Origin of the sequence: Devosia sp., from assembly GCF_039927955.1 — a bacterium.
Classification (GTDB): Bacteria; Pseudomonadota; Alphaproteobacteria; order Rhizobiales; family Devosiaceae; genus Devosia.
This window is the reverse complement of sequence record NZ_JBDSUA010000044.1, coordinates 1-53,973: the sequence shown is the minus strand read 5'-3', so window position 1 is coordinate 53,973 and position 53,973 is coordinate 1. Positions and strand designations below refer to the sequence as shown.

Annotated in this window: 51 protein-coding genes and 2 pseudogenes; 23 read left to right on the top strand and 30 right to left on the bottom strand. The window is 59.7% G+C overall.

The genetic code is table 11. The features are described from left to right. The first annotated feature begins 437 nt into the window (after nucleotides 1–437). The 3 genes and pseudogenes from ABIT12_RS12065 (at nucleotide 438) to ABIT12_RS12055 (ending at nucleotide 4,494) form a co-directional block, all read left to right on the top strand. Nucleotides 438–2,096, top strand: a complete 1,659-nt coding sequence (locus tag ABIT12_RS12065) for a DUF882 domain-containing protein (protein ID WP_348063352.1) — start codon at nucleotides 438–440, stop codon at nucleotides 2,094–2,096. A gap of 166 nt (nucleotides 2,097–2,262) precedes the next feature. Continuing rightward, nucleotides 2,263–4,193, top strand: a pseudogene (gene dxs, locus ABIT12_RS12060) (1-deoxy-D-xylulose-5-phosphate synthase). A gap of 73 nt (nucleotides 4,194–4,266) precedes the next feature. Then, on the top strand, nucleotides 4,267–4,494 hold the full coding sequence (locus ABIT12_RS12055) for a flagellar basal body rod C-terminal domain-containing protein (protein WP_348044691.1): 228 nt from the start codon (nucleotides 4,267–4,269) through the stop codon (nucleotides 4,492–4,494). Here the strand turns inward: ABIT12_RS12055 and ABIT12_RS12050 are convergent. Both ABIT12_RS12050 and ABIT12_RS12045 read right to left on the bottom strand, forming a co-directional pair. Next, nucleotides 4,491–5,564 (bottom strand): histidine kinase dimerization/phosphoacceptor domain -containing protein, encoded by a 1,074-nt coding sequence (locus ABIT12_RS12050; protein ID WP_348044689.1) that lies wholly within the window; start codon nucleotides 5,562–5,564, stop codon nucleotides 4,491–4,493. The two genes, ABIT12_RS12055 and ABIT12_RS12050, sit on opposite strands and share 4 nt — an antisense overlap. Before the next feature lie 120 nt (nucleotides 5,565–5,684). Then, on the bottom strand, nucleotides 5,685–6,641 hold the full coding sequence (locus tag ABIT12_RS12045; protein ID WP_348063350.1) for a helix-turn-helix domain-containing protein: 957 nt from the start codon (nucleotides 6,639–6,641) through the stop codon (nucleotides 5,685–5,687). Between the two features lie 118 nt (nucleotides 6,642–6,759). Here ABIT12_RS12045 and ABIT12_RS12040 point away from each other — a divergent pair, with 118 nt between their 5' ends. Continuing rightward, nucleotides 6,760–7,404 (top strand): cysteine hydrolase family protein, encoded by a 645-nt coding sequence (locus ABIT12_RS12040; protein WP_348044685.1) that lies wholly within the window; start codon nucleotides 6,760–6,762, stop codon nucleotides 7,402–7,404. Between the two features lie 38 nt (nucleotides 7,405–7,442). On the opposite strand, the gene ABIT12_RS12035 is transcribed toward ABIT12_RS12040, so the two are convergent. After that, on the bottom strand, nucleotides 7,443–7,706 hold the full coding sequence (locus ABIT12_RS12035; RefSeq protein WP_348044683.1) for a DUF2312 domain-containing protein: 264 nt from the start codon (nucleotides 7,704–7,706) through the stop codon (nucleotides 7,443–7,445). Nucleotides 7,707–7,875: 169 nt separating this feature from the next. Between ABIT12_RS12035 and ABIT12_RS12030 the strand changes: the two genes are divergently transcribed. Next, the gene (locus tag ABIT12_RS12030) at nucleotides 7,876–8,493 is read left to right on the top strand and encodes a DUF1036 domain-containing protein (protein WP_348044681.1); all 618 of its coding nucleotides are present in this window, start codon (nucleotides 7,876–7,878) and stop codon (nucleotides 8,491–8,493) included. Then, nucleotides 8,490–9,926, top strand: coding sequence for a pyruvate kinase (pyk, locus tag ABIT12_RS12025; RefSeq protein WP_348044679.1), 1,437 nt, complete (start codon nucleotides 8,490–8,492; stop codon nucleotides 9,924–9,926). Before ABIT12_RS12030 ends, pyk begins: the two co-directional genes overlap by 4 nt. 85 nt (nucleotides 9,927–10,011) lie before the next feature. Here pyk and ABIT12_RS12020 read toward each other — a convergent pair whose 3' ends face one another. From ABIT12_RS12020 to ykgO, 3 genes are all read right to left on the bottom strand, one after another. Then, nucleotides 10,012–10,422 (bottom strand): hypothetical protein, encoded by a 411-nt coding sequence (locus ABIT12_RS12020; protein WP_348044677.1) that lies wholly within the window; start codon nucleotides 10,420–10,422, stop codon nucleotides 10,012–10,014. A gap of 136 nt (nucleotides 10,423–10,558) precedes the next feature. Continuing rightward, nucleotides 10,559–10,990, bottom strand: a complete 432-nt coding sequence (locus ABIT12_RS12015) for a hypothetical protein (RefSeq protein WP_348044675.1) — start codon at nucleotides 10,988–10,990, stop codon at nucleotides 10,559–10,561. 102 nt (nucleotides 10,991–11,092) lie between these two features. Beyond that, complete coding sequence (gene ykgO, locus ABIT12_RS12010) at nucleotides 11,093–11,218, bottom strand: type B 50S ribosomal protein L36 (RefSeq protein WP_046139985.1); 126 nt, start codon at nucleotides 11,216–11,218, stop codon at nucleotides 11,093–11,095. Nucleotides 11,219–11,412: 194 nt separating this feature from the next. On the opposite strand from ykgO, the gene ABIT12_RS12005 reads away from it, so the two are divergent. Continuing rightward, nucleotides 11,413–11,973, top strand: a complete 561-nt coding sequence (locus ABIT12_RS12005) for a response regulator (protein ID WP_348044672.1) — start codon at nucleotides 11,413–11,415, stop codon at nucleotides 11,971–11,973. Nucleotides 11,974–11,975: 2 nt separating this feature from the next. On the opposite strand, the gene ABIT12_RS12000 is transcribed toward ABIT12_RS12005, so the two are convergent. The 11 genes from ABIT12_RS12000 to ABIT12_RS11950 all read right to left on the bottom strand — a co-directional run bounded on the left by ABIT12_RS12000 (nucleotide 11,976) and on the right by ABIT12_RS11950 (nucleotide 24,429). Beyond that, nucleotides 11,976–12,986 (bottom strand): dipeptide ABC transporter ATP-binding protein, encoded by a 1,011-nt coding sequence (locus ABIT12_RS12000; RefSeq protein ID WP_348044670.1) that lies wholly within the window; start codon nucleotides 12,984–12,986, stop codon nucleotides 11,976–11,978. Continuing rightward, the gene (locus ABIT12_RS11995; protein WP_348044668.1) at nucleotides 12,983–13,966 is read right to left on the bottom strand and encodes an ABC transporter ATP-binding protein; all 984 of its coding nucleotides are present in this window, start codon (nucleotides 13,964–13,966) and stop codon (nucleotides 12,983–12,985) included. The genes ABIT12_RS12000 and ABIT12_RS11995 overlap by 4 nt, the downstream gene beginning before the upstream one ends. After that, nucleotides 13,966–14,892, bottom strand: coding sequence for an ABC transporter permease subunit (locus tag ABIT12_RS11990; protein ID WP_348044666.1), 927 nt, complete (start codon nucleotides 14,890–14,892; stop codon nucleotides 13,966–13,968). Before ABIT12_RS11990 ends, ABIT12_RS11995 begins: the two co-directional genes overlap by 1 nt. A 3-nt stretch (nucleotides 14,893–14,895) precedes the next feature. Then, nucleotides 14,896–15,819 (bottom strand): oligopeptide ABC transporter permease OppB, encoded by a 924-nt coding sequence (gene oppB / locus ABIT12_RS11985; protein ID WP_348044664.1) that lies wholly within the window; start codon nucleotides 15,817–15,819, stop codon nucleotides 14,896–14,898. Nucleotides 15,820–15,917: 98 nt separating this feature from the next. Next, complete coding sequence (locus ABIT12_RS11980; RefSeq protein ID WP_348044662.1) at nucleotides 15,918–17,543, bottom strand: peptide ABC transporter substrate-binding protein; 1,626 nt, start codon at nucleotides 17,541–17,543, stop codon at nucleotides 15,918–15,920. 183 nt (nucleotides 17,544–17,726) lie between these two features. Beyond that, complete coding sequence (locus ABIT12_RS11975) at nucleotides 17,727–18,005, bottom strand: type II toxin-antitoxin system RelE/ParE family toxin (protein WP_348044660.1); 279 nt, start codon at nucleotides 18,003–18,005, stop codon at nucleotides 17,727–17,729. Then, the gene (locus tag ABIT12_RS11970) at nucleotides 18,005–18,196 is read right to left on the bottom strand and encodes an antitoxin (protein ID WP_348044658.1); all 192 of its coding nucleotides are present in this window, start codon (nucleotides 18,194–18,196) and stop codon (nucleotides 18,005–18,007) included. The genes ABIT12_RS11975 and ABIT12_RS11970 overlap by 1 nt, the downstream gene beginning before the upstream one ends. Before the next feature lie 52 nt (nucleotides 18,197–18,248). Beyond that, nucleotides 18,249–18,413, bottom strand: coding sequence for a hypothetical protein (locus ABIT12_RS11965; RefSeq protein ID WP_348044656.1), 165 nt, complete (start codon nucleotides 18,411–18,413; stop codon nucleotides 18,249–18,251). A 3-nt stretch (nucleotides 18,414–18,416) separates the two neighbouring features. Further along, complete coding sequence (locus ABIT12_RS11960; protein WP_348044654.1) at nucleotides 18,417–19,697, bottom strand: acetyl-CoA C-acetyltransferase; 1,281 nt, start codon at nucleotides 19,695–19,697, stop codon at nucleotides 18,417–18,419. A gap of 150 nt (nucleotides 19,698–19,847) precedes the next feature. Beyond that, entirely contained in the window at nucleotides 19,848–21,809 is a 1,962-nt protein-coding gene (locus ABIT12_RS11955; RefSeq protein WP_348044652.1) for a 3-hydroxyacyl-CoA dehydrogenase NAD-binding domain-containing protein, read from the bottom strand. 151 nt (nucleotides 21,810–21,960) lie between these two features. Beyond that, nucleotides 21,961–24,429: an acyl-CoA dehydrogenase gene (locus tag ABIT12_RS11950; protein ID WP_348044650.1), complete on the bottom strand. Its 2,469-nt coding sequence runs from the start codon at nucleotides 24,427–24,429 to the stop codon at nucleotides 21,961–21,963. 342 nt (nucleotides 24,430–24,771) lie between these two features. On the opposite strand from ABIT12_RS11950, the gene ABIT12_RS11945 reads away from it, so the two are divergent. Both ABIT12_RS11945 and ABIT12_RS11940 read left to right on the top strand, forming a co-directional pair. Next, complete coding sequence (locus ABIT12_RS11945) at nucleotides 24,772–26,487, top strand: long-chain fatty acid--CoA ligase (RefSeq protein ID WP_348044648.1); 1,716 nt, start codon at nucleotides 24,772–24,774, stop codon at nucleotides 26,485–26,487. Continuing rightward, nucleotides 26,484–26,861 carry a MerR family DNA-binding protein gene (locus ABIT12_RS11940; RefSeq protein WP_348044646.1) on the top strand — a complete coding sequence of 126 codons (378 nt, stop codon included), beginning with the start codon at nucleotides 26,484–26,486 and terminating at the stop codon, nucleotides 26,859–26,861. Before ABIT12_RS11945 ends, ABIT12_RS11940 begins: the two co-directional genes overlap by 4 nt. Before the next feature lie 269 nt (nucleotides 26,862–27,130). Here ABIT12_RS11940 and ABIT12_RS11935 read toward each other — a convergent pair whose 3' ends face one another. The 3 genes from ABIT12_RS11935 to ABIT12_RS11925 all read right to left on the bottom strand — a co-directional run bounded on the left by ABIT12_RS11935 (nucleotide 27,131) and on the right by ABIT12_RS11925 (nucleotide 30,140). Continuing rightward, complete coding sequence (locus ABIT12_RS11935; protein WP_348044644.1) at nucleotides 27,131–27,430, bottom strand: UvrB/UvrC motif-containing protein; 300 nt, start codon at nucleotides 27,428–27,430, stop codon at nucleotides 27,131–27,133. Nucleotides 27,431–27,564: 134 nt separating this feature from the next. Then, nucleotides 27,565–29,142, bottom strand: a complete 1,578-nt coding sequence (locus tag ABIT12_RS11930; RefSeq protein WP_348044642.1) for a cisplatin damage response ATP-dependent DNA ligase — start codon at nucleotides 29,140–29,142, stop codon at nucleotides 27,565–27,567. Nucleotides 29,143–29,210: 68 nt separating this feature from the next. Continuing rightward, the gene (locus ABIT12_RS11925; protein ID WP_348044640.1) at nucleotides 29,211–30,140 is read right to left on the bottom strand and encodes a ligase-associated DNA damage response exonuclease; all 930 of its coding nucleotides are present in this window, start codon (nucleotides 30,138–30,140) and stop codon (nucleotides 29,211–29,213) included. Between the two features lie 417 nt (nucleotides 30,141–30,557). On the opposite strand from ABIT12_RS11925, the gene ABIT12_RS11920 reads away from it, so the two are divergent. Together ABIT12_RS11920 and ABIT12_RS11915 are read left to right on the top strand one after the other, a co-directional pair. Then, nucleotides 30,558–32,267 carry a DUF6538 domain-containing protein gene (locus ABIT12_RS11920; RefSeq protein ID WP_348044638.1) on the top strand — a complete coding sequence of 570 codons (1,710 nt, stop codon included), beginning with the start codon at nucleotides 30,558–30,560 and terminating at the stop codon, nucleotides 32,265–32,267. 501 nt (nucleotides 32,268–32,768) lie between these two features. Next, nucleotides 32,769–33,053, top strand: a complete 285-nt coding sequence (locus ABIT12_RS11915; RefSeq protein WP_348044636.1) for a hypothetical protein — start codon at nucleotides 32,769–32,771, stop codon at nucleotides 33,051–33,053. A gap of 205 nt (nucleotides 33,054–33,258) precedes the next feature. Here ABIT12_RS11915 and ABIT12_RS11910 read toward each other — a convergent pair whose 3' ends face one another. After that, on the bottom strand, nucleotides 33,259–34,143 hold the full coding sequence (locus tag ABIT12_RS11910) for a diacylglycerol kinase family protein (RefSeq protein ID WP_348044634.1): 885 nt from the start codon (nucleotides 34,141–34,143) through the stop codon (nucleotides 33,259–33,261). A gap of 282 nt (nucleotides 34,144–34,425) precedes the next feature. Between ABIT12_RS11910 and ABIT12_RS11905 the strand changes: the two genes are divergently transcribed. The 6 genes from ABIT12_RS11905 to ABIT12_RS11880 are packed head-to-tail and all read left to right on the top strand — an operon-like array spanning nucleotide 34,426 to nucleotide 41,111. Beyond that, entirely contained in the window at nucleotides 34,426–35,010 is a 585-nt protein-coding gene (locus tag ABIT12_RS11905) for a hypothetical protein (protein WP_348044632.1), read from the top strand. Continuing rightward, a complete protein-coding gene (locus tag ABIT12_RS11900; protein WP_348063348.1) occupies nucleotides 35,007–35,678 on the top strand; it encodes an ABC transporter ATP-binding protein in 672 nt (223 codons plus the stop codon). Before ABIT12_RS11905 ends, ABIT12_RS11900 begins: the two co-directional genes overlap by 4 nt. Beyond that, entirely contained in the window at nucleotides 35,668–36,342 is a 675-nt protein-coding gene (locus ABIT12_RS11895; protein ID WP_348044628.1) for an ATP-binding cassette domain-containing protein, read from the top strand. The genes ABIT12_RS11900 and ABIT12_RS11895 overlap by 11 nt, the downstream gene beginning before the upstream one ends. Continuing rightward, complete coding sequence (locus tag ABIT12_RS11890) at nucleotides 36,339–38,987, top strand: FtsX-like permease family protein (protein ID WP_348044626.1); 2,649 nt, start codon at nucleotides 36,339–36,341, stop codon at nucleotides 38,985–38,987. The genes ABIT12_RS11895 and ABIT12_RS11890 overlap by 4 nt, the downstream gene beginning before the upstream one ends. A 46-nt stretch (nucleotides 38,988–39,033) precedes the next feature. Next, nucleotides 39,034–39,705, top strand: a complete 672-nt coding sequence (locus ABIT12_RS11885) for a response regulator (RefSeq protein ID WP_348044624.1) — start codon at nucleotides 39,034–39,036, stop codon at nucleotides 39,703–39,705. Between the two features lie 23 nt (nucleotides 39,706–39,728). Then, entirely contained in the window at nucleotides 39,729–41,111 is a 1,383-nt protein-coding gene (locus ABIT12_RS11880) for a sensor histidine kinase N-terminal domain-containing protein (RefSeq protein ID WP_348044622.1), read from the top strand. Here the strand turns inward: ABIT12_RS11880 and ABIT12_RS11875 are convergent. The 3 genes from ABIT12_RS11875 to ABIT12_RS11865 all read right to left on the bottom strand — a co-directional run bounded on the left by ABIT12_RS11875 (nucleotide 41,108) and on the right by ABIT12_RS11865 (nucleotide 43,899). Then, on the bottom strand, nucleotides 41,108–41,992 hold the full coding sequence (locus tag ABIT12_RS11875; protein ID WP_348044620.1) for an ABC transporter permease: 885 nt from the start codon (nucleotides 41,990–41,992) through the stop codon (nucleotides 41,108–41,110). The two genes, ABIT12_RS11880 and ABIT12_RS11875, sit on opposite strands and share 4 nt — an antisense overlap. A 19-nt stretch (nucleotides 41,993–42,011) precedes the next feature. Further along, a complete protein-coding gene (locus tag ABIT12_RS11870; RefSeq protein ID WP_348044618.1) occupies nucleotides 42,012–42,827 on the bottom strand; it encodes an ABC transporter ATP-binding protein in 816 nt (271 codons plus the stop codon). A 67-nt stretch (nucleotides 42,828–42,894) separates the two neighbouring features. Next, nucleotides 42,895–43,899 (bottom strand): ABC transporter substrate-binding protein, encoded by a 1,005-nt coding sequence (locus tag ABIT12_RS11865; RefSeq protein WP_348044616.1) that lies wholly within the window; start codon nucleotides 43,897–43,899, stop codon nucleotides 42,895–42,897. Between the two features lie 339 nt (nucleotides 43,900–44,238). Between ABIT12_RS11865 and ABIT12_RS11860 the strand changes: the two genes are divergently transcribed. The 5 genes from ABIT12_RS11860 to ABIT12_RS11840 are packed head-to-tail and all read left to right on the top strand — an operon-like array spanning nucleotide 44,239 to nucleotide 47,919. Continuing rightward, complete coding sequence (locus ABIT12_RS11860) at nucleotides 44,239–44,916, top strand: winged helix-turn-helix domain-containing protein (protein WP_348044614.1); 678 nt, start codon at nucleotides 44,239–44,241, stop codon at nucleotides 44,914–44,916. After that, a complete protein-coding gene (locus tag ABIT12_RS11855; RefSeq protein WP_348044612.1) occupies nucleotides 44,903–46,276 on the top strand; it encodes an ATP-binding protein in 1,374 nt (457 codons plus the stop codon). Before ABIT12_RS11860 ends, ABIT12_RS11855 begins: the two co-directional genes overlap by 14 nt. Beyond that, nucleotides 46,276–46,968 carry a phosphatase PAP2 family protein gene (locus tag ABIT12_RS11850; RefSeq protein ID WP_348044610.1) on the top strand — a complete coding sequence of 231 codons (693 nt, stop codon included), beginning with the start codon at nucleotides 46,276–46,278 and terminating at the stop codon, nucleotides 46,966–46,968. Before ABIT12_RS11855 ends, ABIT12_RS11850 begins: the two co-directional genes overlap by 1 nt. Next, a complete protein-coding gene (locus ABIT12_RS11845) occupies nucleotides 46,961–47,716 on the top strand; it encodes a COG4280 domain-containing protein (protein WP_348044608.1) in 756 nt (251 codons plus the stop codon). The genes ABIT12_RS11850 and ABIT12_RS11845 overlap by 8 nt, the downstream gene beginning before the upstream one ends. Continuing rightward, nucleotides 47,713–47,919: a hypothetical protein gene (locus tag ABIT12_RS11840; protein ID WP_348044606.1), complete on the top strand. Its 207-nt coding sequence runs from the start codon at nucleotides 47,713–47,715 to the stop codon at nucleotides 47,917–47,919. Before ABIT12_RS11845 ends, ABIT12_RS11840 begins: the two co-directional genes overlap by 4 nt. Here the strand turns inward: ABIT12_RS11840 and ABIT12_RS11835 are convergent. Genes ABIT12_RS11835 through ABIT12_RS11820 form a run of 4 tightly spaced genes read right to left on the bottom strand, consistent with a single transcriptional unit; the run spans nucleotide 47,916 to nucleotide 50,920 of the window. Beyond that, the gene (locus ABIT12_RS11835; RefSeq protein WP_348044604.1) at nucleotides 47,916–48,140 is read right to left on the bottom strand and encodes a hypothetical protein; all 225 of its coding nucleotides are present in this window, start codon (nucleotides 48,138–48,140) and stop codon (nucleotides 47,916–47,918) included. The two genes, ABIT12_RS11840 and ABIT12_RS11835, sit on opposite strands and share 4 nt — an antisense overlap. After that, nucleotides 48,137–48,934, bottom strand: a complete 798-nt coding sequence (locus ABIT12_RS11830; protein WP_348044602.1) for a hypothetical protein — start codon at nucleotides 48,932–48,934, stop codon at nucleotides 48,137–48,139. Before ABIT12_RS11830 ends, ABIT12_RS11835 begins: the two co-directional genes overlap by 4 nt. Beyond that, on the bottom strand, nucleotides 48,927–50,258 hold the full coding sequence (locus ABIT12_RS11825; protein WP_348044600.1) for an ATP-binding protein: 1,332 nt from the start codon (nucleotides 50,256–50,258) through the stop codon (nucleotides 48,927–48,929). The genes ABIT12_RS11830 and ABIT12_RS11825 overlap by 8 nt, the downstream gene beginning before the upstream one ends. Beyond that, nucleotides 50,255–50,920, bottom strand: a complete 666-nt coding sequence (locus ABIT12_RS11820; protein ID WP_348044695.1) for a response regulator transcription factor — start codon at nucleotides 50,918–50,920, stop codon at nucleotides 50,255–50,257. The genes ABIT12_RS11825 and ABIT12_RS11820 overlap by 4 nt, the downstream gene beginning before the upstream one ends. Nucleotides 50,921–51,437: 517 nt before the next feature. Between ABIT12_RS11820 and ABIT12_RS11815 the strand changes: the two genes are divergently transcribed. Next, nucleotides 51,438–52,970, top strand: coding sequence for an alkaline phosphatase family protein (locus ABIT12_RS11815; RefSeq protein WP_348044598.1), 1,533 nt, complete (start codon nucleotides 51,438–51,440; stop codon nucleotides 52,968–52,970). A 77-nt stretch (nucleotides 52,971–53,047) separates the two neighbouring features. Here ABIT12_RS11815 and ABIT12_RS11810 read toward each other — a convergent pair whose 3' ends face one another. Both ABIT12_RS11810 and ABIT12_RS11805 read right to left on the bottom strand, forming a co-directional pair. Further along, nucleotides 53,048–53,719: a response regulator gene (locus ABIT12_RS11810; RefSeq protein WP_348044596.1), complete on the bottom strand. Its 672-nt coding sequence runs from the start codon at nucleotides 53,717–53,719 to the stop codon at nucleotides 53,048–53,050. Between the two features lie 39 nt (nucleotides 53,720–53,758). After that, nucleotides 53,759–53,973, bottom strand: a pseudogene (locus tag ABIT12_RS11805) (hypothetical protein); the annotation flags it as partial.

Sequence of the window (53,973 nt, the reverse complement as noted above, 5' to 3'; positions counted from 1 at the left end):
CATCACCCCACCGGAACGCGGTCATGACGAGTGAAGGAGTGGGGATGACAGTCGGGGGGATGGGGTCGCTCATCTCAGGCGGTCCATTCGGAAGCTCAACGCTGGGGAAGACAGCTGGCTCACTCCGAACCCGTACAAAGTCCCGGCGCGATGGCGAGACTTGAGCTTCATCTCTACACTTACTACCCCCGAGGTTCCGGTCTCGCCATCGCCGTTCGATCGAACCCGCCGGCCATCGCCGCGCGGCGCGTCTTAACGTCTGCTTTACATTTTCGCCTTGGTTCAGCCGATTTTTGCCCGTAAAACCTTCCTGAGGCTTCAACAGTGGCCTGTACACCAAGCGTTAGCGTTAATAGCTTCTAATCGAAATTGCGCTAACGTCTTCCAGTAATGAGTTGGTAGTTCGGGCAGTGTTGACTGTGGTGGGGAAATCTCTTTTGAAGCGGCACCGTATCGCGCGGCTTGTGTTTGCCGCCCTTATGAGTTTTGCGACGCTGCTGGGCCAGACCGTGGTGCCAGCCAGCGCAGCCAGCGAACGCGCGCTTTATCTCTACTACACCCACACTGGCGAAACCGCGCGCATCGTGTTCAAGCGCAATGGCCAGTTTGTCAAATCCGGCCTCGACCAGCTCAATTATTTCCTGCGCGATTGGCGCCGCAACGAGCCCACCAAGATGGACCCGCCGCTGTTCGATCTTATCTGGCAGGTCTACAACGCCGTGGGCGCCACCCAGCCGATCAACATCGTTTCGGCCTATCGCTCGCCCACCACCAATGAAATGCTCCGGTCTCGCCCGGGCTCCGGTGTTGCTGAAAATTCCCAGCATACCAAGGGCCACGCGATGGACTTTTTCATCCCCGGCATCTCGCTGACCAAGCTGCGCGCCACCGCGATGCGCTTTCAGGTCGGTGGCGTCGGCTTTTATCCAACCTCGGGCAGCCCCTTCGTACATCTCGACACCGGCAATGTCCGTGCCTGGCCGCGCATGACCCGCGCCCAGTTGGCCGCCGTATTCCCCGATGGCAAGACCCTGCATCTACCAGCCGATGGCAAACCGCTATCCGAGTCCGGGCGCAGCTACGCCATGGCGCAATGGCAGCAGTGCCACACCGTGCCCTGTGGCAATGGCGCCGGCGGCAGCACCATGGTTGCCAGCGCCGATGACGGCGCCCCCACCAAGACCCTTTCCGACATGTTGTTTGGCGGCGACGCCAAGGGCAAGTCAGCGCCCGCCACCATCCAGGTCGCCTCGATCCCGCAACCGGCCTTGCCACACGAAGCGCCGACCCCAATGGCCCGCCCTGCAGCCTTGGGCGGCATCGCCCAAGTCGCTGCAGCACCGCAGCCAGACGTCATGCCATTCTCCCGCGTCGGCAGCACGCCGCTCGAAGACGGCGCCGTCGCCGATGCCCGGATTGCTCCGGTTCCGGCGATGAAATCCCAGGCGCTGCTGGTGGCTACTGCCGCCTCGCTGCCTGCTGGGCAAGGTAACGAAACCGCTTTGACCGCGCTCGCCGCCCTGGGCGCACCGCTCCCCGCCGCCCGCACCCTGATGACCAATCAGCCCGCCGATATGGTCACCGCCTATGCCCCTGCCCCCGCCGAACCCGGCGCGCAAAAGGCGCTCGAACTGATTATCCAGCGCAATACGACGGCTGCATTGCCGCCCCTGCCCAGTGAAAAACCCCAGCCGCGCGCCCTGGTTGGCGCCAGTGGCCTGCGCACCGCCTCGCTCGGCGGCAAGAATGAACTCGCTCCGCTGGTTGGCCTGTTTGACATGACCTGGGGCGCCGTGGCCGAACATGGCACCAGTGCGCCGGTCGCCCTGGCGCTGGCCGAACGCCCCAGCGTCACCGATATGCGCCATGTCGATCTGGTCGCGCCCGATCTGGAACACGTCGCTGAAGTCTTCCTCACCCCGGTGGCGATGACCTCGGACCACTTTGCGGTGATCTTTGATCACGACGAAGCCGATTTCAGCCCGGCAACCGAACTGGGCGACTATGTCACCGTCATGGGCATCGGCGACGTCCCTCCCGATTTCAGCAGCGAGCGGTTCATCGTCAGCAAGCCGCTGGCCGTGGCGTTCCGTTAGGCCACTTCCGCGCCCCACTTTGCCCCATCGCGGCCATCACGATTGCAAAGCTATGGCGCTGCCACTATTGCTTGAATGCAGCGCCGCGCCATAATTGCGCCTGATGCTGCTTCTTAATTTGCCGGCCAGCGCATGCTGAGGCGCTGTGTCGTAAAGGACCGCACGATTGGGCGATAAGCCGCACACCCCCCTGCTCGACACGCTCAACGCGCCCGCCGATCTGCGCGCCCTGCCGCGCGAGCAACTGCGCCAGGTCGCCGACGAACTGCGCGCCGAAATGGTCGACGCCGTCTCGGTCACCGGCGGCCATCTCGGCGCCGTCCTGGGCGTGGTCGAACTCACCGTGGCGCTGCATGCCGTGTTCGATACCCCGCACGACCGGATCATCTGGGATGTCGGCCATCAGGCCTACCCGCACAAAATTCTCACCGGTCGCCGCGATCGCATCCGCACCCTGCGCCAGAAGGATGGTCTTTCCGGCTTCACCCGCCGCGCCGAAAGCCAATACGACCCGTTCGGCGCTGGCCACTCCTCCACTTCGATTTCGGCTGGCCTGGGCATGGCCGTTGCCTCCGAACTCGAAGGCATCAAGCGCAACGTCGTCGCCGTCATTGGCGATGGCGCCATGTCGGCCGGCATGGCCTATGAGGCCATGAACAATGCCGGCGCCATGGATGCGCGCCTGATCGTCGTGCTCAACGACAATGACATGTCGATCGCCCCGCCCACCGGCGCCCTGCGCACTTATCTTGCCCGCCTGGTCTCCGGCCCGGTCTATCGCGGCACCCGCGAAGCCGCCAAAACCGTGGTCAGCAAACTGCCCAGGATGCTGTACGAGCCCGCCCGCAAAACCGAGGAATTCGCCCGCTCGTTTTTCACCGGCGGCACGCTGTTTGAGGAGCTGGGCTTTTACTATGTCGGCCCGCTTGACGGCCACGATCTCGATGGCCTGCTGTCGGTGCTCGACAATGTCCGCGACATGCCCACCGGCCCGATCCTGGTTCACGTCGTCACCAAAAGGGCAAGGGCTATGGCCCCGCCGAAGACGCTGCCGACAAATATCACGGCGTCTCCAAGTTCAACGTCATCACCGGTGCGCAGGCCAAGGCGCCCTCCAATGCCCCGTCCTACACCAATGTCTTCGCCGAAAGCCTGATCCAGGAAGCCACCGACGATAGCCGGGTCGTCGCCATCACCGCCGCCATGCCCACCGGCACCGGGCTGGATAAATTCGCCGAAGTCTTCCCCACCCGCATTTTCGATGTCGGCATCGCCGAACAGCACGCCGTCACCTTCGCCGCCGGCATGGCCACCGAAGGCATGAAGCCATTCGTCGCCATCTATTCCACCTTCCTGCAGCGTGCCTACGACCAGGTCATCCACGACGTGGCGATCCAGCACCTGCCGGTGCGCTTCGCCATCGATCGCGCCGGCTATGTCGGCGCCGATGGCCCCACCCATGCCGGCAATTATGACGCCGCCTATCTCGGTGCCATCCCCGGCATCGTCCAGATGGCCGCCGCCGACGAAGCCGAATTGCGCCATATGGTGGCCACCGCCACCGCCTACGAAAACGGCCCCATCGCCTTCCGCTATCCGCGTGGCGACGGCACCGGCGTCGAACTGCCGGTACGCGGCATTGCCTTGCCCATTGGCAAGGGCCGCATCGTCCGCCAGGGCTCGACCATCGCCATCCTCAGCTACGGCACCCGCCTCGGCGAAGCGATCGCCGCCGCCGAAAAGTTGGCTGCCCTTGGCCTCAATCCGACCGTAGCGGATGCGCGCTTTCTTAAGCCGCTCGACGAGGCGCTGCTCGTCAAGCTGGCGAGTACGCACGATGTGCTATTGACAGTCGAGGAGGGTTCGATTGGCGGCTTTGGCAGCCACGTCGCCACTTGGCTTGCCCGAAGCGGCCTACTCGATGGCAAGCTGCGCTTTCTCCCGTTGATGATCCCGGATCGTTTTGTCGAGCATGCCAGCCAAGCCGATATGTATGCCGATGCTGGGCTCGACCGCGCGGGCATCGTCAATTCGGCACTCTTGGCACTGGGCTATGACGAAGCCTCGATAATCGCCGCGCTCGCCAAAGCGCAATAAACCGTTAAATTGCGTCGCCTTATAAACCAATCACCAACGTATCCTCGCTACACTGCGCTCGCGAGGTAAAGCCATGAGTATGTCGGTTATTTCGAGTGCCAATTACGGGATGCGTGCCGCCACGTCGCGCCTGGAGTCCAGCGCTTCCAAAATCGCGCGGATCGGCGACGGTTCGGGCGATGTCGATGTCGCCGGCGAAATGATCAACGTCCTGCAGGCCAAGTTCGAATTTGAAGCCAATGCCAAGATGGCCAGGGCCGGCGGCGACATGCTGAAATCCGCCATCGATATCCTGGCCTAGCTCGCCAGCGGCAGCCGCGATATGAACGTGGCATGGGTGATTGTCACGGCCATCCCCTTGTCTGAACTCACCGTCGATACCTGCGCGTCGAGTTGAGAAACCAGCGCGCCGATGATTGCGGTGCCCAGTCGCGCACCCTTCCTGCCAACCGGTTCCGCCGCTTTGCCGCTGCCATTGTCAGCTACCACCAGCTTCCAATCAGTGCCGTTGATTTCATAACTCACCTTGATCTGGCAATCGGTGCGGCCGGCGACAAAGGCGTATTTGATGGCATTGATCAAAAGTTCGGTGACAATCAGCCCGACACTGACAGCGTCGGCCGAGACGATCATGCCGACATCAGCTTCCACGGTGACACTGATCGGCTGGCTCTCGCCAACCATTGAACCGACCAGGCTCTCGCACAGCTTGGTGAGATAGGACCGCACTTCGATCTGGTCGATGCCCTCCGAGGCATGCAGATGCTGTTGTACCGCGGCCACCGACATCACCCGTTGATGCGCATCGCGCAGTTGCAGCTTGGCCTCTTCGGAAGTGACCGCACGAGCCTTCAGCAGCAGGATGCTGGCAATGATCTGCAGGCTGTTGGCAACCCTGTGCTGCATCTCCTGCAACAATACCTGCTTTTGATGCAGCAGTTCGTCGGTACGCTTTTGCAGCTGCTCTTTGTCCCGCTCGATGATGCGCGTTGCCGTCACATCGCGGAACGCCAGCAGAATATTGGCGCTGGAGCTGTCATCGTACAAAACCTTGCGGGCATTGAGCAGCATGGTGCGCAGGCCGACATTGGGGAAGTCATGCTCCACCTCGAAATCATCCATCGAGGTCTTCTCTGGAATGATGGTTTCAAGCAGCAGCCGTAGCGCCGGAATATCCCACTGGCCATCACCCAGCGCGTAGAGCAGCTGACCCTGCGTCTGCTCCATATTCACCTTGAAGGTGGAGTAAAACGACCGGCTGGCGGCCAGCACCCGTAACTTGCCATCGAGCACCAGAAATGGTTCGGGAATGGTATTGACAATAGCCTGCGCCAGAGTTTGCGCATTGGCCAGATTTTCGACGAGGTTCATGGCTGAAAAGCCGATCCGATCCGGGCGCGACATGACGCAGCAAGCGTGAGCGGACGACCCGTCTCCAGCGTAACCTGTTTCGTGCTCTATGTCGCGCGGGCATCGGTGCGCGCATTTAGCTTAGGCCAGGGCAAACTCCTGCCTGTACCGCGCCGGCGTCGTCCCCAGCCGTGATGCAAAGTGCTGTCTCAATGAGGCAGCCGTGGCAAAGCCTGCCTGCTGGGCCACGTCCTCGATCGACTGTCCGGTCGTTTCCAGCAACCGCCGCGCCAGCAGCAGCCGCTCTTCCAGCAGCCATTGCGCAAAGGTCACGCCAGTCGAGGCCTGGAAATGCCGGGTAAAGGTACGCCGGCTCATATGCGCCAGCGCGGCAGCGCCATCGATATCGTGCGGACCGGCAACATTGTGCCGAATGGTCTCGATCACCAGAGCTAGGCGACTATCGCCATCGCGGCCAGCAATCGGCCGCTCGATGAATTGGGCCTGCCCACCCTGCCGGTGCGGCGCCACCACCAGATGCCGCGCCAACCGCGCCGCGCTTTCGGCCCCGTAGAGGCGCCGCACCACATGCAGCAGGCAATCCAGCCCCGCAGCAACCCCCGCCGAGGTCAGTATCTGGCCCTCATCGACATACAAAACATCCGGCCGCACCTCGATCGCCGGATAGCGCTGACGCAACAGCTCGGCGGCAGTCCAATGCGTCGTTGCCGCCCGCCCGTCGAGCAATCCGGCCTCCGCCAATACGAAACTCCCCAGGCACAGCCCGACAATCATCGCGCCTCGCCCCGCCGCCACGCGCAGCGCCTCCAGCACCGGCCCAGCCGGCCGTTCGGCCGAATTGCGCCAGCTCGGCACCACCACGATGTCGGCATCGTCCAGCGCCTCAAGCCTGTGTTCGACCACGATCGTCAGACCGGTCTTGAGCAGCAGCCCACCCTGCTGCTCGGCACAGACACAAAAATCAAACAGCGGCAGCCCCAGCGACCGCCGATCCTCGCCAAACACCGCGCTGGGTATCGACAGGTGCAGCGGGCTGATCCCCGCAAAGACGACAACGGCAATTTTGGGCGAAAGCATCATGGTCCCCGACTTCCCCAGATTGGCCCATATCTATCGTTTATTGTCAATTGGGTCACTGTTGGCACGGCGGGACTGGTGCTAAATTCGGACCATCGCTTCACCAAGGAGAACCCGGATGACCACCACCCAGCCTCGCCGCGCCCTGATCGTCGTCGATGTGCAAAACGATTATGACGCCGGTGGCAATCTGCCGATCGAATTTCCGCCCTTTGGCCAGAGCGTCCAGCGCGTCGCCGACGCCATGGATGCTGCAACCGCCAATGGCGTGGCCGTTGTCGTTATCAAGATGATACAGTCGGCAACTGCCAGGGTATTCGCCGAAGGCTCCCATGGGGCCGCTCTGCACCCGGAAATCGCCCGCCGGGCGCGCGACCACTACATTGAAAAGACCATGCCCAGCGCCTTTACCGGCACCGATCTCGAACTCTGGCTGCGCAGCCACCAGATCGATACGGTCACCGTTTGTGGCTACATGACCCACAATTGCAATCTGTCGACGGTGATCCACGCCGCCCATATGGGCTTCAAGGTCGAATATCTTGGCGATGCCAGCGGCTCGCTGCCCTATGCCAACGCCGCCGGCAGCGTCACCGCCGAGGAAATCCATCGAGTGATGACCGTGGTTATCCACTCCCGCTTCGCTGCGGTGCTCGACACCGCCGAGTGGGCAACGCATCTGGCCAAGGGCACGTCGGCCCTGCGTGGCGATATCTACGACTCCAACCAGGCTGCCCGCGGTCGGCGCGTTGCCGCCGAATAGGGAGTTTTGCCCCGCCCGCTGGGGCGGGGCACTATCAATCAGTCGTCGTTGGCAACGCCCGCGACCATGCCGAGTGCCGACAGGTATAGTTCCAGAATGGCTTCGTGCTCTTGGCGCTCGCTGGCATCCTGCTTGCGGATCCGCACGATCTCCCGGATCACCTTGGTGTCGAAGCCATTGCCCTTGGCTTCGGCATAGATTTCCTTGATGTCGGCAGCGATCGCGGCCTTTTCCTCTTCCATGCGCTCGATGCGTTCGATGAACGCGCGCAACTGGTCCTGGGCTACACTCTCTTCGGCCATAATCTGTCCTCTTCGTTTGGACCATGGTTCAACATCAGCCGGGCGCGGGGTTCAAGCGCTTTATGCCCCAATCCACACCCCCGTCCGGTGCATGCCCGCAATTCGGCCAAATCCGCGTTTAGCGGTTGACACCACGCCGCCCCATGGGCTCAAACCAAGGTCTGTTTTCATGTTTTCCGGCACGCCATTGCACCTGATCCGTCTCGGTCTGAGCCTTGTCGGCGCGCTGTTTTCCAGCATGCTGTTTTTTGCAGTTCCTGCTCACGCCGATCTGCGCGTCTGTAATGAAACGCGCAACATGGTCTCGGTGGCGCTCGGTTATCGCGCCGAACGGGGCTGGCAGTCCGAAGGATGGTGGCAGGCCCCGCCCGGTGATTGCCGGGTGCTGTTCCAGGGAAGTCTGGCCGATCGATCCTATTATTATATCTATGCCGTCGATGACATTGGCGGTGGCGAATGGGACGGATCGGTGTTCATGTGCACCCGCGATGAAACCTTCACAATATTCGGGGTTGAGGATTGCCTCGCGCGGGGCTATGAGCGCACCGGGTTCTTTGAAATCGATACACAAAAGCGCACCGACTGGACCTTGCAGCTAACCGACAACGGCGGAGACCCCAGCGTTGTCAGCCCCGCTGAAGACGTAAACATGGAAGACCCGCGCATGCTGGTCGATCCAAACGATGTTCCGGGCGGCGCACCGCCACCGCCCCCTCCGGCCGGAGCGCCGAATACCACACCGCCGCCTGCCGCCCCTCAAGCTAGCGAAAGCACGGACACACAATGAGACGCATGAGACGCGTAAAGATCCTCGCCACACTCGGGCCTGCCAGCGGCGATGAGAAGATGATCGAGGAACTCGCCCGTGCTGGCGCGGACGTGTTCCGTATCAATATGAGCCATGCCAGCCACGAGTTGCTGCACAAGACCGTCGCCATCATTCGTGGCGTCGAAAAGAAGCTCAATCATCCCTTGGGTATTCTGGTGGATCTGCAAGGCCCCAAGCTGCGTGTCTGGAAATTTGCCGAAGGCGCCGTCCAGCTGGTTGCCGGGCAGAAGTTCATCCTCGACAGCAATGATATCCCCGGCACCATCGACCGGGTCTATCTGCCCCATCCCGAAATCATCGAAAGCGTCTCGGTCGGCGATCGGCTGCTGCTCGATGATGGCAAGCTGGCACTCAAGGCCACCAAGGTGGGCAACGGTGCCATCGAAACCGAAGTGATCTATGGCGGCAAGCTCAGCGACAAGAAGGGCGTTTCGCTCCCCGATACGCTGCTGCCCACTGGCGCACTGACTGAAAAGGACCATGCCGATCTGCTCGAAGGCCTCAAGGCCGATGCCGACTGGATCGCCCTCAGCTTCGTGCAGCGTCCCGAAGACATCATCGACGTGCGCAAGATCGTCCAGGGCCGTGCTGGCGTCATGGCCAAGATCGAAAAGCCGCAGGCCATCGATCGCCTCGAAGAAATCATCAAGCTGTCCGATGCCATCATGGTTGCCCGCGGCGACCTTGGCGTCGAGCTGCCGCTCGAAACCGTGCCCGGCCTGCAAAAGCGTATGATCCGCATGGCCCGCCGCTATGGCAAGCCAGTGGTTGTCGCCACCCAGATGCTGGAATCGATGATCACCTCGCCGGTGCCGACCCGCGCCGAAGTCTCGGACGTATCGATTGCCGTGTTCGAAGGCGCCGATGCCATCATGCTTTCGGCAGAATCCGCCTCGGGCCAATACCCGATCGAAGCAGTCTCGACCATGAACAAGGTGGCTGTCGCTGTCGAAGGCGACGCCAACTATCGTGGCATCATTCGTGCCAGCCAGACCGAACCGGAAGCCACTGCGGCCGACGCCATCTCGGCAGCGACCCGTCAGGTTGCTGAAACGCTCGATCTGGCCGCCATCGTCACCTACACCGCCTCGGGCTCCACCGGCATCCGCGCGGCGCGCGAACGGCCGTCCAAGCCGATCATCGTGCTGTCGCCCAACCAGCGCACCATCCGCCGCATGTCGGTGGTGTGGGGCGTCCATTGCGTGCAGACCGAGGATGCCGTGTCGCTTGAAGACATGGTCGATCGCGCCTGCGTCATCGCCTATCAGGAGGGCTTTGCCCGCCCGGGTGATCGCATCGCCATCACCGCCGGCATTCCGCTGGGCACCCCTGGCGCCACCAACATGCTGCGCATCGCCTTCGTCCGCCAGGATGGCGCTGGTTCGAGCTAAGACCAGCTGTATTGCCGCCCAAATGTCACGCCCCGTAGCCATGCTGCGGGGCGTTTTGTTTCCAGTCTGAATTGCGGCAGCAACCTTAGACCGGACGCCGGCCTTCCAGAAAATTCTTGAGCACCAGCAGGTCGGCCATCATCCACTCCCCTTCTGACGCGAAGGAATCGTCGGAAACGCCCGGCTGCTGCACCGAGGTATGGACCAGCTCGCTGCCTGCGCCATTGGGCATCAGTCGCACATGCGCCACCATGACGGTATGCGGCCCCATGGTCATCCGGTAGTCGAGCACGAAGAATGGATTGGCTGGCGTAAAATACACCGTCACCCGGCCACGCTGCCCGCCAAATGACCAAACCAGCTCGCCAAGCGACGGCTCTGGCTTGCCGTCCTGCACGACCGTCCAGCTCGTAAGGTTGGCCGGGTCCACCATATAGGCATAGACCTCGGGCGTTGGCCGATTGATCTGCACTGTCAAGGTTCGGGACTTAAGCACGCAAACCTCAATGACACCAACAACATAGCAGCTGTACGATTCCGCATCGCGCCAACAAATTCAACCCGCAATCAGCGCAGGAAGAATGTTTTTTATCTTTATCTATATGGAATAACGAACAGCCGACCGTGGGCAGTCAGGCGCTGAGCCCAACCGGCCCCGTCCCTTTCGAGCGCGATTCCAGTACGCTTTTCAGCGTCAGGAAGTCGGTGCTGATCCATTCCAGTGTGGAATCGAATTCGAGATCGGTCATCCCTTCGCGGCAATGGAAGGTAAACAGCACTTCGCAGCCGCCATCATTGGTGACCACCCGCATCGGGGTGTACATCAGCGCGCCGCCGGGCACGAACATGGCATGGTCGAGCACGCCATAATCATTGAGCGGCGCAAACCGGAAGTGGCGCAATCCAGCCGAGGTCAAACCGACCCAGTCGCCATTGGGCAGTTTGCGATAGCTCTGCGGATCAACCGCAGCCCATTCCGCAAAATTGCGAGGATTGGCCAGATAGGCATAGGCCTCATCAAGAGAGCATTTGATCTGGGTAGTAATCGTATGTGATCGCCGCATGGCAAACTCCGCGTCCGCGCCTCCTCGCACGGCACATTGGTGGACCCGGAAAAGTAAAAGCCCGCTTGCGCGGGCCTTTGAAGTCAGGACGTCAAAGGCTGCTTAGCCTTGGCGCGCCTTGAAGCGCTTGTCGACCTTATTGATGATATAGACGCGACCGCGACGGCGGACGAGCTTGTTCGCGCGGTGGCGAGTCATCAGCGCCTTCAGCGAGTTGCGGACTTTCATCGTATAACCTCAGTTAAATAAAAGGGGCGCCCGAGCGCCCGAAAACTTGGCCGGAACATAGGGAACTTGCCCGCATCTGTCAACGCGCCAAACCAACAGTTTTCCCCATGTCTGGGGCGTCCCGCACTGCAGCATTTCCTGCCCCACCTTAACGGCGGAGTCATCTGCATAGGTTAGTCTGAGACACTGATTTCATGGAATTTTTTGGTACCGCCATGGCAGTTGAACAGATTTCCAAGCACGGCGTCCTGGTCGCCGATCCCAATCAGAACATGGTCACGCTGGTCGGGACCATGCTGCGCGGCCTGGGTCGCCGCGATATCCGCGAGGCCAATGATGCCGGTCGTGCCATGCGCGAGCTACGCCGCCGCATTTTTGATGTCATCATCATCGATGACGCATTGGATGGCCTTGATGGCGTCGCCTTCACCCGCCAGTTGCGCGCCAGCGAAGACAACCAGAACCGCTTGACGCCGGTGATCATGATGTCCGCCGCGCCCGACGCCAAACGCATCGCCGCGGCGCGGGACGCCGGTGTCACCGAATTCCTGCGCAAGCCGTTTGCCGCCAATCATCTGCAAACGCGGCTGACCTCGATCGAGGCCAACCCGCGCGGCTTCATTGTCGAAGCCGACTACAATGGCCCCGACCGCCGCCGCAAAACCGTCGAAGAATTGACCGAAGGCGAGCGCCGCACCCGACCCGCGACGACGCTGACAGTCACGCCCGACAGCGAACCGGCCAAGACCGCCTGACGTCAGGCGCTGACGACGCCTTCCGGTAGCTCGATCTCGCGCCAGCGATGGCACGCCACCAGCCGCTCCCCGCCAATGGACTCCAACAGTGGCCGTTGTTCCGCACAGATTGGCTTGGCATGGCGGCATCGGGTGCGGAATGTACAGCCCGACGGCGGATTGATCGGCGACGGAATTTCCCCGCGCAACGCATCGATATTGCGCTGCCGCGCCAGCTTCGGATCGGGCAGCGGCACCGCCGTCAGCAGAGCCTTGGTATAGGGATGCTTGGGATCGTCATAGATATCGTCGCCTTCGGCCAGTTCGACGATCCGCCCCAGATACAGCACCAGAATGCGGTCCGAAACATGCCGTACGACGCTGAGGTTATGACTGATAAAGATCAGCGTCAGCCCGAACTCATCCTTCAGGTCAGCCAGCAGATTGAGGATCTGTGCCTGCACCGAGACGTCGAGCGCCGAAACCGGCTCGTCGCAGACGATCAGCTTGGGCTCGGTGATCAGCGCCCGCGCGATGCCGATGCGCTGCGCCTGCCCGCCGGAAAACTCGTGCGGATAACGGTTGATCATTTCGGGCAGCAGCCCCACCGCCTCCATGGTCCTGATCACCCGCGCCTGCCGCTCCTCGCGCCCGATATCGGGCCGTAGCGCCTTGAGCGGATCGGCGATGATATCGCCCACCGTCATGCGCGGATTGAGCGAAGCCAGCGGATCCTGAAAGATGATCTGCAAATCCTGCCGCCGCTTGCGCATTTCTTCTGCCGGCAGCTTGGTCAGGTCCTGTCCCAGCCACAGCACCCGCCCCTCATCGGGCGCCAGCAATTGCAGGATGCACCGTCCCAGGGTGGACTTGCCGCAGCCGCTTTCGCCCACGATGCCGAGCGTCTCCCCGGTCTTGATCGAAAATGAAATATCTTCCAGCGCCGTCAACACCAACGGCCGCGAAAACAGCCCACCTGCAATCGAGAAGGTCTTTTTCAGGTCGCGGATTTCAAGAAGAGTGCTCATGCTCACGCCACCCGCTCATAGGTCATCGGACCTTCATAAAAACACGCCTTTTCGCGCCCGCCATCGACTGGCAGCAGCGCCGGACGTTCTTCGAGACACCGATCAAAGCAGAACGCGCAGCGCGGGTTGAACGAGCAACCTTTGGGCAGATGCTCAAGGCTCGGCGGCGCGCCCTGGATCGGGTTCAGCCGGCGCACCTTGTGGCCCACATGCGGCGTCGAATGCAGCAGGCCCAGCGTATAAGGATGGCGAGGATCGTAGAACAGGTCGTCGACCGTGCCCTTCTCCACTGCCCTGCCCCCATACATCACCATCATCCGGTCGGCGACGCCCGCCACCACGCCCAGATCATGGGTAATCAGCACCAGCGCAGTACCGAAATCGTCGGTCAACGTCTTGAACAGATCGAGCATCTGCGCCTGTACGGTGACGTCGAGCGCGGTCGTTGGCTCGTCGGCAATCAGGATTTTCGGCTGGCACAGCAGCGCCATGGCGATCATCACGCGCTGCCGCATGCCGCCCGACAACTGGTGCGGATAGGAATCGGCGCGCTTGGCCGGCTCGGGGATACCCACCCGTTCCAGCATCTCGATACTGACGCGTATCGCCTTGGCCCGATCAAACCCCTGATGCTTGACCAAAACCTCGGCCAGCTGGGTCTTGATCTTGAGCGTGGGATTGAGCGAGGTCATCGGGTCCTGGAAGATCATCGCAATGTCTTTGCCGCGATAATTGTCCAGTTGCGATGTCGGCATGCCGATCAGGTTCACCCCACCCATCATCGCCTTGCCGGTGACCGTGCCATTGCGCGCCAGCAGCCCCATGATCGACAGGAACGCCTGGCTCTTGCCCGAACCGCTTTCGCCCACTACGGCGAGGGTTTCCCCGCGCTCCAGCGCAAAGTTGAGATCGCGCACCGCCTGCACCTGCGTCTCATGCAGCGCAAAACTCACCGATACGTCTTCGACGTTGAGAACCTGATCCATCATCGATCCTTTGGGTCGAGCGCGTCACGCAGGCCATCGCCCACGAAGAAAAAGCTGAACAGCATCACCACGAAGAATGCCAGCGGGAAGGCCAGGATCCAGATTTCGCCGTGGCTCATCGTCGCCGCCCCGTCGCTGATCAGCGCACCCAGCGAGGTATAAGGCTCCTGGATACCTAGCCCCAGAAACGAGATGAACGATTCCAGCAGGATCATTTCCGGGATCAGCAGCGTCGCATAGACAGCCACGATGCCCAGCAGATTGGGCATGATATGCCGCCACACGATGGTCAGCGGGCGCACGCCCGAGGCCACCGCCGCCTCGACGAATTCCCGGTTTTTCAGGGCCAGCGTCTGCCCGCGCACGATGCGCGCCATTCCCAGCCACGAAATCAGCCCGATGCCGCAAAACAGCATGACGAATGAGCGGCCAAAGATCACCAACAGCAGGATGATGATGAACATGTAGGGGATCGAGTAGATGATATCGACAAAACGCATCATGGCGCTGTCGATGCGGCCACCGAAATAGCCGGCCACGGCACCGTAGAACGTGCCCACCGCTACCGCGATCGCCGCGGCTAGAATACCCACGATCAGCGAAATCTGGGTGCCCTGGATGACCCGGGAATAAAGATCGCGCGCCGATTCATCGGTGCCGAAATAATGCCCGGTTTCAATCGAGGGATAACCCTTTTCGGCAATCATCCCCAGAATGTTCCAGTCGACCGTTTCGATCGACCATTTGGAAAAAATTGGGCCAATGAAGGTGAACAGCACAATGGCGGCAAGCATGAATACGCTCACCACCGCCGCCCTGTTGCGCACGAACCGCCGTCCGGCGTCCTGCCACAGGGACCGCCCCTTGGCATTGGATTGCTTGACCGCCTCGTTGAGCCCGGCGGTACGGCTATCTGCAAGGGCCATGAACTAATACCTGATCTTGGGGTCGAGCACGGCGTAGAGCACGTCACAGACCAGATTGGCCGCAATGGTCAGCGCCCCGAGCAGAATGGTAATGCCCAGAATGGTCGAGTAATCGCGATTAAGCGCGCTGTTGACGAAAGCCTGCCCGATACCGCCCGTGGAAAAATACAGGTCCACCACCACCGAGCCGGTGATCATGCCGACAAACACCGGCCCGAGATACGAAACCACCGGCAACAACGATGGCTTGAGCGCGTGCTTGAGGATCACTTGCCAGCCCGGCAGACCCTTGGCTCGGGCGGTGCGGATATAATTGGAGCCCAGAACTTCCAGCATCGAGGAACGCATGATGCGCGCAATATTGGCCATGTAGGTTGCCGACAGCGCGATCACCGGCAGCACCACATATTGCCACTGCCCATTGTACCAGCCGCCGCCCGGCAACCAGTGCAGCCCCAGCGTGAACACCAGCACCAGGATCGGCGCCAGCACGAAATTGGGCAGCACCTGCGCCCCGATGGTCACACCCACCGACAGATAATCGATCCAGCTGTTCTGGCGGATCGCCGCCAGCGTCCCCAGCGAAATCCCGACCGTCGAGGCGACGAGGAACGCCCAGAACCCGTAGGTCAGCGTCACCGGAAAGCCCTGCGCGATGATCTCGTTGACGGTGCGGTCCTTGTATTTGAACGACGGTCCAAAATCGAAATGCACCACAACATTCCAGACATATTCCAGCAATTGCTGCCACTCAGGCTTATCCAGCCCATAGCGCGCGTAGATATTGTCCATCACCTGCTTGGGCAGGTTCTTTTCGCCCTGGAATGGATTGCCCGGCGCCAGCTTCATCAGAAAGAAGCTCATGACAATCAGCAACAGCAGCGTCGGCACCGCAATAGCGATGCGCCGCAGAATGAATTTCAACATGGGAGTGCGCCTTGAATGGGCATGGCCGGCCTTTGGCTGCGAAACAATCGATGCGCCGGACCCCGCGCTCCTGGCGCGGGGTCCGTATCGATTGAGGCCTATTCGGCGACCTTGTAGAGGTCCTTGGCGTACCACGTCTGCTCGACGTTATCGTATGGCCAGCCCTTGATGCTGGTCTTTTGCAGGAAGACCTTGGCGTAGAAATAGATCGGGATCACCGGCACGTCCTTGGCGACCTGCTCTTCGATCTGCTTGTACTCAACATTGGGATCTTTGGAGGTCTTGGCCGCCAGCAGCAGCTTGTCGACATCCGGATTGGAATAGCCGGCATTGTTCTGCGACGACGTCGAATCCATCAGCCCTTCAAAGGTCGAGGCTTCGTTATAGTCTCCGCACCAGGCGTCGCGCGCCATCTGGTAATCGCGCTGATGGCGCTTATCCAGCAGGCTGGCAAATTCCATGTCCTGCAGGTTCATCACCACGCCCAGCTTTTCCTTCCACATCTGGCTCACCACCGTCGCCACCTTCTTGTGGGCCTCGGAGGTGTTGTAGATGTAGTCGATGGTCAGTGGATTGTCCTTGCCGTAACCGGCGGCCGTCAGCAGCTCGACGGCCTTGGCGTCGCGATCGGCCTGGGTCATCGCCGCATAGGGCAGTTCCGGCGGCTGGAAGCCGGCAGTGGCGGTGGGGGTGAAGTAATAGGCCGGCGTCTGGCCGCCCTGCAGCACGTTCTTGACGATCACATCGCGGTCAATGGCGTAAGACAGTGCCTGACGAACGCGAACGTCCTTGAGCGCTTCCGGAGCGTTCGGGGTCGAGTTGATATCGAAGTAATATGTACACAGCTGCGGCACCGAGAACGTCTCGTCCGGCATCTGCTTCTGCAGCGCCGGGAACTGGCCAGCTGGCACGTCGGTCTGGTCCACTTCACCAGCCTGATAGCGCGTAACGCCAGCGTTTTCGTCATTGATGGTGAGGAAGTTTACCGTCTCGAGCACGGTGTGCTCATTGTCCCAGTACTTCGGATTGCGCTTCAGCGTCACGCGCTCGCCGGCCTTGTTCTCGGCCAGGACATAGGCGCCGTTGCCAACGATATTTTCCGGCTTCGTCCAGTCGAGGCCGAACTTTTCAACCACCGCCTGTGGCACCGGGAACAGCGTGGCATGGGCCAGCGTACGCACGAAATACGGCACCGAAGCGTTGAGCGTCACTTCCAGCGTCTTGTCATCGATCGCTTTGACGCCCAGTTCTGTCGGCGCCATTTTACCGGCGACGATATCATCGGCGTTCTTCACGCCCACCAGGCCCGGGAAATAGGAATAGTTGGAGGCCGTCTTCGGATCGACGGCACGCTGCCAGCTGAACACGAAGTCGCTGGCCTTTACCGGATCGCCATTGGACCACTGCGCATCGCGCAAGTGGAACGTATAGACGGTATTGTCAGCATTCACGTCATAGCTCTCGGCAGCGCCTGGAACGGGATTGCCCTTGGCGTCTTCGTTATAGAGCCCTTCAAACAGGTTCAGCACGACGTAGGAGGTGTCGACGTCTTCCACGATATCGGGATCGAGCGAATTGATGGTGTCCAGCACCCGATAATTGAAAGTCTGGTCATCGGCCAGTTTGGTGCCTTCCGGCACCATGGCCGCATTGGCGGTCAGCGCTGTGGTACACATGAGCGCGCTCGCAACAGCGGCAGCTTTGAGGATGTGTGTGAGGTTCATGCTCGTCCCATCTCCTTGTTGAGGTCCTGATGTCGTCTGGGCTCCGGCTCGATCGGCCGGATTGGCAATGCAAGACCGAGGGGTTTTACCCAATGGTCAAGATTGATGGACGGTATCGCCATAAACCGACCACTGACAAGCGAAAGTTGACCTAAACGTCAAGCACAGGGACGTGAGTAAGGCTCATGGGTACTGCTGGCGGGTATGAAGCACGGAAACGATGTCGATGTGGTCGGCCTTGACGCGATACACGATCTTGTAATTGGGGTGTGCGAGCAGTTCGCGTGTGCCTGGCACAAGTCCGGGACGATACATGTATGGGTGTTCGGCCAGGGGGACGACGACCGCCTCTAACCGTTCGCGCAAGCGTCGCGCTGCATCGCCATCACGTTCCGCAATGTAGCCGATGAGGTCCTGCACCTGCTCGCGCGCCAGCAACGACCAGATGACGTCGAGCGCCATTACGCCGACTTTTTTCGCTTAGCTGCTGCTTCTATTATGGCATCAAGCTCGGCCATAACCTGATCGTGCGGGATGCCAGGCCTCGGATCATCCAGTGACGCCTGCACCTTCGCCCGAAACCAGACGTCATAGGCGTCGGCATCTTCCTGGGTGTCAAATTCCGAGATGATCGGATCGAGCTTGGTGGTCATGGCGATCTCCTGCCCCATAGCTTGGCACGACGCGCGCCGCTGTCAAGCGGGCCTATTGCCCACCGAAAATCCCGGCACGCTGCAATCCATAGATCGCCAAGGCCACGACAATCAGCCCCACCCAAGGCAGCCAGCCCGGTAATTCCGGTTTTTTCCTGGGCTGCTTCGGGTCAGGCTTCTTTTCGATCTTACGGAATTTGATGACGTTATCGGACATGCGTCAGGCGCGCTCCACAATTGCCGCAACGCCCTGCCCACCGGCCGTACAAACCGAAATCAGCGCGCGCTTCTTCTCTTGGGTGTTGAGCAGCTTGGCCGTCAACCCCAGAATGCGCGCGCCAGTCGCCGCGAATGGATGGCCATACGCCAGGCTCGAGCCCTTGACGTTGATCTTGGCCGGATCGATCGCGCCCAAAGGCACATCGCGCCCCAGCACGTCCTTGTTGTATTTCGCATCGGTCCAAGCCTTGAGCGTACACAAGACCTGCGCCGCGAATGCCTCGTGGATTTCGAATAGATCGATGTCGTCAAAGCCCAGTCCGGCCCGGCGCAGCATGTCCGACACCGCAATGGTCGGCGCCATCAACAGCCCTTCGCCAGCGGCAAAATCGTTGGCCGCCACTGCGCCCACGGTCAGATAGGCCAGCACCGGCAAGCCCCGCGCCCTGGCCCAATCTTCGCTGGCCAGCAGCACTGACGACGCACCGTCGGTCAGCGGCGTCGAATTAGCGGCAGTCAGCGTGCCATGACCAGAGCTCTTGTCGAACGCCGGCTTCATCGTCGCCATCTTGTCCAGCGTCGTATCGGCGCGCACATTATTGTCACGCACCAGGCCAGCGCATTGCACCAGCAGGTCGTCGTGAAAGCCTTCATCATAGGCGGCGGCCGCATTCTGGTGGCTGCGATAGGCCAACTGGTCCTGCGCCTCGCGGGTAATGCCCCATTCGCGCGCCATCAATTCGCAATGCTGGCCCATCGACATCCCGGTACGCGGCTCGTTCACCGATGGTGCCACCGGCGTCAGTTCGCCAAACGAAAAGCCCTTGAAGGTCTTGAATTTCTCGCCAGTGCTCCGCGCCCGCGACAGATCGATCATCCGGTGCTGAAACTTGTTGCCGAACACGATCGGGCTATCGCTGACCGTATCGGACCCCGCAGCAATCCCGCTTTCGATCTCACCCGAAGCAATCTTGGCGCCCAGCGTCAACGCCGCCTGCAAACTGGTGCCACAGGCGATCTGGATCGTCGTGCCTGGCGTGCGCGGCGAAAATCCGGCATCGAGCGATGCCTCGCGCGCCAGGTTGAAATCGCGGCTATGGCCGATCACCGCCCCCGCCATCACCTCGTCGATCTTTTCGCCCTTGAGGCCATATTTATCTGCCAGGCCACGCAGCGTCGTCGACAGCAGCGACAGGTTGGTTTCCTCGACATAGGCAGTGTGCCCACGCGCAAACGGGATACGCGCCGATCCGACAATCGCGACTTTCCGGAGTTCAGTCATTTCTTACCTCGAAATTGGCTTGCAAAGGCGTCAGGCCGCAACGAGACAGGTGTTGGGGGAGCACCGGAGCGCAGCGTAGATTACTACGTGAGCACCGGAGCGCAGCCCAACGCCTGGCGCAGTCCGGCATCACGTCTTTGCGGGCCAATTTCATGCTTTCCCATCCTTGCGCGCTTTCATCGGACCGCCGAGGAACGGCGCAAAACCGGTTCCCATGATGACGCCGATATCGGCGAGGTCGGCATTGGCCACCACGCCTTCGCCGACCACGATCTCGGTCATATCGACCAGTGGCTTGACCAGCTCACGCCCCAACCCCGCCAGATCGGCATGTTCCGGCGTCGGACCCTTCACGGCCTTGCCGTCCACCCATTTGTAAAAGCCTTCGCCGCTCTTGCGGCCAAGCTTCTTGGCCGCGATCAGGTTGGCGAACTGCGAGTTGTCCGGCACGGCATTGCCCAGCTCAGTCGCCACCGACTTGCCGACGTCGAGACCCACCGTATCCATCAGTTCGATCGGGCCCATCGGCATGCCGAAAGCCACCGCAGCGGCGTCCAGCAATTCCTTGCTCTCGCCCGCTTCCACCCGCTGCACCGCCGACAGCATGTAGGGCATCAACACCCGATTGACCAGGAAGCCGGGGGCCGATTTCACCACCACCGGCGACTTGCCGATCGCCAGTGCAAACGCGGCTCCCTTGCCGATTTCAGCATCGGTATTGAACGTCGAGCGGATCACTTCCACCAGCGGCAACTGCGCCACCGGGTTGAAGAAATGCAGCCCGATCAACCGCGCCGGATCCTTCAGACCCTCAGCGATCCGTTCCAGTTCGATCGAGGACGTATTGGTGGCCAGGATCGCGCCCGGCTTGAGCTTGTCTTCCAGCCCGCCAAAAATCTTGCGCTTGACCTCAAGGTTTTCCACCACCGCTTCAATGATCACATCGGCGCGCGATACGCCCTTGCCGGTCGGATCAGCCTCCAGTCGCGCCACCGCCGCGTCGACCTCGAACTTCTTGCGCAACCGCTTCTTGAACAGTGCCTTGCCGCGATCCAGCGCCGGCTTGATCCGCTCCATGTCAATGTCCTGCAAGGTCACCGACATGCCGCGCAACGCGCACCAAGCCGCAATATCCCCGCCCATCACGCCGGCGCCAATCACATGCACCCGCGCAAATCTGGCGCCCTTGGCGCCCTGTTTCTTCAATCCCTCGGACAGGAAAAACACGCGCCGCAGATTGGTCGCCGTGTCCGAACCCATCAGCGGCACGAAGGCTCCGATTTCACCGCGGATCATCGCCTGCCAGTCATTGCCGTGGGCTTCGAACAGATCGATCAGCGCATAAGGGGCCGGATAATGCTCGAGCCGCGCCTTTTTCCCGGCTTCAGCCCGCATCTTGGACGCCACATAGCCGCGCAACGGCCCCATCGCCATCACGCGTTTGAACAATCCCGCGCCGATAGCCTTGCGCTTCTGCATCACCGCCTTGCGCGCTTCCCAGCGCAGCATGTCGCGATGGCGCACCAGCTTGTCCACCAGGTTCAATCCACGCGCCGCACCCGCTTTCAGCATCCTTCCAGTGAGCATGATGCCCATGGCGTCCACCGGCCCAGCCTGCCGGATCGAGCGCCCGGTGCCACCGAAACCCGGAAAAATTCCCAGGTTCACTTCGGGAAACCCGATCCGGGTTTTGTCGTCATTGACCGCAATGCGATAGTGGCAGGCCAGCGCCAGTTCCAGCCCGCCACCCAGGCAGAAGCCATGGATACCGGCCACGACCGGCGCTTTCAAATTCTCGATCCGCTGAAACAGCGCATGCGTGCGCTTGAGCGCATCGGGCAGCACCGAAAAATCGCTCATCGCATCGAACTCGGAAATGTCTGCGCCGGCAATAAAGCCACTGTCCTTGCCGGACAGCAGGATGATCCCGACAATTTCCTGGCTGGAAATCAGGTCCTCGAACCGCCCGACCAGAGTTTCCAGTTCCGCAATCGCCTCCCGGCTCAGCGTATTGACCGGCGCGCCGGGCGTATCCAGCGTCAGCCAGCCCAACTGTTCGAGATCGACATGAAACGACCAATGCTTGGTCACTGGCATCTGCGGCTGGATCATCTTCGCTCCTCGGGGCCATTTGCCACGCCCTCGTGGTTCGAGGGTCGCTCCGCTCCCACCTCACCATGAGGCCTGCTTTTACACCGTCATTTCAGTAACCCTCATGGTGAGGCGCGCGTTCTTACGCGCCTCGAACCACGAGAGCGTTGCACTATTCCGCCGCCGCCCGCTTCTCTTCCAGCCCAAGTTCCCCCGGCTGGAAATCATCCACCTTCACCACCCGGTCCGTCGCTTCGTCGGCGGCACGCATAATACCGGCCTCGTTGCTATTGAGCACACCCGCCGCCACCGCATCGTCGATCGCGTCGCGATCCAGCCGACGCTCGAACGCGCCCTTGCGGCCCGCTTTGATGAATCTGGCCTCGATGTCCTCGGCCTCGGTCACCTTGACGAAAGCGTCTTCCAGAACGCCGGTAATGTCATTTGGGTCCATCGACACATAAGTGCCGGTGGTCAGCCGATCACGGAACGCGCCGGGCCGCAGCACCGAGCGCACGAAGCGATAGTTCACCCGGTCCGAAGCCGGCTTGGCATGTCGCCCCAGCGGGAAGCACAGCACCCGCATGGCATTGGCCATCAGCCCATTGGGGAAGTTGGCAAACACCTCGCCGAAGCTCTTTTCCATCATGGCGATATGATCGGCCATGATCGCATCGACCAGCGGCTTGTCCTCGGCAATGGCGCCCTCTTCATCGAAGCGCTTCAGCACCGCCGACATCATGTAAAGATCGCCCAGGAGATCAGCCATGCGGCCGGAAATCTTCTGCTTGCGCTTCAGATCACCGCCCAAAACTACCGTGGTCCAGTCCGCCACTAGCGCAAACGCCTGGCTATAGCGGTGCAACTGCCGATACCAATGCGCCATCACCCCATTATTGGGCGTGGAGGCAAAAGCCCCGCCCGAAATCCCATGCAGGAAGCTGGCGGCGATATTGCGCAGCATGAAGCTGGTATGGCCGGCAAAAGCCGTGTCGAACTGCTCGATCCCCTCTTTACGATCCTTGTTCTGCGCCGCCGAGATTTCCCGATAGAGGAACGGATGCGCCCGCAACACGCCCTGCGCAAAGGTCATCAGCGTGCGCGTCAGAATATTGGCGCCTTCCACAGTGATCGCCACTGGCAGCGCCATATAGGCGCCGAACAAATAATTGCTCGGTCCGTCCTGAATGGCCCGCCCGCCGTGAATGTCAAAGGCATCGTCCATGCTGTCGCGCATCGCTTCGGTGGTGCGATATTTCAGCAGTGCCGAAATCACCGCCGGGCGCTGCCCCTCATCCACCATCGATGCCGTCAGCCGCCGCGCCGCTTCATAGGTATAGGCGCGCTTGACCATCTCGCCGAGCGGCTCGGCGACGCCTTCCATGATCCCCACCGGAATGCCGAACTGCCGGCGCACCCGCGCATAAGCCGAGGTGACACGCAGCGTCTGCTTGATTGAAATCGAACCGATCGCCGGCAGCGAAATGGCGCGCCCGGTCGACAGGCACTCCATCAGCATGCGCCAGCCCTGCCCGGCATATTCGGTGCCGCCGATCAGAAATTCCATCGGAATGAACACGTTCTTGCCGGTGGTCGGCCCGTTCATGAACGCCTGCCGCGCCGGGAAATGCCGACGGCCGATTTCCACGCCCGGATGCTTGTGCGGCACCAGCGCCAGCGTAATGCCGATCTTTTCGCCACGACCCAGCAGATTGTCCGGATCGTGCAGGATGAACGCCAGCCCGACCAGCGTGGCGACCGGGGCCAGCGTGATGTAGCGCTTGTCCCAGCTCAGCGTGACGCCCAGCACTTCCTTGCCGTTATGCAGGCCCTTGCTGACGATACCGATGTCGCGCATGCCGCCGGCATCGGAGCCGGAATGCACTCCGGTCAGCGCAAAGCACGGCACTTCCAAACCCTTCGCCAGCCGACCGAGGTACTTTTCCTTCTGTTCATGGGTGCCGTATTTTTCCAGCAATTCGCCCGGCCCGAGCGAATTGGGCACCATCACCGTGATCCCCGCCGCCACCGAGCGGCTGGCGATCTTGGAAACGATCATCGACTGCGCCTGCGCGGTAAAGCCCAGCCCGCCATACTCCTTGGCAATCAACATGCCCAGGAAGCCGTTGTCCTTGAGGAACTGCCAGACTTCCGGCGACAGGTCGGCACGATTGTTGCGCGTGTCCCAATCGTCGATCATCGAACAGACCTGCTCGGTTGGGCCATCCAGAAACGCCTGCTCTTCGGCTGACAGCGTCAGCGGGCGAATGCCGGTCAGTTTCTTCCAGTCCGGACGCCCGGAGAACAGTTCGGCATCCCAGCCAACAGTGCCCGCATCCAGCGCTTCCTGCTCGGTGCGGCTGACGCGCGGCAGGATTTTTTTGACCATGCCATAGGTGGGCGCGATCACCACCGCCTTGCGGATCGCCGCGACGGACAGCAGCAGCAGAATGATCCCGGGCAGCAATGCCAGCACAAGCCAGGCCAAATTGGTTTCCACCTGCACCGCGGTAGTGCCAAACCTGATGGTGCTCAGCAGGCCAAGAACCAGCGCTGCCACCCCCCATTGCCACAGCGGGGATTGCCGCACCGCCAGGACTGCAAATGCAACAAGACCAACAGCGATCAGCGCCAGGGTCATTCCAGTCTCCTCCTCAACGTTTCCCGCCTGGCTGTTGCGCCGGTTCCGGAAACGGATGCTTAGCTTTGAACGCCACGCCGGATCAGTCTGCACTGCGCCCGTGGCGGCAGAAGCGACAGGAACTGTAAACCCTGTCGATTAATGAATTAAACCCAATCTAATCCCATTTACGCTTACGTCAACTCAATGACGATAACGGAATTTTGCGCGGTGACGTTACGCGCCGAGCCGCCGCCGCTCAAACAGTTCGGCAAGCATTTGACGCTAACGTAAAGCCATGGAATAAATTGTTGCCTGCGTTGCGGCGCACACAATCAGGGCGAATTGCCCGGGAGGACAGCGATGGACACCACCACCGACGCCACGGCGCCCCTGCGGCCCTGGACGGCAAGCTATCCCGAAGGCATTTCCTGGGACGTCAGGATTGATACCCGTCCCGTCCATGAACAGGTGCTGGCCGCCTGCGCCAAGGACCCGTTTGCGGTGGCGCTGGATTTTCTCGGCGGCACCACCAGCTTCGGCGATCTGGCCAAGAAGATCACCGCCTTTGCCGGTGCCCTGCAGCAGCAGTTCGGCATCAGGAAGGGCAGCCGCGTCGCGCTGATGCTCCCCAATACCCCGTTCTATCCCATCGCCTATTACGGCGTGCTGCGCGCCGGCGGCATCGTGGTCAATTGCAACCCGCTCTATACCGTCCACGAACTGACTCACATCACCAGGAACGCTGGCGCCGATCTGCTGATCACGCTCGATCTGAAGCAAATGTTCGAAAAGGCCGAGGCACTGGTCCAGGCCGGCTACGTCAAATCGGTGATCGCCTGCCACTTCCCGGATGCGCTGCCGCTGCCCAAGAAAATCCTCTATTCCATCGCCAAGCGCAAAGACCTGTCCAAGGTCTCCCGCTCGCCCATCGCCGCCCAGACCACCTATTTTTCCGAAATGCTGTCGCGCAACCAGACGCCGGACGCGGTGGTGATCGATCCGTTCAAGGACATCGCGGTGCAGCAATATACCGGCGGCACCACTGGCCTGCCCAAGGGCGCTTTGCTCACCCACGCCAATATCGCCGCCAATATGAGCCAGATCGACAAATGGGGGTGCGGCCTGTTCTACCCGCCGTCCAAGGTCGTGGCCGTGCTGCCGTTCTTCCATATCTTTGCCATGACCGTCTGCATGAACGTGCCACTCTGCAATGGCACCCCGGTGATCATGCTGCCGCGGTTCGAACTGAAGTCGCTGCTCAACCTGTTCATGCGCACCCAGCCCAACGTCCTGCCCACCGTGCCGACCCTTTTGGCAGCCCTGGCGCGGGACGCCACCGTCACCCGCGAGCAGCTTGCCAGCCTTGAAGTCGCCATCTCCGGCGGCGCCGCCCTCTCCGATAAAATCCGGGGTGAGTTCTCGACCAAGTCCGCCGCTATCCTTGCCGAAGGCTATGGCCTTACCGAAGCCTCGCCCGTCGTCTGCTGCGCCGCCTTGCGCGTGCCCAGCAAACCCATGTCCATCGGCCTGCCCCTGCCTGCCACCGATATCCGCTTTGTCGACGTCGAAACCGGCCGGGTCCTCGGCATCGGCGAGGATGGCGAATTGCAGGTCAAGGGTCCGCAGGTCATGCAGGGCTACTACAACAATGAGGAAGCCACCCGCGACGCCTTCATGGATGGCTGGCTGCGCACCGGCGATGTCGGCCACATGGATGAGGACGGTTATGTGTTCATCGTCGATCGCATCAAGGACTTGATCATCTGCTCGGGCTTTAACGTCTATCCCCGCACCATCGAGGAAGCCCTGCTCGAGCACCCTGCCGTCGAAGAAGTCAACGCCATCGGCGTGCCCGACGACTATCGCGGCGAAGCCCCGGTCGCCTATGTCAAACTCAAGTCCGGTCAGAGTGCCAGCGAGACCGAACTTAAGCGCTTCCTTGCCGAAAAGCTCAACAAGATCGAGCTGCCCAAGGACATCATCTTCCGCGACAGCCTGCCCAAAACCCTGGTCGGCAAGCTCTCCAAAAAGGAACTGCGCGAAGATTACGCCGCGCTGAAAGGCAAAAAGCCATGAACCGTCCCGAACCCGAAAATCGCGACCTGTTCGCCATTGCCGATCTCGCCAGGGAATTCGACATCTCGACCCGCGCCATCCGCTTTTACGAGGCCAAGGGGCTGATCACCCCCGAGCGCGTCGGCTCCACCCGCGTCTTCCGCCGCCGCGACCGCGCCCGGCTGATCCTCATCCTGCGCGGCAAGCGCCTCGGCTTCTCGCTCCGCGATATTTCCGATTATCTGAGCCTTTACGACGCCGACCGCACCCAGCAAGTCAATCTGCTGGTCGACAAGGTCGACGAACGCCTGGCCTCGCTGGAGCGCCAAAAATCCGATCTCGAAACCACCATTGGCGAACTCAGGGAAATACGCAAATTGGCGGATGTCAGTTAGGGCAAGCAGTTTGATAAATTGCTTATCCCGAGAGACTTAGGTAGCGAAGAATCGCATCGAATCCCCCCTCGCCCCTTGTGGGACTTGGAGGTGGTGGCGCAGCCACAAACCGCTCCGGTGGAGCGGTTTGAACCGAACAAGGACAGATTTTCTGCGTTCAGCAGAAAATCTGGGTGAGGGGTTGCCGCCGCAAATATTGAGCCTCAAGAGACCCCTCATCCGCCCTTCGGGCACCTTCTCCCTCAAGGGGAGAAGGAAGTTAAAGTTGGCTACCGCCCGCCCGGCTTGACATTCTTCGTCATCAAATCCGGCTTCTTCGGCTTCACCCAGCCTTTGGGTGGTTGCCGCACCGGCACATTGGTGCCCAGCCCCATCGCCCCCGGCGGCGGCTGGCTGACGGTGGTCGTCAACGCATCCCCATCGTCCGTCGCCAGTTCGGGTCGCTCACCTCTGAGATGCGCAATCTCGTTGCGCAATCGCGCTGCGGCTTCGAAGTCCATGGCTTCCGCTGCCTTGGCCATCTCGCCTTCAAGCGCAACAATCTTCGCATGGATCGATCGTGTGGACATTGGGAGCCTCGATGCTGATTCAGGTCAGGCCGAGTCGAAAATGGTGATGGCCGAGAACCGGAGCGGAGCGTACTTCAGGTACGTGAGCACCGGAAGCGCAGGTCATTGCCATTTGCAGACCGGCCTCACCTGAATCAACTCGCTGCTACGAATACCGCCATATCCTCCAGCGTCCCCGCCTCCGCCGCCGGCTTGTCCCAGCGGATCCGGTTGATCCGTGGAAACCGCAGCGCCACCCCCGATTTATGCCGCGTGCTCTGCTGCGCGCTGTCGAACGCCACTTCGAAGACCAGTTCCTTGCGTACCTCACGCACCGGCCCGAACGATCCAATCGTATTGGCCCGGATCCACTTGTCGAGCTGTTTCAGTTCCTCATCGGTAAAGCCAAAATACGCCTTGCCGATCGGCACGATCTCGTTGCCCTTCCACACGCCAAACGTGTAGTCCGAGTAAAACGAGCTGCGCTTGCCGTGCCCGCGCTGCGCATACATCAGCACCGCATCGACCACATTCGGATCGCGCTTCCATTTGAACCAAAACCCCTTCGGCCGCCCGGGCACATAGGGCGAGGTCTTGAGCTTGAGCATCACTCCCTCATGCCCATGCTCGGCCGCGCCCTGCCGCCGCATTTCCGCCAGCGCCTCCCAGCCGGAAAACTGCAGCACCTCGGAAATATCCAGCCGCGTCTGCGGATTATTCACCAGCCACGCTTCCAGTCGCGCCCGCCGCTCTGTCCACGGCAGTGCGCGAATATCCTCGCGCGCGTCAAACAGGATGTCGTAAACCCGGATAAACGCCGGGCTGTCCTTCAGATGCCTGGCCGACGCCGTCTTCTTGTTCAACCGCTGCTGCAGGTCATTGAACGATCCCGGCTCGAAATCCTTGCCCACCAGCAATTCGCCGTCCAGTACCGCCTGGCCTTGCACGTTCTCGACGATATCGGGAAATGCATTGGCGATATCGTCGCCAGTGCGCGAAAACAGCGACGCCGTCCCCTCGCCCAGCACCAGCTGCACACGGATGCCGTCCCACTTCCACTCCGCTGAAAAATCTTCCGGCGCCAGTTTGCCGAGGTCTTTTTCCGCATCGATCGGATTGCTCAGCATCAACGGATGAAACCGCGCCGCATGATCGATATCGGGCCGCTCTGCCTTCCCGTCGAGCCACGCGAACAGGTCGGTATAGGGCAGCGTCAACCCGTGCCAGACCTCCTCGATCTCCTGCAAATCCTTGCCGCTCATATCGGCTAGAGCCGTCTTGGCCAACCGCGCCGAAACCCCGATCCGCAGCGCCCCGGTCGCCAGCTTCACCACGGCCCAGCGCTCGTTGATCTCGGCGCGCGTCAGCAGTGAACCGATGAGCTTGGGCAGTTGCGACTTCGCGGTGATATTGAACAGTTCGATCAACTCGGTCAGCGACGGCAGCGGCTCGGTGCCACCATGATGCGGCCAGATCAGCGCAATGGTCTCGCCCAGATCGCCGACATAATCATAACTCAGCGCAAACAGATGCGGATCGACCTCGGCTAGCACCGTCTCCTTGAGCAGCGCCGGCTTGACGTTGCGAAAGCTCAGCGCGCCGGTCAACACCGCCAGCGCAAAACCCCGGTCGGGGTCCGGCGTCTCGCGGAAATACAGCGTCAGCGCCGCCAATTTGCGGTTGCGCGATGGCGTCAACGCCAGCAGTTCGAGCAATTGGGCAAAGCGTTTCATTCCTCGCCCTCCCCGCCATTGTCTTCATAGCCCTGGATATTGAGCGGCTCGGCAGTCAACCCCTGCTGTCAGCACCAATAAACCAGCGCATCCTCGCGCCCATGCGTCACCCAGATGGTCTGCGCCCTGGTGTCACCGATAGTCTGGCGCAGTTCGCCCCAGTCGCAATGGTCCGAAATCACCAGCGGCAGTTCCACCAGCGCCTGCCGCGCCCGCTGCTTGACGCTCATCCAGCCCGACGCCTGACACGTCACCGGATCGGGAAACCGCCGGCTCCAGCGGTCGCGAATGGCCGACGGCGGCGCGATCACGATCTGGCCTTCCATTGCAGCCTTTGGCACATCCAGCGCCGGCCGCAGATCGCCCAGCGGCACCCCCAGTTCCTCATAAAGCGCACACAGCCGCAACATCGCGCCATGCAGGTAAATCGGCGCATCATACCCCGCATCGCGCAACAGGCCGATCACCCGCTGCGCCTTGCCCAGCGCGTAACACCCAATCAGATGCGCCCGCTCCGGCTGATTGCGCACCGAGGCCAGCAGCCGCGCAATTTCATGCTGCGGCAGCGGATGCTGAAATACCGGCAGGCCAAAGGTCGCCTCGGTCACCAGCAGGTCGCACTCCACCAGCTCGAACGGCTGAGACGTCCGGTCCGGCAGCCGCTTGTAATCCCCGGTCACCACCGCGCGTTGGCCTTTGTACTCGATCAAAACCTGCGCCGATCCCAGCACATGCCCGGCTGGAAAAAATGTGATGATCACATCATCGATCGGCAGCGGTACGCCAAAATCCAGCGCCTGAAATTGCCCCGCGCAATCCTCGCCATACCGCGTTTTCATGATGGCAATGGTGTCCGGCGTCGCCAGCACCGCCCCATGCCCACTTCGCGCATGATCCGCATGCCCATGGGTAATGATCGCCCGCGCCTTCGGGCTCACCGGATCGATGAACGCATCGATCGCCTTGATATGCAGATGCCGGTCGAGGATGGGTGCCATGGTTACAATAACGTCAGACCGAACGAAGTGGTTCAGAATCCGAACCCTCAGTCATCACCCTCGCCCCTTGTGGGAGAGGGACAGCAATTCTGCGTCCAGCAGAATTGCAGGGTGAGGGCGGCCTCTCCTCCGCAACGATCAAGTAAAAGCCCCCTCATCCGCCCTTCTGCGCTCCCTTCTCCCACAAGGGGAGACCGAAACGGATTAGAATACAGAGAACTGATACCAAGGATATTTGATGGCAGTAGCGGAGTTCGTCAACGCCCCTCTCCATTAAGCCTTTGAATTTAATTCTTTTTCAGTTCTCAGTATGTTTCTTTTGGCATAAGTCCACCAGCTAAATCAATGTTTTGCGCGCTACAAACGGCCTTGAGATAGGTCCGTTTGTCCACCATAGTGCATAACATGGATGATCCGATGAAGCTGCCTCCCTATGTGATCCGGCGCGGCAAGGTCTTGCAATACGTGCGCAGGATCCCCGGCGATGTCGCCCATGCTTTTCCGGTGATCCGCATCCAGCGAACCCTGGCGACCGTGAATGTCTCGGAAGCCTATGCAGCCGCCGGCCGCATCACCACCGAATTGGATGCCCAGTTTGCCGGCATCCGCCGCGAACGTGGGTTTACCATTGGCGTGATCCATGTCGATAGCTGGACCTGGCCGGATTGGGAGCAACTGGCTGACTGGTTCAAGGCAACATTGGTCGAAGACGATCTTAAAAGCCTGATCATGGGACGGAGGGGAAGGGCGCTTGCTGCTGGAGCAGCGCAAACCGTTGATCTGCAGGCCGAGCATCCTGATGCCTTGGACTTGAGCCAACACGACCATCGGCTCAAAGAGATGACCGTCGGCGAATACGCAGCTGAACGCGTCGCCTTTGTCCAATCCGTCGTGCGCCGGCTTGGCATCCCGATCTCGCAGGCCAATCCATACTTTGCGCGTTTCATGGCTGCCGCCCTGGCTGCAGAAATCGGCTTTCTGGACATCGCCCTGCGCTATCGCATGGGCCAGAAGGTTGGCTACTGCCATCCCGATACTATTGCCGGTCCGTGGAAGGCCGCGATTGCCGACAAGGCCGAACAACAGGTTGCCAAGATTGTTGGTCCTGCCAATGTCAGCCACCGCGCGGTGGGCAAGTCACTGAACGACTGTCGCGCCGCCTATGCGGCCGAACGGATCCGGGCCAACAAGCCAGCAACGCTCAAACAGCTCAACGACATGGATATCACCATTGGCCGCTTCCAGAGCCATTCTGGCATCAAGGATGTGGGTCTGGTGCAGCGCAGTCATATCATCGCCTTCAGGGACCAACTGTATGATGGCGGCGATTACGCTACGGCCTCGGTGAACAAGCGCACTGGCTACATCACCACTTTGGTCAAGACTGCCGCCAACAAGGGCTGGATCGATCAAGCAATCCGCGGCGATATTCGCTTAACGGTGCCAGAGGGAGAGGATGCGCGTGAACCCTATTCCACTGATGACCTGGCGCTCATTTTTGGCCATCCAATGTTCACCGAGCGCAAAATCACTTCCGGAACAGCGGCGGCGTCATTGGGTGTATTACCGTTCTGGCTCCCCTTGATCTCGTGCCTGCATGGCATGATCTCCAGCGAAATCCTGCAACTTGGCCCAGACACCGTTCGGATCCATCCTGACACGGACATTTGGTGCTTTGCTGTTACCACTAGCGGGGGACGACATATCAAAACCGAGGCCAGGCGGCGCTGGATGCCCATCCGCCATGAAATGATCGATCTGGGCCTATTGGACCTGGTCAAAGAGGCCGAGGCCCAAGGCTGGAAAACCTTGTGGCAGCCGGTAGAGGCCAAACATGGCGACATCGACGCTGTCTCCCAGCAGGTCTCAGCCTTCTGGGCCGACTTTGCCCGCAAGGACCTCAAAATCACCGATCCGCAAAAGACCCTGTATTCGTTCCGGCATAGTTTCAAAGATGCCATCGGCGCACTGGGTGCCAGCGATGACGAGAAAAAGCAGTTGCTCGGTCACGCAGAAACCGGCGCAACTAAGGGCTATGGGACCAAGAAGGCACCCAGGCCGGTTGATATCAAGCGTCTGGATGAAATTGTTCAGGCTGTCTCATGGCCGTTCCTGGCGGGTCTGTAAGACGAGGTGACTTCGGTGACGCCCATGATTGCCGATCGGGCGGCGACTGCCCACCATGACGGTTGTGGCACATCCGGCCAGTCAAACTATTCAGCAACGTATGGGCGTTGGCTATTAAGAAAAAGCAAAGCGTTCTGTGGCTGATCGAAAAACCAGCAGACCCCATGCATGCCTACCCGGCACCCGGGCAATAAACCAGCGTTGAACTCCAGTGCTGCCCTGAACCTACGCCCGGCATAATACAATTTTGTACGGAAGTCGTAAGGCCTGCCGCATTTGCCGCATTCTGCGAAAGCACCTATTGGTTCTAAGTCATTGTTGATGAAAATCAAAAGGCATTTATCTTGGTATTAGTTGATATCACCGTTGGACAAAGGTGTGATCTTTCAGTGGAGAACAATGTCGTTTGCTAGACGGCGGCGCAAAACTGCACGCCGGAAACTCCCATTGGCACCTTAAAGCCTCGACATGCTGCATGCGGACCTAAAAAAGGAGATCCAAATGCTGAAAAATACTTTTGTGGCGCTTGCTTTCATCGGCCTAATTGCTGCTGCACCGGCCGTTGCCATGGCAAGTTCAAACTCATCGGTCATTACTGCGACTGAACTGGCCACTTACTGCGATCAGGGCAACGCCACCGGCGACGTCAATCTGGATATGGGCAACGGCAAGATCGTCGCGATAACCGTTCACTGCGACGGCCCAGGAATGAAAGTCAGCTCAAATTCTGACAACGAGTCGGAACAAGGAGCCTCTGAAGCAGCTGAAAACGGCCAGGAAGACTAACGTTGACGCCGGCCCATTGAAATTTTCGTGGGCCGGCCGGGCTCGGCGGCAATACAACAAGATAATACTGCGCTCCCATGATCGGCTTACCCTTCGCCAAGCATTCATTCGCCTGCGGCTGTTTGGCGTTAGCTTGCCACGGCACTGGGCTCCAGCCGCCTGCGTCTCCTCGGAGCCACACGTTGGTCTGAAACGATGACGACAGCTATGTCGCCCATTTTGGCAAGATGACCGCAAGCTTCTTATTGTGAACCCTTATTTCCAGCGGGAGCCCTCCCGTGACCTCGCCGTCGATCTGCACCGCAGTCCGTGGGTCGCCGGTTATCTTAACCCAGCGTACCGCTTCGACCGTCAAGCCTGGGACATTCCTAAACAGCCCTATTCCGAGAGCCGCGAGCTGAACTACCCGAGCGAAATATTTCCCGTTCGTATGAAGAACGTAAAACTGCTCCTGTAGTGGGTTCGCGTCTGGAGCCAACATCCGCCCGGCGGCATAGCGCTTCGTTCTGGTTGCGATAATCCACCGTGCGTCGGAGTTTCCGTTTTCGGTTTCCAATTTCAGCTGCTGGTACTGTGACATGAAAATGGCTTCTATCGCTGACCACGCGAGGCCAGTTCTGCCCAATACCCTATGGCCTCGCGCTTCGAACAGGCTTGCGGCCTCGGCGTCGAATCCCACGCCAACGACAAATAGGAAAAGTCGGCCGTCTATCTCACCTACCGGTATTTCTCTCTGACGACCTTGCAGGAGGACCTGGGCAAGTGCCGCGGGATTACGGGGCATTCCGAGTTCCCGTGCGTATACATCTGCGGTGCCGGTGGGAATAATGCCAAGCGGGGTGGGTCGCCCCAGTATCCCTGTAGCGACTGAACGAACTGTCCCATCACCCCCTGCCGCAACTATGGTGTCAAAGCTTTCTGTGAGTGCTGCAGCTGCAGCGACCTCAACGCCATTATCAAAGGTGACAGTTTCCACAATATCGATGCTGGCACCGGCCCTGTACAAATTCGCGAGTACCGCGTCGTAGCGAACGCGAGCGTTTCGGCCAGCCCTAGAATTATGGACAATAAAGAAGCGGCTGCGCTGCACGGTGGGGACCCCTGTCAATCAGATCGTGATCCTGCAGAGGTTAATTGTTGAAGAGGCAAAAGACGTTTTGCATCGCAGATGTTCTGGAACAAAAGACGAACAATAATTAGGCCTACACATGATTTGCAGGTGGCTACGACGGGACCACAACTGCTTGGAACACATCTGTGCCGACGATCCTGCCACGGGCGAAGACTTACAAATCTGTATACCCGGCGACAGGTCGCCGCCAACCCGACGGGTTAGATTGGTGTTCGGAACTCAAAACAGGGCCTTAAAAAAATGCACAAACCTACACGGATACTCGGTGCGATAGCGACTGCAATCATCATTGCTATGGCAACCGCTGCGCTGCCCCAGCTCACTGCGGCCTATGCCGTCGAACAGCCAGTCACGCCCGAACATAATCCGCCGGGCGATATTCCTGATAGCCAAGTTTTCATCGCTTACAGTGCTCCAGGGTTTACACTGCAAGTCCCCGAGGGGTGGTCTCGAACAGATATCGCGGGCGGCGCGAGCTTTTCTGACAAGTTCAATTCGATGTCGGTGACCGAGATTGATAGTGCAATCGGTCCCACCATCGCTTCGGTGCAAAATTCAATCGCTACTGACCTGGTTGCCAATGGCCACGTGGTAACCGTGAGGAGCATTGGGCAGGTCAAACTCAACGGCGGGCAAGCCATCCGCGTTGAATACCAGGCAAACTCCATGCCGAACGCCGTGACCGGCAAGCAGATCCGGCTCGAATGCGTGCGCTACCTTTATGCGATGGCCGGCAAGCTGCTTACCCTTGATATGGCGGCGCCGGCTGGCGCCGACAACGTTGATCAGTGGCTGCTAATGGCCAATTCGGTCGAGCTAAAGTGACGCCGGTTTTGTCCGTTCGCGAATTGTATCGTTTCTATCACTCGGCGGGCGAGGAAACGGTCGCCTTGCGTGGAGCGGGTCTGCACGTCGAAGCCGGAGAAATGGTAGCACTTATGGGGCCATCTGGCAGTGGCAAATCCACACTTCTTGCCTGTATTGCCGGGCTCGACGAGCCGGACGGTGGAGTAGTCGAAATTGGCGGCGAGAGGATGAGCCGCCGCCCGGAAAGGGACCGTGCGAAGCTGCGCGCCCGGTCAGTCGGTATGCTAATGCAATCGGGCAATCTGCTCGAGCATCTTACAGTTTCGGCAAATATGCAGGTCCAGCGCCAACTCGCCGGCCGCGGCAACTCTGACGGGGTAGACGCACTTTTACAAACACTCGGACTATCCCAGCGCTCGAATGCATACCCCTCGACGCTTTCGGGCGGTGAAGCGTCCCGAGCGGGTCTTGCCGTGGCGCTGTCAGCGGCACCGCCGCTGCTGATTTGCGATGAGCCGACCGCAGAGGTCGATCGCGAGACTGAAAAGGCGATCGTGCAATTGCTGCAAAACCAGGCCCGTTCCGGAGTAGCGGTTCTGGTCGCCACCCACAGTGAGGCGTTGGCTGCGGCCGCCGACCGAATCGTCCGGCTCGACAACGGGAAAGTCATCACAAATGTCGCGTGAACTCCTTGTGAGAGTTGAGAACCTAAGGAAATCTTATGTTGCTAACGGCAATGCCTATGATGCGCTTCGGCATGCCAGCGGCACTGTCCTTGCAGGGGATCGAGTGGCCGTGGTCGGCCGCACAGGCAGCGGCAAGTCTACACTCTTGCACCTGCTGGCGGGGCTCGATGCTCCGTCCTCGGGCTCGATTTCCTGGCCGGGGCTTGGCCCACAACGCGACCTGAGACCCGGCAAGATCGGCGTCGTCTTTCAATCGCCGAGTTTGGTGCCGTGGCTCGACGTCACGGAAAACCTCATTTTGCCGCTACTCCTGTGCAACAGGCCCGACAATGTAAGTATCCTTGCTGCAGCGGCGCTTGATCGCTTCGAGCTTGGCCATCTGGCCACTCGACTGCCGGAGGAACTGTCAGGTGGACAAGCCCAAAGAGTTTCGATGGCCCGCGCAACCATGACGGGACCGTCCCTGGTGCTGGCAGATGAGCCGACCGGGCAACTCGACCTTGAGACAGGCACTCATTTGATGGACGCGCTGTTTGAGTGGGCCGACCACACCGGTGCCGCCCTCGTCGTTGCCACCCATGATCCGGGCATTGCGGCGCGCTTCACCACCAAATGGCAGGTCGATCAAGGCTCGCTGATCACTCCTACGGAACTTTTGTCATGATCATTGCTTGGCTGAGTGGACTGTTGCGCACCCGTTCGGGCCGCATCATTGGCATCGTTGCCGGGATTGTGGTGGCGGTGGCGCTTCTTGCCGACCTTGGAACCTTTATCCAAGGCAGCGCCGCAACGATGACCAGCCGCGCAGTGGCGACGGCCCCTATTGACTGGCAAGTGCAGGTACTACCCGGATCGGATAAGGCAGCTATCCGCCAGGCGATTACTGACGCGGCGCCGACATCATCGATCTTTGAAGTCGGTTATGCAGATGTCGCCAGCTTTGAATTCAAAAGCGATACCTGCATCCAGGTGACGGGGGCGGGTAAGGCGTTGGGGCTCGACGCAACCTACATTGCCACTCTACCATCGGGTTTCCGAATTTTGGCAGGCGATACAAGCGGCGCAGTGTTGCTCCAGCAAACGGCTGCAAATCTACACGCAGCACCCGGCGATACGGTGGTCGTCCACAAAGATAGTGGCGATGTTTCGATCCTTATCACCGGTATCGTTGACCTGCTCACTGCCGACACGATCTTTCAACCCATCGGCGTACCGGTTGGTTCCGCCCCACAGGCACCGCCTGACAATGCGGTTATTGTACCTTTGGACCAATGGCAGAAACTGTTTGGCAGCGTCGGCACCGCAGCTGTGGCCAGCGCCCACCTGCAGCTTCACACCGTGCTGGACCACGCATCCTTGCCCGCCGATCCCAGTGCCGCCTTTATTTCTGTCACTAACGCTGGACATAATTTGGAGGCGCGGGTCGCCGGCACGGCGCTTTTGGCCAACAATCTGGCGGTACAACTCGACGCGGCGCGCGGCGACGCGATTTATGCCCGGGTACTGTTTCTGTTTCTGGGAGCGCCCGGAATTGTGCTGGCCTGCCTCTTGACCATGGCGCTTGCGGCCTCGGGGGAACAGCGGCGTCGGCGCGACCAGTCGCTGCTCCGTCTTCGCGGTGCAACCGCCTCCGCCATCCTGACCATCGCTCTGGTTGAAGCCCTCGCCATCGGCGGGACCGGTGCATTGACTGGCGCCATAGCCGCGGCGTTAAGTGGCCCTCTGTTTGGGCTGCCGGTACAGGGTAGAGGCCGCCTGCTTTGGTCAGCTCTGGCCATATTTGCCGGTATCGGACTTGCGGTTCTGGCCCTACTCGTTCCCAGCGTCTCATCATTGTTTCGGCAGAGTGTTGCATCAGCACGGCAAACTTTGGGCGGCAATCGGATACCGCTCTGGGAACGTCTTTTTCTTGACATTATCTGCCTGGGCTTGGCCGCTCTCGTGTTTTGGCAGACCGCAGCGTCTGGTTATCAGGTGGTGCTTGCCACCGAAGGCGTAACGGCAGTCTCAATCGACTACACCGCATTTTTGGCGCCCGTCTTGCTCTGGATCGGCTCGGCTCTGTTGGGCATGCGGATTGTCAGAGCTCTGCTGACCTATGGACGTCAAACGGTAGAGGCCGCAGTCATGCCGTTGTCCGGCGCCTTGGCGCCGATCATCGCATCCTCCTTGAAAAGACAGCGCGGACGCCTGGCACGGAGCACAGCGTTCGTTGCTCTTGCCGTTGGCTTTGCAGTCTCCACGGGCGTGTTCAACACCACCTATCAGGGCCAAGCACGCGTCGATGCGCTGCTGACCAACGGTGCCGACGTCACGGTGACCGGGACACGCTTGGCACCTGCCGATCTGATCAAGGACCAGTTAGCGGCACTCCCCGGCGTCACAGCCGCGCAATTCATGCAGCATCGCTTCGCCTATGTCGGAACCGACTTGCAGGACATCTATGGCATTGACCCGAAAACCATCGGCAGCGCCACCGCCATGGCCAATGCCTATTTCGGCAACGGCAACGCTCAAGCCACCCTGGCTACTCTGGCAGCAACGCCATCGGCCGTTCTGGTGTCTGATGAGACGGTGACAGATTTCCAACTCAATCTGGGCGACCCGATCAACCTGCGTCTACAGGGACCTGATGGCGCGTACCAAAGCGTTCCCTTCATCTTTTCCGGCATCGTCCGCGAGTTTCCAACGGCGCCCCGCGACAGTTTTCTCATCGCCAACGCATCGTACATCGCCGCAATGACGGGTGTCCCTGGGGCCGAGGTCGGGCTGCTCAAGACCAAAGGCGACGCAAAGTCGGTCAAGCTGGCCGCCGCCGAACTCGCCAAGGCATACCCCGGAATGCGGGTATCCGAACTGGGTGATGCTGCCCATATCATCGGCTCTAGTCTGACTGCCATCGACTTGGCAGGGCTCACCTCGCTGGAGCTGACCTTCGCGGTAATTCTGGCATTGGGCGCGACGGGTCTGATGCTGGCGCTCGGCCTGGCGGATCGCCGGCGTGGTTTTGCCATTCTGACGGCCATCGGTGCCAAACCCCGACAGGTCGCCGCATTCATTGCTTCCGAAACCGCCGTGGTGCTTGGGCTCGGTACCTTGATCGGTATTGTCGTCGGCGGCCTTGTTGCTCAAGTTCTCGTTGTTATCCTGCAGGGTGTGTTCGATCCGCCGCCGGAGCAATTGGCGGTTCCATGGCCCTATCTTGCAGCGGTTGGCACCGCAATCCTGGTGGTAACCGGTATCACCCTCGCCAACGGGGTCCGCCAGGCGTCCGAGAAGCCCATGCAGCACATGCGCGAACTAACCTGAAACTTGAGTCCTCGCCCAGCCCGTGGCGATGTGACAATGTCTGCCCATGCGCCTGCTCATCGTCGAAGACAATCTCAAACTAAGTGCTTGGCTCGCCAAACTTCTGCGGGCCGAACGCTACATAGTGGATTGCGTAAATGACGGCGACGACGGCGCTCATGCGCTGCAAACACAGCCCTACGATGTTGCGATCATTGACCTTGGACTGCCCAAGATGGGTGGGATAGATCTGATCAGGGCCACCCGAGATCGCGGAGTGACGGTACCCATCCTGATCCTGACTGCCAATGACAGCCTTAGTCATCGCGTTAAGGGCCTTGATGCTGGCGCGGATGATTACTTGTCCAAACCATTCGAAATTTCCGAACTCGAGGCCAGACTGCGGGCATTGTCCCGACGAACCGCGACTTCTAAACGGGCGCAGCTAAGCTTCGGACCTCTGGTTTTGGACCAGAACACGCGCCTATTCGAACTTGCTGGCAAGCAATTACATCTCTCACCGCGCGAATATGCCCTGCTCGAGACCCTGTTTCGAAAGGCAGGAACGACCGTAAGCAAAGCTTGGCTGATGGAAAGCATTTTCGGCTTCGAAGACGAGCCAAGCGACAGCGCGATCGAACTGTACGTTCATCGGCTGCGCAAAAAATTGGAGGGCTCTACCGTCTCTATCGCCACTTTGCGGGGCCTTGGCTATCTACTCCGGACCCTGGAAAATTGACAGAGCAGGCCCGAAGCATCCGAATGGGATTGACCATTCGCGTCACACTTCCTCTGCTAGCGATCCTGGCTATTGGTATTTGGATTAGCGTCAATGGGTCTTGGCAGCAGGCGCAACAGGTGACGGATCGTTTGCTCGTCGCTTCCGCCCGGGTGATAGCGGAGGATTTGACATATTCTGACGGGCAGATATCAGCGCCAATTCCGCCGGCCGCGCTGGAGATGTTCGCTTCGGAGAGTCGTGACCGCGTCGTCTATCGTGTCGTTGCCGCCGATGGCCGACTGATCGCCGGATATATGGATCTTGATGGCCCTCCTGCCATCTTGACTACCTCCGACGGACCGAAAGCATACGATATCACCTTCCGCGCAGCGCCAATGCGGGCAGTGTCCTTCCCGCAAATAGTGATCACCCCGACCGGGGTAGTGCCTGTCACCGTGCTGGTGGCGCAAACGGTCAATGCCCGTCTGACACTGTTCCAATCGCTACTGGTCGGACAAGTGATCCAACAGGGCGTGTTAGTCACTGTCGCCGCACTTTTCATCTGGTTCGGCATCAACCGGGAGCTGCGACCGTTGCTAGCATTAGCCGCAACTGTGCGGCAGCGTGGCCCTGACCAACTGAGCCCTCTGCCCCATGACAAAGTGCAGACTGAGCTGCAGCCGATGGTGCTGGCCCTGAACGACTTCATGGCGCGACTAAAGCTTCAGCTCACCCGGCAGCGCGACTTTCTCGATACTGCGGCGCACCAATTGCGCACCCCATTGTCCGTCCTAAAGACTCAGGTCGGTTATGCACTACGCACCCCCCATGCTGGCGAAAAGGACGAAGCGCTCAAAGCGATCGACGAGGATCTGAGCGCGATGGCACGTTTGACTAACCAGCTCCTAGTGCTGGCACGGTCCGAACACGACCAACCCACCCTATCGACCGACCCGGTCGATCTGGCAGTCATCACCCGGGAGGTTGCAGCGGCCGCGGCGCCGCGGGCTCTGGACGCCGGTATCGAGGTGACCGTCGATGCGCCTGTATCTGCACTGATCCTGGGCAATGCCGTTTTACTGCGCGAACTAGTCGGCAACCTGGTCGAAAATTTTGTGCTTTACGCCGGCGAGGGCGTGATCGCGAATTTGACCGTTAGCAGCAGGGCCGATCAGGTTGGCTTACGGGTCGCCGACAACGGCGTTGGTATTGCCGCAGCGGACCGAGACCGCATCCTGCAACGCTTTGAACGGGGGGCAAACTCTCCCGGCTTCGGCAGTGGGCTGGGGCTGTCGATCGTCGTTGAAATCGTGAGCCTGTTTCACGGGTCCATTACTTTTACCCATCCTGAAACGGGATCTGGCTTTGTGGTCGATGTGCAGTTTCCCGCCCTAGCGACCGACCAAATCCCATTGCTAGGTTAGGACTGTTCGGACAAAGGAGCGGGGCGCCACTTGACGATGCGGTGTTCGATTGCAGTCATGATGTAGTCGGCGAGCATCGCCACTACGATCAACACCACCATGCCGCCAAACACGCCGGGGCTGTCGAACGATCCACGCGCAATGGCTATGATCTGGCCAATACCATGCTGGGACCCCAGCAATTCACCCACGACTGCGCCAACAATGGCGAACCCGAAGCTAACGTGCAGGCTGGCAAAAATCCAGCTGAGCGCTGATGGAACAACCACCGAGCGGGTAACATCCCACTTGGAGGCTCCCAGGATTTGCGCATTGGCAATCATTGCGCGATCGGCCTCGCGCACGCCCTGGAAGGCGTTGGCGAACACTACGAAGAAAACCATGACGAACGCGACGGCGACCTTGGAGGGCAAGCCCAGTCCGAACGCCATGATGAAAATCGGTGCCAACACGATGCGCGGGATGGCGTTGGCTATGCGGATATAGATCGAGAACACATCAGCTGCGAACTGGTTGCGCCCCAAGGCAATCCCAGCCAGGACGCCGGCAACGGCACCGGTCAGGAACCCGATGATCGCCTCTTCCATCGTGACCCAGACTTCGAACCACAGCGGACCCTGCGATGTCCCGTTGACGATCCAGGTCCACAGTCGTATGGCGATCTGCGACGGCATGGCAAAAAAGAAAGGATCGATAGCACCGGTACGGCCGGCGACTTCCCATCCTCCCAGCAGCAGTACCAATAGTGCTAGACGATAAACGACTACCTTGCGGCGGCGACTTGCGATGGCGATTTGGGCCGCCGCTTCGATTTGCTGATCAGATTTATAAGTCGCGGTATGCGCCATAGCGCTCGAATTTTGTACAATATCGATGGTCATGAGGATCTCCACCCAGCGCCTAAGCGGCGCGTTCCTTGCCATGGCTAATCATCACTTCGTCGCGCAGATCGTTCCAAATCATGCGTGAAAGTTCGATGAACCGTTGATCATAGCGGATTTCCGCGGTCAGCCTTGGCCGCGGCAGATCGATCTCATAGACCGATTTAACTGTGGCGGGCCCCGATGTTAGCACAAAGACCCGATCAGCAAGGGCGATGGCTTCGTCCAGATCATGGGTCACAAAAACCACCGATGCCTTGTCTTGTGACCAAAGCTTGAGCAATTCGTCTTGCATAAGGATGCGGGTCTGCACGTCTAAGGCTGAAAAGGGCTCATCCATCAATAAAATTTCAGGCTTGTTAATGAAGGTCTGTGCCAAGGCAACGCGCTTGCGCATGCCGCCAGAAAGCTGATGAGGGTAGTGATTTTCAAACCCATTCAGACCAACGCGCTTAATCCAGTCCATGGCCTGCTCCGTGGCAGAGTCCTTGCTCACCTTCCGAAACAACGGGCCGGCCATGACGTTGTTCAGGACAGATTTCCACGGAAATAGCGCGTCGCTTTGAAACACAAACCCGATGCGTGGGTCGATACCGTCGACCGGCTGCCCCATAACGTGCACTTCGCCGCCGCTGGGCTTGTTAAGGCCAGTGATGAGGTTCAACGTCGTAGATTTTCCACATCCGGTCGGGCCCACGACGGCAGCGAACTCGCCTGGAGCGACAGTCATTGAAAAGTCGCGTAGTGCGGTCAGTGAGCGCCCGTCTGGCGTTAGGAAACGGCGATTGACGTGCAGCAGCTCGATCGCCGGCACAGTAGAATTTTGGGCGAGCATAGGTCGGCTCCATCGATGGAGGGACAAACAGGCCGCCCCGGGAGGACGGGACGGCCCAACGAGACGACTACATCTTGTTCGCGATATCCACGAACTCGGTAGTAAACGTCTTGGACAGGTCAATCGTCTTGCCTTTGACGCTTTCCTTGAACTGGGACAGCACGGCTAGCACTGTCTCCGGTCCACCCTGCGGCATGACCCCGTCTGGCGTAAACATCTGCTTTCCAGCATCCAGAGCCGCGATATAACCAGCCTCGTCACCGACATAATAATCTGGCGGCATCTGAGCGGCAATTTCGGCCCCAGTGTGCGTATTGATGTATTTGAGAGTTTTAACAAAAGCGTTGGCCATTTTCTGAACCAGGTCTTTATGGGCGTTTACCCAGTCGGTCTGCATATAAAGCGAAGCAGCTGGATAGGTACCGCCGAGGGCTGCCTTGGTATTTTCCAAGGTCCGCATATCAATCAGGATCCGCGCATCACCGGTCTTGAGCATGCGCGAGATGGTGGGCTCAGTCGTCATTGCGCCTTGAATTTGATCCTGTTTCATAGCCACGATCAACGTGTCGCCGGCTCCCACCGGCACCGAGGTGATGTCGCTCAACTGAAGACCGCTCTTCACTGCAAGGTACTGGGTTAGGAAGTTGGTGGACGAGCCTAGGCCTGTCACACCCAAGTTCTTGCCCTTGAAATCAGCAAACGATTTTATGTCTGGGTATTTACTCGACGCCAGCTCGACTTCGCCGGGGGCCTGGCTGAACTGGACGACGGACTCGGCGTATTTGCCGAGCCCTTGCAAATCGACGGTGTGGTCATAAAAGCCGACAACGCCCTGAACTACCCCAGCAAGCATTTCATCGGTAGCATCGACGCCGGACGGCTCGCTCAGAATGTCGACAGTAATACCTTCATCTTTGAAATAGCCGAGTTGCTGGGCCAGCATTGCCGGAAGGTAAATCTGCTTCTCGACCCCACCTACCATGATTGTAATATCGGCGGCGGCCGCCAGACTCGGTACAGCTGACAGAATTGCAAGCGCGGCAGCTGCCAGCGTAATTGGACGCAGTTTCATTGGACTCTCCTCATGTGGCGATCCTGCTTCTTAGAGCGGGTCGACCGGTGGCCGCCCTGTTCAGATCGATCAACAAGTTCTAGCTAGGCAACCTTTCAACCAGCTTTCAGTCCTCGCCGAAGTGTTAGGAATGAAGCACACGGCGCATGCATGTTCGCTATGCCGCCAGATCAACCTTACAAATCTGTATAATAACGGCCAGACGGCTGTAAGCGCTCGTCGGCTATATGATGCCGCGCGTCAAATTTTGTTGCGGCCAGAACGCGCGGGACTTCGCTGTTTGTTGATTGGTTTATCCGCAACGTTTCGGCTTCTGCCACTCAATCTGGAAGGCCGCCAATGCGAATTCTGATTGTGGAGGACGACACCAGAACCTCAGACTATGTTGTCAAAGGCTTTTCAGAAGCTGGTCACCTTGCTGAAGTTTTGACTGACGGACGTGACGCTCTTAGCCACGCAACTCATACCCCATACGATGTGCTCATCGTTGACCGTATGTTGCCTGGGCTAGATGGACTGTCCGTGGTACGCGCGCTTCGGGCCTGTGGGATACAAACACCAACAATTTTTCTGACCGCTATTGGAGGAGTTGATGATCGCGTCGAGGGCTTTGAGGCCGGTGGCGACGACTATTTGGTCAAACCGTTCGCCTTCTCGGAATTGATGGCTCGAGTAACCGCTCTGGCCCGCCGTCCACCGGCACAAGCGGAAAAAACTATATTGCGCGTTGGCGACCTGGAACTTGACTTGACCAGGCGGACTGCCAAGCGAAACGATCAAAAGATCGAACTGCAGGCGCGAGAGTTCATGCTGCTTGAGTTCTTGATGCGTAACGCCGGACGGGTTGTCACCCGCAGTATGTTGTTGGAGCGCGTCTGGGATTTTCACTTTGATCCGAAGACAAGTGTCGTTGAGACACACATCAGCCGGCTGCGAGCCAAGATCGACAAACCGTTCAACGTTCAGTTACTGCATACCGTCCGCAGTACCGGATACAGCATCCATGATTCAAACTAAGATATTTCAAAGTTCCGCATTCAGGCTTGCAATCGTCTTTTCCGGACTATTCTTCGTTACCTTCATAATCGCCGGATTTCTGGCGTATCAAATTATACTAGGCGATCTGCGCGACCGGCTCGATGAGAGCCTAAAGCAAACTTTTGATCTTATATCGCGGTCATACGCCGGCAACGATCTAGAAGATTTGACGGCAACGGTGCAAAGTTATGCTGTTGCTGCCGAGGAACATGACAGGGTATTTTTTCTTGCCGATGCTGCTGGCCAAAAGCTTGCCGGCAATGTGGAAAAAGCTGACGTCAGCCCCGGGCTTGCTTCAGTTAGTGAGGCAGACTTTGGTTTTGGCTTGTCAGACAGCTATCGCAGCTTCCGGGGTACTTTCGACGGTCATTTGCTCGTGGTTGGTGCCAGTTTCTCCGAAATCGAGGAGCTAGGTGGGCTAGCGCTAACGAGTTTCCTGTGGGCGGGCGGCTTAGCGAGTCTCATCGCCATCATTGCCGGTGCCCTGCTCGCAACTGCTGTTCAAAAGCGAATGCAAGCAATAGCCTCCACCATGGCGCAGGTGGGACGCGGCGATCTAAATGCTCGCATTCCTTTACGACGCAACGGCGATGACGTCGACATTTTGGCTGGGCAGGTTAACGCCGCGCTCGACCGGCTAGCATCGCTGGTCGAGAGTGTGCGGCAGGTCAGCGTTGATATAGCCCACGATCTCAAGACACCCCTCAATCGGCTTGCGATTATAATAGAAGGAGCGCTTGAGCTTGCAGCAAACGGCGAAGACAATACGGTGGACCTGATGCAGGCCCAGGAAGAGGCCGTGCAGATCAACGCAACGTTCGAAGCGCTTTTGCGGATCGCACAGTTGGAGTCTGGCAGCCGCCGAGAACGCTTCGCGCCGGTGCAGTTAGCCGATATCCTAGAGGTACTCGTAGAGGCCTATGTCGACGTTGCGGCCGACAGTCAGCAGGTCCTGTCGCTCGTCAGGAGGGCTGTACCGATACCAATGATTCTGGGGGACAAGGATCTGCTCACCCAACTGTTCGCCAATCTGATTGAGAACGCTATTCGTCATGCTGGTGCTGGCAGCCGCATCGAACTCAGTCTAGTTAAGATGGGAGACAGTATTGCAGTTGGCGTGGGCGATGACGGTCCGGGAATTCCCGAAGCCGAGCGCACCAGAGTGTTCCAGCGGCTGTACCGCCTGAGCAAAAGCCGCACCACGCCCGGTAGTGGGCTCGGTTTAAGCATGGTCAAGGCCATCGCAGATCTGCATGGCGCAGGCATTGCGCTGGGTGACCGGAGCCCAGGCTTACAAGTCACCATCCTATTTGAACCGATGATCCTAGAGGCAAAATAATGAAGGCAATTTCACCGATGTACCTGACCGGCGGGGTGGCCGTGTTCTTGTTGGGTGGCTTCGGCCTGATCGCTGCCGAAGTGGTTGAAGGCGATACCATGAACGTGGACATGGGCGTGCTGATGGCGCTGCGCACGCCTGGCAATCTGGCAGCTCCTATTGGTCCAGCCTGGTTGCCGGAAGCGGCGCGCGATATCACCGGGCTGGGTAGTTTTTCGGTCCTCGGCATTGTGGTGATCGTCGTGGTGATCTTGCTCTTGCTCACCAAAAGGGCGCGTATCGCATGGTTTTTGGCGGCCTCGGTCATCGCCGGCACAATCGCGAGTACCGTTCTTAAAATCATGTTCGACCGTCCCCGCCCACAACTGGCGGGAGTTCCCAAAGTCTTTACGGCGAGCTTTCCCAGTGGCCATGCCACGCTTTCGGCGGTGGTTTATCTCACCTTGGGCACCCTTCTGGCGTTGTGGGTTCAGGAACGCCAGCTCAAGGTATTTTATCTAGTGGTGGCGGTGTTCATGACGATGATAGTTGGCATTAGTCGCATCTACCTTGGCGTGCATTACCCGACCGATGTTCTGGCAGGTTGGTCGCTTGGAGGCGCCTGGGCGTTGCTGACGGGAATGGGCGCTTACGCGTTGGGCATCCACTCAACAGCCAAAAACCTGCCGAACGGGGCACTTTCAAATGGCTGACCTCTCGACGATCCTGTCAACAGTGACGGCGGCATTTCTGGCCTCGGTGGTTGAGGTGGTTGAGGCTTTCACCATTATTCTGGCCGTTGGATTGACCCGTGGTTGGCGTCCCGCATTTTTCGGCAGCGGTCTTGCCTTGACGGTGCTGCTGATTCTGGTTCTGGTCTTTGGCCCGCTGCTGACCCTGGTACCAATCAATCTGGTCCAGTTCATCGTTGGGACTTTGCTCATCCTGTTCGGCATGCGCTGGCTGCGCAAAGCGATCCTTCGGTCAGCCGGGATCATCGCTCTGCATGATGAGGAAAAGGCCTTTGCTTCGGAAACAGCGCAACTCGCCCGGCAGAAGGACGAACGGCGTGCGGATTATCTGGCCGGATTGGCGGCCTTCAAAGCCGTGTTGCTGGAGGGGGTCGAAGTGATCTTCATCGTCATCGCGGTGGGGGCCACACGCGGGCTAACGGTTTATGCCGGCCTGGGTGCATTGGCAGCCTTGATCTTGGTGATCGCCGTCGGTTTGGTAGTGCATCGGCCGCTGTCGAGGGTTCCCGAGAACACGCTTAAATTTGTCGTCGGCATCATGCTCACCAGCTTTGGGATTTTTTGGACAGCGGAGGGGGTGGGTGCAGATTGGCCGGGCGCTGATTTGGCGCTTCTGGCAATCTTTGCCGTGGTCGCCGCAGCGGCCTGGGCGATCCTGGGCGCGATCCGGCGCCTGCAGGGCCAACCACAACTGGGAGCGAAGTCATGAGCCTGCTGAAGACCATTTGCGATGAAACTCTTGGCATGTTCATCGATGATGGCAGCCTGGCGCTGTGGGCCGTGATCCTGATTGCCATCGTGGCGCTGGCAGCCAAGCTGTTGGCGCTGCCAGGCCTGCTGGTCGGCGGCACGCTCCTTGTGGGATGCATCGCCATTCTGGCGTTCAGCGCAATCCGGGCTGCGCAACGTTAGCGTTTCAGCCGCGCCAGGCCCCAATAGCCAAGCGCAAAAAGAGCGCCCGTGGCAATGGGCCAGGGCCACCATCCGTGCACAAACAGGGCACTGCGCCAGGTTTCGACAACCAACCTGAACAGCACGCTGTTCGCGCCCAGCGTTGCAACCAGGGGCGCCAGCGAGCCTATTGTCGCGCCGGCGACAAAACACCCAAGTAAGGGAATGATCTGGCGTCTCATTGCCCGATATCGAAAGTGACGGACGAGCTTGCGCGCCGTCTGGTAAGCCAGACTGCGAGGGCCACGACAACGATAACCCCGCCGAGCGCCAGGCTCACCGGCCCGGTGCCCCAACCCAGCCCGCCGCGCTCCGGACCAACACCCATCCAGTCGGCAAACGAGGCCCCAACGGGCCGGGTCAGCACATAGGCACACCAGAATGGTGCAACGGCTGTGCCGCCAGATCGCCAATACAACGCCCCGGGGACAATGATGGCGCCGGAAAACAGCAGCGCGCTGGCGAGGAACCCCAGCCTGAAACTGCTGGCCACCAGATCACCGATGGCGGTGCCCAGCGCGAAGGTCACCACCACCAGCGCCCAGTAAAACAACTCCCTGCGCCGATTATCGATCGAGGTGATGTCCAGTGTCCCTTCGCGCCGATACCACGCGACGAAGATCGCCAAGACTGCCAGGGCGAACGCCATCGTAGAAACAAAGTACGGCACACCGGCAGCGACGTGGATCACATCGGCGACCATGGTGCCAAAGATGCTGACCAGGATGACGACGAGCCAGTAGAGCCAAGGACGCAAGCGTGCCGCGTTCAATTGCACGATCAAGGCGGCGGCAACCAGCGCCCCCATGGTGGCCACGATGAGCGGCGGATCAAATTGACGGGCCAAAAAGTCCGAGGTTGTTTCCCCCATGCCGGTGGTCAGCAGCTTGATGATCCAGAACGAGATCGTCACCTGGGGAACCTTGCCGACGATTGTCTGGTTCCAGAAGCCGTCCCGGTTGTGGGGCTTAAGCATTGTGGGTTTCATCCATGCAGGGGGGAAAGCGGATTTCGGCCAGCGCGCCCCGACGATCGCAGCGATTCAGCAAAACGATGCTGGCGCCGCACCGGCTTGCCATTGCCTGGGCGATGGACAATCCCAAGCCGCTGCCGTCGCCACCATTGGCCGATGATCGAAAAAACCGGTCAAAGACATGGGGCAAGTCCTTGGGTGGAATACCTGGCCCGTCGTCGAGTACCGACACGGTGGCAATGCCGCCATAAACGTCGATCGCTGCATCAACCTGTCCCCCAGGTTGGGTGTAACGTACCGCGTTGTCCAAAAGATTGCCTATCATCATCCGAACGTCGGCGTCGCTGCCATAAAACGGTGCCTCCCCGGATCGAACGATGCCTAGGTCAATGCGCCGGGCTTCGGCCAGAGGTATTGTGTCGGCCACGGCGTCCCGGAGCACTGCCGCAAGATCCAGTCTGACTTTTGCGGCCCGTGTCCCGGGTTGATCAGACCGCGCCAGCTGCAGCAATTGATCGGTCAGTTTCACCATGCGCATGATGCCGTTCTGAATGTCGATGATCATGTCGCCGAGTTCGTCCAAATCGTTGGCATTGCCCAGATTACGGGCCTGCAATCGCAGCGCTGTCAGCGGCGTGCGCAATTGGTGGGCAGCGTCAGAAATGAAGCGTTGCCGGGACTGCAGCAACTCGTGCTGACGCTCCAGCAGATCGTTCATTGCAAGAACCACCGGCAGCACTTCACCTGGCAAACGCCCAATGGGCAAGGGCTCAGATGCCCCTGCGGCCCGGAGCCTTACGGACTCGGCCAGCGCCGTGATCGGCCCAAGGATGCGCTTGATGACACTGCCCACCACCAGCCATGAGAGCGGTATCAGCAGCAGCACCGGCAAAAGCGTTCGCAGCGCACTGTCAGCCGCAAGCTCGGCCCGAACGCTTGAGCGCTGCGACACCTGAATGACTTCGTCGCTGGCGCGGAGCGTATAGGTTCGCCATGGCTCGCCACCTGCCACGCTATCGGAGAAACCCGAATGCCCTCGTGGCGACAGTTCTAAAGCGAGGTTTGTCTGGCGCACCAACGTACCGCGAGCATCCCAAACCTGGACCAGAATGGCATCCTCTGGATCAATCCCTGCGGCGGGGAGATCGTCCAAGGGTGGCTGCCTCACCTTGTCACCCACAAACAGCGCGATCTGCTTGAGCTGGTTGTCGAGGAAAGCGTCAGGCTCCTGCCGCGCGACAAAGTACGCACCAAGCCCGCCAGCAATGCCAACCGCTGTTAGCAAGACAATCAGGGACAAAAACAGCTGTCGCCGCAGGGTTGTCATGGGCTGCCTTTAGGCACCATCCAACCGGCACCACGGACATTGCGGACAATGTCCTTGTCGTAGCGGCGACGGACGTAGTGGATCAACACGTCGATCGCATTGCTTTCTACCTCTTCGCCCCAACCATACAGCTTGTCCTCCAGTTGGGCGCGCGACAGGATCATTCCCGGCCGCTCCATCAGCGCGTGCAACAGGGTGAATTCGCGTCCGGGCAGAACTTCGCTGGTGCCGCGATAGGTCACGGTGCGGGTGGCCAGATCGAGCGTCAGATCGCCTGCCGACAGCAGGGACGCCGCGTGGCCGGCATGACGGCGCATCACGGCTCGAATCCGGGCAGTCAATTCATTGAAGTCAAAGGGTTTGGCGATGTAATCGTCGGCGCCAAGATCAAGTCCGGCGATCCGTTCGTTGATGCCATCGCGGGCGGTCAGGATTATAACCGGGCGCTGATCTTTGCGTTGGCGGGCCGCACGCAGCACTTGTATGCCCGACATCTGCGGCAGTCCCAAATCTAGCAAAACCAGATCATGATCGGCTTGACCCATGGCCTGCAGCGCCGTTTCGCCATCTTCGACAAGGTCAACCGAAAAGCCGGCCTGGCGCAGGGCAAGCGCCAAGGACCGGCCGATCATTTTGTCATCTTCTACCAGAAGGATGCGCACGCTTGTCGTTCCGACGTCCCCGGGATCACCGCAGCGCGCCACAAACCAAAGAACCCGATCACCGCCGTACCAGTAAAGCGATGATCGGGTTTGCCATTCAGGCCTGGATGTCGACGACCTGACCCTGGCCAGCCGGCGCCGCGGCGGGGGCAGCGGAAGCGGCGGCCGGCAGATCGTCGGCGTCGTGATCATTCACCTTTGCTGGCTGGGCTTTGGCCAGCGGGGCGGGCGCAGGGGCAGATCGGGAGGCGCTGATACCGGCAGTACTCATGGTCAACTATCCTTGTTGTGGTGTGCTTCTAGCCCAATGAAATTACCTGCCTACAATTAGGCGACAATTAGAGGGTGACCGATCCGCCGTCTGCGCTCACCAAAATTCGGCAGGCTGCAGCTTACAAATCTGTAAGAAATCACCCGGGGCCAGGACCATAAACTGTCCTAAGACCGTTATGTTGCAGCCCTACCTACCCTCCGCCGGGCCATTCGAGGTCTCGACCGAAACGCTCCAGGAGGGCTCATGAAATCCGTCCGCCACATTTTGACAGCCGCGTTGCTGTCGACTGCCTTTTTCAGCTCGATAATCGGCAACAGTTATGCTGGCGCGCCTTACGCCCATGTCATGCTGATCAGCATCGATGGGATGCATGCGATCGATCTTGCCAACTACGTCGCAACGCACCAGACAAGCACCCTGGCCGCGCTGGCAAAAACCGCCGTGCAGTATCCAAACGCCCTGTCACCGGCGCCATCGGATTCGTTTCCGGGTATGCTGGCACTGGTCACTGGCGGCACGCCGCGCTCCACTGGCGTGTTTTATGATGACAGCTACGACCGCACCTACTTCGCACCAGGCTCCGACTGCTCCGGCGCACCGGGAGCGGAAGTCACTCTGGCCGAAAATATCGACGTCGACTCCACCAAGCTCAACGCTGGCGGCACACCGGGCCAATGGCGCACCCAGATCGATGTGGCGAAGCTGCCGATGACGCTTGTTGGCGGAAAATGCGTGGCGGTTTATCCGCACCAATTTTCGCGCGTCAACAATGCGTTTGAAATCGTCAAAGCCCATGGCGGGCGCACCGCCTGGTCGGACAAACATCCCGCCTATGAATTGCTCAACGGTCCATCCGGGACGGGTCTTGATGATTTCTATGCCCTTGAGCAGGATTCGCTGATCGACGGTTCGGATAAAGCCACGACCAAAAGCTTCAAGAGCGAACGCGATTTCGATGCGGCGCGGGTCAAAGTTCTGCTCAACCAAATTCAGGGTATGGACAGCACCGGGACATCAAAGGCTGCGGTACCGCAATTGTTCGGCATGAACTTCCAGGCCGTCAGCGTTGGCCAGAAACTGCCCAAATCCGGTCCTGGCGACGACGCCGGCTTGATCGGCGGCTACAGCGATGCCAGCGGCACCCCCAACAATGCTCTGGCGGCGCAACTCGACTATGTCGACGGCGCCTTGGGCGAACTGGTCGACGCTCTGAAGGCACAGAACCTGCTGGACAGCACATTGGTCATTGTCACTGCCAAGCATGGCCAGGCACCAATCGATCCGGCCAGCCTGCGATCGCTGGACGACGCCCCTTATGCCAAGATACCGGGCTATGCCTTCCACATCGCGGATGACGCTTCCCTGATCTGGTTGGACTCCACCACCCGTTCCGCCAATGTTCAAGCCGCCAGCGCCTATCTCGACGCCAATGCCGAAACCCTGGGCATCGGCAAAATCTGGACCCCCAATCAGATGGCGTTGGCCTATAACGATCCCGCCAACGACAGCCGGACGCCCGACTTCATGGTCACCGTCAATCCAGGTGTCGTCTACACCTCCGGCTCGAAGATCGCTGAGCATGGTGGCGCCAATCTTGATGACCGCAACGTCCTGCTATTGATCAGCAATCCGGGTATTACACGCAAGACCAGCACTGCACTAGTGCAAACCGCGCAGGTCGCGCCCACGATCCTGAATGCCCTTGGGCTCGATCCGAAGGAACTTCAGGCGGTCCAACAGGAAGGCACCACTGAACTGCCACTGCTGCCGTTCTAGCAAAAACGCTTTGGCTGGAGCAGGACGCGCTGTTACTCCGCTCCAGCCGATGATTTGAACGTTAGTGGCGCCGCAGCCTAAGCGTGCATCGTGTAGCCAGTCAGCCGGATGGTATGCAGCAATGCCCGGTCAAAGGGCTTGTCGATCTTGGCCCGCAACCGGCTGATATGAGTTTCCACGACGCTGGTCTTGGGATCGAAATGGAAATCCCAGACCTTTTCGAGCAACATGGTGCGCGTGACGATCCGATTTTCGTTGCGCATCAGATATTCCAGCAGGGTAAATTCGCGCGGCAGCAAGTCGATGGCGACAGTGCCGCGCTTGCAGCTGTGGCGAACCAGATCGAGTTCAAGATCCCACAGCCGCAGAGCGGTTTTCTCCCCGGGCACCGGCAAACGACGGGCAAGCGCGTTTATGCGCGCCAAAAGCTCGGAAAGAGCAAAGGGCTTGACGAGGTAATCGTCGCCCCCGGACTCCAGCCCTTCTACCCGGTCGTCGAGCCCGTTGATTGCGGTCAGGAACAGCACCGGCGTGGTGATGCCGGAAGCCCGCAGAGCTTTGACAACCGATAGCCCGTCCATTCCCGGCAGCAGGCGATCCATCAGGATCACGTCGAAACTGCCACTGCCAGCGCACGCAAGGGCCTGAGTGCCGTCGTCGAGGACTTCGACCAAATGTCCGACCTTGATCAATCCGTGGCGAATATAATCAGCGGTTCGGACGTCGTCCTCGACTACCAGAATGCGCATGGTCTTCGGGCCCTCTTTTACGCGAACATCTCTGGTTACCTACGGCGTGGTCACCAGTTCTTCGCCTTCGTGTCGAAGGGTCATGAACACCACCACCCCAGCAATAATCAACAGGAACACCAGGCTGGTCATGACCGTGCCAAGGCCAACGCCGCCATATTGATGCGGCTGCGACAGCAGATCGCCGAACGAGGCGCCCAGCGGCCGGGTCAGGATATAGACCAGCCAGAAGGCAAGGATGCTGTTCAGGCCCA

Bases quoted from the DNA above. Each gene is read 5' to 3' on its own strand.
- ABIT12_RS11915 (WP_348044636.1), top strand. From the start codon at position 32,769: ATGCTGAAAAATACTTTTGTGGCGCTTGCTTTCATCGGCCTAATTGCT.
- ABIT12_RS11950 (WP_348044650.1), bottom strand. From the start codon at position 24,429: ATGACCCTGGCGCTGATCGCTGTTGGTCTTGTTGCATTTGCAGTCCTG.
- ABIT12_RS12030 (WP_348044681.1), top strand. From the start codon at position 7,876: ATGTTTTCCGGCACGCCATTGCACCTGATCCGTCTCGGTCTGAGCCTT.
- ABIT12_RS11905 (WP_348044632.1), top strand. From the start codon at position 34,426: ATGCACAAACCTACACGGATACTCGGTGCGATAGCGACTGCAATCATC.
- oppB (WP_348044664.1), bottom strand. From the start codon at position 15,819: ATGTTGAAATTCATTCTGCGGCGCATCGCTATTGCGGTGCCGACGCTG.
- ABIT12_RS11945 (WP_348044648.1), top strand. From the start codon at position 24,772: ATGGACACCACCACCGACGCCACGGCGCCCCTGCGGCCCTGGACGGCA.
- ABIT12_RS11930 (WP_348044642.1), bottom strand. From the start codon at position 29,142: ATGAAACGCTTTGCCCAATTGCTCGAACTGCTGGCGTTGACGCCATCG.
- ABIT12_RS11975 (WP_348044660.1), bottom strand. From the start codon at position 18,005: ATGGCGCTCGACGTCATCTGGTCGTTGCTGGCGCGCGAGCAGGTGCAG.
- ABIT12_RS11850 (WP_348044610.1), top strand. From the start codon at position 46,276: ATGAAGGCAATTTCACCGATGTACCTGACCGGCGGGGTGGCCGTGTTC.
- ABIT12_RS11955 (WP_348044652.1), bottom strand. From the start codon at position 21,809: ATGATCCAGCCGCAGATGCCAGTGACCAAGCATTGGTCGTTTCATGTC.
- ykgO (WP_046139985.1), bottom strand. From the start codon at position 11,218: ATGAAAGTCCGCAACTCGCTGAAGGCGCTGATGACTCGCCACCGCGCG.
- ABIT12_RS11830 (WP_348044602.1), bottom strand. From the start codon at position 48,934: ATGCTTAAGCCCCACAACCGGGACGGCTTCTGGAACCAGACAATCGTC.
- ABIT12_RS12015 (WP_348044675.1), bottom strand. From the start codon at position 10,990: ATGCGGCGATCACATACGATTACTACCCAGATCAAATGCTCTCTTGAT.
- ABIT12_RS12045 (WP_348063350.1), bottom strand. From the start codon at position 6,641: ATGCTTTCGCCCAAAATTGCCGTTGTCGTCTTTGCGGGGATCAGCCCG.
- ABIT12_RS11865 (WP_348044616.1), bottom strand. From the start codon at position 43,899: ATGAAACTGCGTCCAATTACGCTGGCAGCTGCCGCGCTTGCAATTCTG.
- ABIT12_RS11880 (WP_348044622.1), top strand. From the start codon at position 39,729: ATGGGATTGACCATTCGCGTCACACTTCCTCTGCTAGCGATCCTGGCT.
- ABIT12_RS11825 (WP_348044600.1), bottom strand. From the start codon at position 50,258: ATGACAACCCTGCGGCGACAGCTGTTTTTGTCCCTGATTGTCTTGCTA.
- pyk (WP_348044679.1), top strand. From the start codon at position 8,490: ATGAGACGCATGAGACGCGTAAAGATCCTCGCCACACTCGGGCCTGCC.
- ABIT12_RS12035 (WP_348044683.1), bottom strand. From the start codon at position 7,706: ATGGCCGAAGAGAGTGTAGCCCAGGACCAGTTGCGCGCGTTCATCGAA.
- ABIT12_RS11815 (WP_348044598.1), top strand. From the start codon at position 51,438: ATGAAATCCGTCCGCCACATTTTGACAGCCGCGTTGCTGTCGACTGCC.
- ABIT12_RS11885 (WP_348044624.1), top strand. From the start codon at position 39,034: ATGCGCCTGCTCATCGTCGAAGACAATCTCAAACTAAGTGCTTGGCTC.
- ABIT12_RS11980 (WP_348044662.1), bottom strand. From the start codon at position 17,543: ATGAACCTCACACACATCCTCAAAGCTGCCGCTGTTGCGAGCGCGCTC.
- ABIT12_RS11870 (WP_348044618.1), bottom strand. From the start codon at position 42,827: ATGCTCGCCCAAAATTCTACTGTGCCGGCGATCGAGCTGCTGCACGTC.
- ABIT12_RS11940 (WP_348044646.1), top strand. From the start codon at position 26,484: ATGAACCGTCCCGAACCCGAAAATCGCGACCTGTTCGCCATTGCCGAT.
- ABIT12_RS12055 (WP_348044691.1), top strand. From the start codon at position 4,267: ATGAGTATGTCGGTTATTTCGAGTGCCAATTACGGGATGCGTGCCGCC.
- ABIT12_RS11935 (WP_348044644.1), bottom strand. From the start codon at position 27,430: ATGTCCACACGATCGATCCATGCGAAGATTGTTGCGCTTGAAGGCGAG.
- ABIT12_RS11995 (WP_348044668.1), bottom strand. From the start codon at position 13,966: ATGGATCAGGTTCTCAACGTCGAAGACGTATCGGTGAGTTTTGCGCTG.
- ABIT12_RS11895 (WP_348044628.1), top strand. From the start codon at position 35,668: ATGTCGCGTGAACTCCTTGTGAGAGTTGAGAACCTAAGGAAATCTTAT.
- ABIT12_RS12040 (WP_348044685.1), top strand. From the start codon at position 6,760: ATGACCACCACCCAGCCTCGCCGCGCCCTGATCGTCGTCGATGTGCAA.
- ABIT12_RS11925 (WP_348044640.1), bottom strand. From the start codon at position 30,140: ATGGCACCCATCCTCGACCGGCATCTGCATATCAAGGCGATCGATGCG.
- ABIT12_RS11875 (WP_348044620.1), bottom strand. From the start codon at position 41,992: ATGACCATCGATATTGTACAAAATTCGAGCGCTATGGCGCATACCGCG.
- ABIT12_RS11920 (WP_348044638.1), top strand. From the start codon at position 30,558: ATGAAGCTGCCTCCCTATGTGATCCGGCGCGGCAAGGTCTTGCAATAC.
- ABIT12_RS11970 (WP_348044658.1), bottom strand. From the start codon at position 18,196: ATGACCACCAAGCTCGATCCGATCATCTCGGAATTTGACACCCAGGAA.
- ABIT12_RS12005 (WP_348044672.1), top strand. From the start codon at position 11,413: ATGGAATTTTTTGGTACCGCCATGGCAGTTGAACAGATTTCCAAGCAC.
- ABIT12_RS11860 (WP_348044614.1), top strand. From the start codon at position 44,239: ATGCGAATTCTGATTGTGGAGGACGACACCAGAACCTCAGACTATGTT.
- ABIT12_RS11840 (WP_348044606.1), top strand. From the start codon at position 47,713: ATGAGCCTGCTGAAGACCATTTGCGATGAAACTCTTGGCATGTTCATC.
- ABIT12_RS11810 (WP_348044596.1), bottom strand. From the start codon at position 53,719: ATGCGCATTCTGGTAGTCGAGGACGACGTCCGAACCGCTGATTATATT.
- ABIT12_RS11960 (WP_348044654.1), bottom strand. From the start codon at position 19,697: ATGACTGAACTCCGGAAAGTCGCGATTGTCGGATCGGCGCGTATCCCG.
- ABIT12_RS11845 (WP_348044608.1), top strand. From the start codon at position 46,961: ATGGCTGACCTCTCGACGATCCTGTCAACAGTGACGGCGGCATTTCTG.
- ABIT12_RS11890 (WP_348044626.1), top strand. From the start codon at position 36,339: ATGATCATTGCTTGGCTGAGTGGACTGTTGCGCACCCGTTCGGGCCGC.
- ABIT12_RS12050 (WP_348044689.1), bottom strand. From the start codon at position 5,564: ATGAACCTCGTCGAAAATCTGGCCAATGCGCAAACTCTGGCGCAGGCT.
- ABIT12_RS11855 (WP_348044612.1), top strand. From the start codon at position 44,903: ATGATTCAAACTAAGATATTTCAAAGTTCCGCATTCAGGCTTGCAATC.
- ABIT12_RS11835 (WP_348044604.1), bottom strand. From the start codon at position 48,140: ATGAGACGCCAGATCATTCCCTTACTTGGGTGTTTTGTCGCCGGCGCG.
- ABIT12_RS11990 (WP_348044666.1), bottom strand. From the start codon at position 14,892: ATGGCCCTTGCAGATAGCCGTACCGCCGGGCTCAACGAGGCGGTCAAG.
- ABIT12_RS11965 (WP_348044656.1), bottom strand. From the start codon at position 18,413: ATGTCCGATAACGTCATCAAATTCCGTAAGATCGAAAAGAAGCCTGAC.